The sequence below is a fragment of the Pseudomonas sp. SDI genome (assembly GCF_003105155.1).
In the GTDB taxonomy this organism is placed as follows: domain Bacteria; phylum Pseudomonadota; class Gammaproteobacteria; order Pseudomonadales; family Pseudomonadaceae; genus Aquipseudomonas.
The window spans coordinates 1-57,671 of the sequence record NZ_QETK01000028.1 but is presented as its reverse complement, the minus strand read 5'-3'; the positions used below and the strand labels follow the sequence as shown (position 1 = coordinate 57,671).

Here is a 57,671-nt window from a genome sequence, read left to right as displayed (position 1 = left end):
AAGACCGCGGCCTGAAATCGCTGTCGCGGCGCTTCGTCAGCCAGTACCTGGAGCTGACCGGCGACTACGCCGGCCTGGAACTGCTGAACTTCTACAAGGCTTACCGCGCACTGGTTCGCGCCAAGGTCGCACTGTTCAGCATGCCTGGCGACGCCGATGCCGTGCAGCGCGCCACCACCCTGCGTACCTACCGCAACTACGCCAACCTGGCCGAAAGCTACAGCGCCATCCCTTCGCGTTTCCTGGCTATCACCCATGGTGTCTCGGCGGTAGGCAAGAGCCACGTGGCCATGCGCCTGGTCGACGCACTGGGCGCTATCCGCCTGCGTTCGGACGTGGAGCGCAAGCGTCTGTTCGGTGAGCAGAGCGCCGACGCCGCTGGTCAACTGCAAACCGGCATCTACAGCAGCGATGCCAGCCAAGCCACCTACCAGCGCCTGCACCAGTTGGCCGAAACCATCCTGCGCGCCGGCTTTCCGGCAGTGATCGATGCCACCTACCTGAAACAGGCACAACGCGAGGCGGCTGCCGGGGTGGCCAACGAAACCGGCGTACCGTTCCTGATTCTGGATTGCAACGCGCCACAGGCGGTGATCGCCAGCTGGTTGGCACAGCGCCAGGCCGATCGCAACGATCCGTCCGACGCTACCCTGGAAGTGGTTGCCGCGCAGCAGGCCAGTCGCGAGGCGCTGACCAGCGAAGAGCTGCTCCTGAGCAAACACGTCGAAACCAACGAGAGCGGTAGTCTCGATGAGTTGGTAAAACAGATCCGTCAGCGCCTGCCGGGCCTGTAAAACCGCCGAGAGCGTGAAGCAGTCGACACTTCACGCGTTCCACTGAGGCGCCGCCGAGTGATGGCACTATAGTGTCATCATAAGTCCAACACGGAGGCGTCTTCATGAATCAGCCACGGCAGCTCGACAGCGCGCTTTACGCGCTGGTGCACAACGAGAAAATCGCCGCCTTCAACCGCGAAAAACCTCAAGACGCCGCCATCGATTTCAAGGACGGTGACTTCCGTGGGCTGGACCTGCGCGATTTGGACACAAAGGGTATCGATTTTTCCGGGGCGTATTTCCGTGCGGCCGACCTGCGCGGCCTCGATCTGCGCGAAAACTCCCTGGAAGGCGCAAGCCTGGCCCATGCGCAAATCTCCGGCACTTATTTCCCAGTGGAACTGAGCGCCGACGAGATTCTGATGTCGGTCAAATTCGGCACCCGCCTGCGCTATCGCACCCGCTGAAAGCATGTGACCGGGCCTGCCAGTGCTGCCTGACATGCCCGGCCACAGTGCCTTTCGTCGTCCCGGTGGCAAAACGCCGCGTAATTTCCAAGTACCGCTACACTCCTCCTTGACCTGCTCGCGAATCCATTTCAAGACCCGTTCAGCCATCGCAAGGAGGCTTGATGAACGATGAACTCCAGCATCTGAAAAATCTCGGCAAGACTTCTGCGCAGTGGCTGCATGCGGTCGGTATCCACAGCGCCTCGGATCTGCGCCGACTGGGCGCGGTCGATGCCTACCGGGCGGTACGCACGCGCGGCTTTCGCGCCTCCAAGGTGTTGCTGTATGCCATTGAGGGGGCGTTGCTCGATATGCACTGGAACGAAATTCCGCTTGAGCGCAAGGAAGCCCTGAACCAACAACTGGAAGCCAAGAGCCCACAGAAAAATAATTAAGAAGACGTGGACCGAGCGATTGACTTGCCAATGAGAATGGTTATGATTATCACAACTGGTCGCGAGACTGGTTGGATACTCTGAAAGCCCCTGGTTCGGACTTTCAGGTTATCTCCTCATCAGGCTAATCACGGTTATTGACCCGGCAGTTTTGCCGGGTCTTTTTTTGCCTGCGGTTTCTAGCGGCCCTTGCGCAAGCCGGCGCAATAGTCCTGTTCCGGGAGCGCCGCGGTGTACCAGACGTAATCGGCCATCCCCGCTTGCACGGCCTCACCCACTTGCGCCAGAAGCAGTACCCGCGTGCCGGTTTGACTACCCAGATCGGCAAGATGCAGCGGCACGCCGATATCCTTGCGCACGTGGTAACTGCCGGCGAACAGCAGCGATGGCGTTGGCGCGGCCAGCACGCGCTCGGCCATCCGCCGATCACGCTGCTGTTGCACGGCGAGCATCGCCGGCATCTGCGTTTCCGGCAGTAACCCGCAATGGCCCTCGCGCACATGTGCCAGCAAGGCCTGGCGCACAGGCTCGGCGGTCGAGTGGGTGCCACTCAATGGCGGTCGCGCGCGGTAAATTTCGCCTATTTCGCTGCGGTCCAGATTAGCCGCCAGCAGCGGGTACGAGTGGGACAACGCTTCGCGGACAATCGGCCCGTAAAGACTCCAGTCCCAACCCGATTGCCAGTCGATGGCCTTGTCCAGCTCGGTAGGCAGCAGTGCCTGCCCCCGCAGTTGCTCGATCCGCGCCTGCTGCGCGGGCTCAAGCATCTCCAGCAACAGGCTGCCCTGCGGTCGTCGCGACGCCAGCGCCTTGAGCAGCCACAGTTGCAGCGCATGGTGATCAGGGTTGTCATGTTGCTCGCCCACCAGCACGCGATCGGCCGCCGCCAGGCGCGCGACCAGTTCAGCGGCGCTGATCGTTGCGCCACGCTGCAGATCGCGTATTTCCCCCAACTGCGCATGCGCCCGTCCCTCCGGGCCCTGCCATTGCGGTAAGGGCGGTAACGATGCTGCCGACTGGCAACCGGCAAACCCCACACTCAACAGCAACATTGAGCCGATCAACCAGGGCCGGGACATGGGCGGTTCTCCTAACGGGCAATGATGAGCGGGCGGCCGCGCTGCAGCGGATCGAGCACCGAGGTTGGCTCGTCGAGCAACAGGGTGCAGCCGGCGTTGCCCGGCCACAACTGCGCCAGCACGCGGGCCAGGTAGGCAACACTATAGTCGGGGGGCAACACGCGGTATAAAGGCGACCCGGCAATCTCTAGCCGGCCAATTTGATAATTACTTGCATTTGAGCGTCAAGCCGTTGCAGCGAACTCAGGTGAATACCCCCATGCACTTTCTTTGTACATCCGCCGAACTGAGCGAGGGCAACAGCCGCGGATTCGAGGTTGAAGGCACCCGCCTGCTCGCGGTTCGTCGGCATGGACAGGTGTACCTGTACCGCAACCGCTGCCCGCACCGCGGCATCCCGCTGAACTGGGAAGCCGACGATCCGGTGCTCGACCGCAGCGCCAGCCTGATCGGCTGTGTCCATCATGGTGCGCTGTTTCTGATCGAGTCCGGTGAATGTGTTGCCGGACCTTGCGAAGGCGAGGCGCTGGACACCCTGGACTGCCATGAAGACAACCAGGGCATCTGGCTCACGGCGTGAGGATCACCGGTAACGCACGATCGATGACAACCTGCTCGCCATCGAGCTGCACCCCGTAGGCGATCACCTCGACCCCCTCGGCCACCGCTGCCCGCAGGGCTGCCGCGTAGGCGGCATCGACCTCCTCGGCCGGGCGCACGGCCTCGATGCCAGAGAGGTTCACGCAGTACAGCTGCACCGCGCGCACACCCTGTCGGGCCAGCGCCGCCAGCTCGCGCAGGTGCTTGGCACCGCGCTGAGTGACCGCATCCGGGAAGGCCGCAATCGGGCTGTCGGGGTAGCCCAGGGTCACGCTCTTGACCTCCACATACGCGGGCCCGCTGGCGAACTCCAGGCGGAAATCGATACGGCTGCGCTCCTCGCCATATGGCACCTCGCGCCGGAGTGCGGTGAACCCGGCCAGTTCACTGATCGTCCCGGCGCGCAGCGCCTCCTCGACAATGGCGTTGGCCCGCCCGGTATTCACGCAGGCCAGTCGCCCTTGTGGGGTTTCGCTGATTTCCCAGGTGCCGGGGAGCTTGCGCTTGGGGTCGTTCGAGCGGCTGAACCAGACCTTGCCGCCCTCGCGCATGCAATTGAGCATGGAGCCGGTGTTCGGGCAATGAATGGTCATCTGCTCGCCACTGGCCAGTTCGATGTCCGCCAGAAAGCGCTTGTAACGGCGCAGCAGACGCGCCTCTTCGAGTGGAGGAGAAAAACGCATCAGCCTTGCCAGCTACGCAAGCCACGAGCGATTCGCTCCACCGCTTCCTGCAGGCGCGGCAGGCTCTGGGTATAGGCGAAGCGCACGTGATGGCTTGCCTGATGACGGCCGAAATCCAGGCCGGGGGTGAAGGCCAGGTACTCGGTTTCGAGGAAGTGCCGGCAAAACGCGAAGGCATCGCCGCCGAACTTGCTGATGTCGGCGTACAGGTAAAACGCACCCTGCGGCTCCACGGCGATACCGAAGCCCAGTTCGCGCAAGGCCGGCAGGAGGAAGTCGCGACGCCGGCCGAACTCGGCACGACGCTCTTCCAGAATCGCCAGCGTGGCTGGTTCGAAACATGCCAGGGCGGCGTGCTGAGCCATGCTGGGCGCGCTGATGTAGAGGTTTTGCGCCAGCTTCTCGAGGTCGCCGACCGCTCCCGGCGGGGCAACCAGCCAGCCCAGGCGCCAGCCGGTCATGCCGAAGTACTTCGAGAAACTGTTCAGCACAAACGCCTGATCGTCGACTTCCAGCACGCTCGGCGCGTCCAGACCGTAGGTCAGGCCATGGTAGATTTCGTCCACCACCAGGTGGCCATTGTGCCCGCGGGTCGCAGCCGACAGGCTCGCCAACTGTTCGCGATCGAGCACCGTGCCAGTCGGGTTGGCCGGCGAGGCCACCAGCGCGCCGACCGTGTCCTGGTCCCAGTGACGCTCGACCAGATCGGCGGTGAGCTGATAATTCACCTCGGGACCGACCGGCACCAACTGAGCGCCACCTTCGACCAACCGCAGGAAGTGTCGGTTACACGGGTAGCCAGGGTCGGCCAGCAGCCAATGCTTGCCCGGATCGACCAGCAGGCTGCTGGCCAACAACAAGGCGCCGGAGCCACCCGGGGTGATCAGGATCCGTTCGGGGTCGATGCTCAAGCCGTACTGGCGGCTATAGAAGCCGGCAATCGCCTCGCGTAATGCCGGCAGGCCGCGGGCAGCGGTATAGCGGGTATGCCCGGCGGCCAGTGCAGCCTGCCCGGCTTCGACGATGGGTGCGGCGGTGGTGAAGTCCGGTTCGCCGATTTCCAGGTGAATCACGTCACGGCCAGCGGCCTGCAGCTCGTTGGCCCGGGCCAACAAAGCCATGACATGGAAGGGTTCGATGGCGCGACTGCGCGCACTGTAGGGCTGAGCCATGGGCCTTCTCTCAAATGGGTCTAAAATGATGATTCTACCCATGCATCGAGTCGAACGCGTGGCTAAACCTGCGGTCCATCCTGAAGACAACCGGGAGTAGCGCACCCCGACTCTATCTGGTAAGTTCGGCGGCTCGCAGTCGCAGGGCCGGCGGGCGCCGGAGATGGAGAAGCCTGCGCAATGGATTAGAAGAGTGAGAGGCGGTCTATTCATGTCCACCCTAGAAAAGCAAAAAGCTGGTCAGGCCATGTACGGCGTTGAACCCTATAAGGAAACTAAGGGTGAGGAGTACATGGGAGACCCCATGCGCAAGCACTTCACCAAGCTGCTCGGAGCATGGAAGCAGGAGCTCATGACGAGTGTGGACCGAACCGTGGACCACATGAAGGACGAAGCGGCCAACTTCCCGGACCCAGCCGATCGGGCCAGCCAGGAAGAAGAATTCGCCCTTGAACTGCGCAACCGAGATCGCGAACGCAAGCTGATCAAGAAAATCGACAAGACCCTGCAGAAGATCCAGGACGCAGAATATGGCTGGTGCGACTCCTGTGGCGTAGAGATCGGCCTGCGCCGTCTCGAAGCCCGCCCGACCGCCGACCTGTGCTTTGACTGCAAGGAACTGGCGGAGAAGCGGGAAAAACAGGTCGGCAAAGCCTGATCCTGATTTGACCTGAACGGGGCGCTCACAGCGCCCCGTTTCGTTTCTACCCTGCCACAACTGCTCGATATCAAGCCCATGAACAACGCCAGTTACATCGGGCGCTTCGCCCCCACGCCCAGCGGTTTCCTGCATTTCGGCTCGCTGGTCGCCGCCCTCGCCTCCTGGCTCGACGCCCGTGCCGTGGGTGGCCGCTGGCTGCTGCGGATGGAAGATATCGATCCGCCACGCGAAGCCCCCGGCGCCCAGACGGCGATCCTGAAAACCCTGGAAAGCTATGGCCTGCTCTGGGATGGCGAAGTGGTTTACCAACACCTGCGCCATGATGCCTATGCCGAGGTGGTCAATCGCCTGTTCAACATGGGCCTGGCCTACGCCTGCACCTGCTCGCGCAAGCAGCTGGAACCCTACAACGGCATCTACCCCGGCCTGTGCCGCAACCTCGGCCACGCCCAGGACGACGCGGCGATCCGCGTGCGTGTGCCGGAGCTGAAATTCCACGTCAACGACCGCGTACAGGGGCGCTTCGAGCAGCACCTGGGCCGTGACGTCGGCGACTTCGTGATTCGCCGACGCGACGGCCTGTACGCCTACCAACTGGCAGTGGTGCTCGATGACGCCTGGCAGGGTGTCACCGACATCGTCCGCGGCGCCGACCTGCTCGACAACACGCCACGCCAGCTGTACCTGCAGGCGTTGCTCGGGCTATCGCAACCGCGCTACCTGCATGTGCCGCTGATTACCCAACCGGACGGGCACAAGCTGGGCAAGTCCTATCGCTCCGCGCCGCTGCCGCCGGAACAGGCGACGCCGCTGATCCTGCGGGCGCTGCGCGCGCTCGGCCAGGCCACCGAAGCGGGGATGGCGCAGGCACGCCCCGAAGAGGTGCTGGCCCAGGCCGCCAGACAATGGAACGCCGAGGCTATTCCCAAACGCCTGAGCGTGCCTGAGGCGGATCTGCGCTGAGTGCTTGCCGTGTGCACTAAAGCCCAATAAATTCAAATCCTTGGGCAATGTCGCAATCCTCGTTTGCAGGCACCGGCCCTTCCGTTACCATCACCGCCGTTTTGCGCCAATAATAAGTCCAGGCACGCAACGCCGACAGCCAACGAGGCCAACATGTATATCTATCGTTTGGTCCTGCTTCTGGTCGTGGGGATCTATCTGTTCTCCCCGGCCATCATGGACTGGTGGATCGAACCGACAGGTGCCTGGTATCGCCCTTACCTGCTCTGGCTGATCCTGATCGTCGTGACCTTTATCCTGCAGAGCCAACGTGATGCCGATGAGCTTTAGCCTGACCCAGATGATCCTGATCAGTGCCGCCTACCTGATGGTGCTGTTCGGCGTGGCCTGGATCAGCGAACGGGGCATGATCCCCCGCGCCATCATCCGCCACCCGCTGACCTATACCCTGTCGCTGGGCGTCTATGCCAGTGCCTGGGCTTTCTATGGCACGGTCGGGCTGGCCTACCAGTACGGTTACGGCTTCCTCGCCTGTTACCTGGGGGTATCCGGGGCGTTCCTGCTGGCGCCGGTGCTGCTGTACCCGATCCTGAAGATTACCCGTACCTACCAGCTATCGTCCCTGGCCGACCTGATCGCCTTTCGCTTCCGCAGTACCTGGGCGGGCGCCCTGACCACCATCTTTATGCTGATCGGCGTACTGCCGCTGCTGGCCCTGCAGATTCAGGCGGTGGCCGACTCGATCACCATCCTCACCGGCGAGCCGGTGAAAAGCCGGGTAGCCCTGGCCTTCTGCGCGATGATCACACTCTTCACGATCTTCTTCGGTTCGCGACATATCGCCACCCGGGAGAAACATGAAGGGCTGGTGTTCGCCATCGCCTTCGAGTCGGTGGTCAAGCTGCTGGCCCTGGGCGGTATCGGCCTGTACGCGCTGTATGGCGTATTCGGCGGGCCGCACCAGCTGGAGGTCTGGCTACTGCAAAACCAGACCGCCCTGGCCGCACTGCATACCCCCCTCCAGGAAGGCCCCTGGCGAACCCTGTTGCTGGTGTTCTTCGCCTCGGCCATCGTCATGCCACACATGTACCACATGGCTTTCACCGAGAACCTCAACCCGCGCGCGCTGGTCAGCGCCAGCTGGGGCCTGCCGCTGTTCCTGCTGTTGATGAGCCTGGCCGTGCCGTTGATTCTCTGGGCCGGGCTCAAGCTCGGCGCCAGCACCAGCCCGGAATTCTTCACCCTTGGCCTGGGCATCGCCGCCAACAACGAGGGGCTGGCGTTACTGGCCTATATCGGCGGGCTATCCGCCTCCAGCGGGCTGATCATCGTCACTACCCTGGCGCTGTCGGGGATGGCCCTGAACCACCTGGTGCTGCCGCTCTACCAGCCACCGGCCGAAGGCAACATCTATCGCTGGCTGAAGTGGACCCGGCGGGCCCTGATCGTCGCCATCATTGCCGCCGGCTTCGGCTTCTACCTGCTGCTCGGCGCCCAGCAAGACCTGGCCAACCTTGGCATCGTCGCGTTTGTCGCCACCTTGCAGTTCCTGCCGGGGGTGCTCTCGGTGCTGTACTGGCCGACCGCCAATCGGCGCGGCTTCATTGCCGGCCTGCTGGCCGGGATCATCGTCTGGATGGTCACCATGCTGCTGCCCCTGGTGGGCAACCTGCAGGGTTTCTATATCCCGTTGCTGAACATGATCTATGTGCTCGACGACACCAGCTGGCACATGGCAGCCATCGCCTCGCTCGCGGCCAACGTCCTGCTGTTTACCCTGATCTCCCTGTTCAGCAGTGCCAGCGCCGAAGAAGTCGCGGCGGCCGAAGCCTGTGCCGTAGACAACGTGCGGCGCCCGCAACGGCGCGAACTGCACGCCGCCTCGCCGCAGGAGTTTGCCACCCAGCTGGCCAAGCCACTCGGTGCAAAGGCCGCACAGAAGGAAGTCGAGCAGGCCCTGCGCGATCTCTACCTGCCATTCGACGAGCGCCGCCCTTATGCCCTGCGCCGGCTGCGCGACCGCATCGAAGCCAACCTCTCCGGGCTGATGGGCCCGAGTGTGGCCCAGGACATGGTGGAAACCTTCCTGCCGTACAAATCCGGCAGCGAGAACTATGTCACCGAGGACATCCACTTCATCGAGAGCCGCCTGGAAGACTACCACTCGCGCCTGACCGGCCTGGCCGCCGAGCTCGATGCCCTGCGCCGCTATCACCGTCAGACCTTGCAGGAATTGCCGATGGGCGTCTGCTCGTTGGCCAAGGATCAGGAAATCCTGATGTGGAACAAGGCCATGGAAGAACTGACCGGCATTCCCGCCAAGCGCGTGGTCGGCTCACGCCTGACCACCATCGGCGAACCGTGGCGCGGCCTGCTGCTGGGCTTCACCAACGTCCCCGACGAACACCTGCACAAGCAGCGCCTGGCCCTCGACGGGCAAACCCGCTGGTTGAACCTGCACAAGGCCGCCATCGACGAGCCACTGGCCCCCGGCAACAGCGGCCTGGTATTGCTGGTCGAGGACCTCACCGAAACGCAGATGCTCGAAGACAAGCTAGTGCACTCCGAGCGGCTGGCGAGCATCGGCCGCCTGGCTGCCGGCGTGGCCCATGAGATTGGCAACCCGATTACCGGCATCGCTTGCCTGGCGCAGAACCTGCGCGAAGAGCGCGAAGACGATGGCGAAATCACCGAGCTGAGCAGCCAGATTCTCGAGCAGACCAAGCGCGTTTCGCGCATCGTCCAGTCGCTGATGAGCTTCGCTCATGCCGGTAGCCACCAGCACAGCGACGAGCCGGTCTGCCTGGCCGAAGTGGCGCAGGATGCCATCGGTCTGCTGGCCTTGAACCGGCGCAATTTCGAAGTACAGTTTTTCAACCTGTGCGACCCCGAACATTGGGTCGACGGCGATCCGCAGCGACTCGCCCAGGTCCTCATCAACCTGCTGTCCAACGCCCGGGACGCTTCGCCTGCCGGTACTGCGGTGCGAGTGAAAAGCGAAGCCAGCGAGCACACCGTCGACCTGATCGTCGAGGATGAGGGCAGCGGGATTCCCAAGAACATCATGGACCGATTGTTCGAACCGTTCTTCACCACCAAGGATCCGGGCGAAGGAACTGGCCTGGGCCTCGCTCTGGTCTATTCCATCGTGGAAGAGCATTATGGACAAATCACCATCGACAGCCCGGCCGATACTCAAAGCCAGCGCGGCACCCGGATCCGAGTGACCCTGCCGCGTCATGTCGTAGCGACGTCCGCTGTGAACTGAGACCGTCGAGAGAATTGAATCAATGCCGCACATTCTGATCGTCGAAGACGAAACCATCATCCGCTCGGCACTACGTCGTCTGCTGGAGCGGAACCAGTACCAGGTCAGCGAAGCCGGCTCGGTACAGGAAGCCCAGGAACGCTACAGCATTGCGACTTTCGACCTGATTGTCAGCGACCTGCGCCTGCCCGGAGCACCCGGGACCGAACTGATCAAGCTCGGCCAGGGCACCCCGGTCCTGATCATGACCAGCTACGCCAGCCTGCGCTCGGCCGTGGACTCGATGAAAATGGGCGCGGTCGACTACATCGCCAAGCCGTTCGACCATGACGAGATGCTGCAAGCCGTAGCGCGTATCCTGCGCGACCGGCAGAACGCACCGGCCCCTGCACCGGCCGAACGCAGCGGCAATGGCAAGGCTGCTGCGGCCGACAAGGCCGGCAGCAGCAACGCCAATGGCGAGATCGGCATCATCGGCTCCTGCCCACCGATGCAGGACCTCTACAGCAAGATCCGCAAGGTGGCGCCAACCGACTCCAACGTGCTCATCCAGGGTGAGTCCGGTACCGGTAAAGAGCTGGTCGCCCGCGCCCTGCACAACCTGTCGCGGCGGGCCAAGGCACCGATGATTTCGGTGAACTGCGCGGCAATCCCGGAAACCCTGATCGAGTCGGAACTGTTCGGCCACGAGAAAGGCGCCTTCACCGGCGCCAGCGCGGGGCGGGCCGGCCTGGTCGAAGCAGCGGACGGCGGCACGCTGTTCCTCGACGAAATCGGCGAACTGCCGCTGGAAGCCCAGGCGCGCCTGCTGCGTGTGCTGCAGGAAGGCGAAATCCGCCGGGTCGGCTCGGTGCAGTCGCAAAAGGTCGATGTACGGCTGATCGCGGCCACCCACCGCGACCTGAAAAACCTTGCCAAGGTCGGCCAGTTCCGTGAAGACCTCTATTACCGCCTGCACGTCATCGCCCTCAAGCTACCTGCCCTGCGCGAGCGTAGCGCCGACGTCAACGAAATTGCCAACGCCTTCCTCGCCCGACAAAGCGCGCGGGTCGGCCGCAACGACCTGAAATTCGCCCACGATGCCGAGCAGGCGATTCGTCACTATTCCTGGCCGGGCAACGTGCGCGAGCTGGAAAACGCCGTCGAGCGTGCGGTGATCCTGTGCGAGAGCCCGGAAATTTCCGCCGACCTGCTGGGTATCGACATCGAGCTCAGCGACTTGGAAGACGACGACGCCTTCGACAATCTGCCGACGAACGGTAGTCAGACCAGCACCACCAGTCATGAGCCCACCGAAGACCTGTCGCTGGAGGACTACTTCCAGCACTTCGTGCTCGAGCACCAGGACCACATGACCGAGACCGAGTTGGCGCGCAAACTGGGCGTCAGCCGCAAGTGCCTGTGGGAACGTCGTCAGCGCCTCGGTATCCCGCGACGCAAGAGCGGCGCGACCAGCGAGGGCTGATCCCTTTCAGCAAAAAAGCTGTTACCTGCGGGTAACACCCGAGGCCTGGAACAAACTGTTACCTTGCCCCGGACACGTAACAGAAACCGGGGTTTACGGTAACGAAACCCCGGTTTTTTTTCGCCCCGTTTTCACCCAAAATACCGTCTAACCCCTTGTTTTACTGGGTTTTGCAAAAGTTGGCACGGCACCTGCTATATGTTCGGTACAAGAACAATAACAAGCACTGCAAAAGACAATAAAAATAAGACGAATCGGCTCACGCACAATAAGAACAAGACGGCGGAGGCGCAGCTAACTGATTCTTTTGGAGAGGAGTTGTACTTGGGGCTTGCCCCACAACCAGGCAGAGAACAACAAAAACTGCACTCAAGCAGGGCCTGAACTGGTTGGATCATCTGATCATTGCAACATCGGCGACCAAAGCAATCCGTTTGCTCTTCACTCCCGATTCGGGAGACCGTCCACACGCTTTGCGGCTTTGTGGACAGGGCATCAACAAAAACAAGAAGCCCGACAAAAAAACAATAAGAGCACGCAACTACTTCTTGGGGAGCTTCGGCTCCCCTTGTAGTTTCTCCCCCCTGCGTACCCCGCGTTTCGACCGCCTACACCCTCCTGCCAGTAAATGCTAGAATCCCCGCCCATCATGCGGCCATTCTTCGTTTTTGGCCGAACATTCCTTCAAACAGTGCATCCCATGCTGAAGAAGCTGTTCCAGTCGTTCCGTCCTCCCGTGCGTGGCCCGCAACACAAGCGCACCACGCCTGAAGTGATCAACAGTGGTCAACACTCGCTGCAACGTGGCCAGTTCAGTCGTCACGCGGTGAGTATCGTCGAGCGCCTGCAAAACGCCGGTTACCAGGCTTACCTGGTCGGTGGCTGCGTACGCGATCAACTCCTGGGCATTACCCCCAAGGATTTCGACGTCGCCACCAGCGCTACCCCTGAGCAGGTTCGCGCCGAGTTCCGCAATGCGCGGATCATCGGCCGCCGGTTCAAGCTGGTCCATATCCATTTCGGCCGCGACATCATCGAGGTCGCGACCTTCCGTGCCAATCATTCGGAAACCGAGGAAGACAGCCACACCTCCTCGCGTAACGAAAGCGGTCGGATCCTGCGCGACAACGTCTATGGCACCCTGGAAGAAGACGCGCAACGCCGCGACTTCACCATCAATGCCCTTTACTACGATCCGGTCAGCGAACGCATCCTCGATTACGCCAATGGCGTACACGACATCCGCAACCGCCTGATCCGTTTGATCGGCGACCCGACCCAGCGCTACCAGGAAGACCCGGTACGTATGCTGCGCGCCGTGCGTTTTGCCGCCAAGCTGAACTTCGGCATCGAGAAGCACACCGTGCAGCCGATCCGCAGCATGGCCAAGATGCTGCGCGAGATTCCGTCGGCGCGGTTGTTCGAAGAAACCCTGAAGCTGTTCCTCTCCGGGCATGCCGCAGACACCTTCGAGATGCTGGTCGACCTGCAGCTGTTCGAGCCGCTGTTCCCGGCCAGTGCCGAAGCACTGGAAGAACACCCGACCTATACCCACACGCTGATCAGCCAGGCGTTGATCAACACCGACCTGCGGATCAAGCAGGGCAAGCCGGTAACCCCGGCCTTCCTGTTCGCCGCCATGCTATGGCCGGCACTACCGGCGCGTATTCTGCGCCTGCAGAGCCGTGGCATGCCGCCGATTCCGGCAATGAACGAAGCTGCGCACGAGCTGATCGCCGAACAGTGCCAGCGCATCGCGATTCCAAAGCGCTTCACCCTGCCGATCCGCGAGATCTGGGACATGCAGGAACGCCTTCCGCGGCGCAGTGGCAAGCGTGCCGACCAGTTGCTGGACAACCCGCGCTTCCGCGCCGGTTACGATTTCCTGCTGCTGCGCGAAAGCGCCGGCGAAGAAACCGACGGCCTTGGCCAGTGGTGGACCGACTATCAGGACAGCAACGATAGCGAACGCCGCGACATGATCCGCGACCTCGGCAGCCGCGACGAAGGCGCTGCCGGCCCGCGTAAACGCAAGCGCAGCCCAGGCAAGCGCAAGCGCGCCGACAGCGCGGCAGACGAGTAACACAGCATGGTCCGCGTCTACATCGGCCTGGGCAGCAACCTGGCAGACCCAGAGCAACAACTGCGCAGCGCCCTCGAGGCGCTGGGCCAGTTGAACGCTACCACGCTGGCGGGGGTTTCTTCCTTCTATGCCAGCGACTCGTTGTCGCCCGGCCAGCCGCGCTACACCAATGCCGTGGCGGCCCTCGATACCGAGCTCGCGCCGCTCGCCCTGCTCGATGCGCTGCAAGCCATCGAGGCCGATCAGGGCCGTGAACGCAAGGAACGCTGGGGACCGCGCACCCTCGACCTGGACATCTTGCTGTATGGCGAGGAAGTCCTCGACCAGCCGCGCCTGGTCGTCCCGCATTACCATATGCATGCACGCCCGTTCGTGCTCTATCCCCTCGCCGAACTGGTAGCGCCAGACTTCCGTCTGGCCGACCAGCGGGCCCTGTCCGAGCTACTGGCAGAGTGCCCGTTCGTCGGTCTTGAGCGCCTGTAGCCGGGCGTTTCCCCAACCGGTAACGTGCGTAACAACGTGCGCGTAACATTGCGGTAACACGGTAATTGACTTCGCTTCCCCTGCTCACGACTATAGGCGTCCCGTGGCGCCCTGGCGCCGCAAAAAAGGCGTATATAGGCCTGGAACAGATGCGCAAGCCAAACACCACGATCGATGATGTGCTGTTCCAGAAGATGAATACACGCGTTGTACGCAGTCGTTTTTCACAGCGCCTGAACGAGGATTCCTTTTCATGCCAGAAGTAACCCTGACCACCCTGCAGAGCCTCAAGGCCAAGGGTGAGAAAATAACCATGCTGACCTGCTACGACGCTACCTTTGCCCAGGTCGCGAGCCGCGCCGGCGTGGAAATATTGCTGGTGGGTGACTCACTGGGCATGGTCCTGCAGGGCCATGACAGCACCTTGCCGGTGAGCACCGCCGATATGGTCTACCACACGGCCAGCGTCAAACGCGGCAACGAAGGTGCACTGATCCTGGCCGACCTGCCGTTCATGGCCTGCGCCACGATCGAGCAGGCGTTCGCCAACTGCGGTGCGCTGATGCAAGCCGGCGCGCACATGGTCAAGGTCGAAGGCGCCGCCTGGCTGGCCGACACCATTCGCCTGCTGGCCGAGCGTGGTGTACCGGTGTGCGCGCACATGGGGCTGACCCCACAGACGGTGAACATCCTCGGTGGCTACAAGGTTCAAGGCCGCCAGGAAAACCAGGCACGGCAGATGCGCGCCGACGCCATTGCCCTTGAGCAGGCCGGCGCCGCCATGCTGCTGCTCGAATGCGTCCCAAGCGGACTGGCCGCGGAAATCACCCAGGCGGTGAGCATTCCGGTCATCGGTATCGGCGCCGGTGTTGCCACCGACGGCCAGGTGCTGGTGATGCACGATATGCTCGGCTTGTCGCTGAGCGGGCGCGTACCGAAGTTCGTGCGCAACTTCATGGCCGAGCAGTGCAGCATTTCAGGCGCTTTCGCGGCCTACGTTCAAGCCGTCAAGGACGCCTCGTTCCCTGCTGTCGAACATGGGTTTAACGCATGAATACCGTCAAGACCGTCCGTGAACTGCGGGCCGCCGTGGCGCGGGCGCGCAGCGAAGGCAAGCGTATCGGCTTCGTCCCGACCATGGGCAACCTGCACAGCGGTCACGCGGCCCTGGTCGCCAAGGCCGCGCAGCGGGTCGACTTCGTGGTCGCAAGCATCTTCGTCAACCCGCTGCAGTTCGGCCCTAGCGAAGACCTCGACAAGTACCCGCGCACCCTCGCCGCCGACCAGGAAAAACTGCTCGAAGCCGGTTGCCACTTGCTGTTCGCTCCAACCGTGGAAGAGATGTACCCCGAGGGCATGAACGGGCAAACCCGGGTCAGCGTCCCGCAGCTCTCCGAAGGCCTGTGCGGGGCCAGCCGTCCCGGGCATTTCGAAGGTGTGGCAACGGTGGTCAGCAAGCTGTTCAACATGGTCCAGCCGGACCTGGCCGTGTTTGGCCAGAAGGACTTCCAGCAACTCGCGGTGATCCGCGCGCTGGTACGCGATCTGAACATGCCGATCCAGATCATTGGCGAGCCGACCGTCCGCGCCGAGGACGGCCTCGCGCTGTCGTCGCGCAATGGCTACCTGAACGCGGAACAACGCACCATCGCCCCGGCCCTTTATCGCACACTGAGCCAGATGGCTCAGGCTATCCGCGAAGGCCAACGCGACTACGCTGCACTGATCGCTCAGGGCCAGCAACAGTTGACCGACGCCGGATTCCAGCCAGACTATCTGGAAGTTCGTCAGGCCCTGACCCTGCGCCCGGCACAGGAAGCTGATCGCGACCTGGTTATTCTTGTCGCCGCCTATATGGGCAGCACGCGCCTGATCGATAACCTGCACCTGAATCTCGACGACCAGTAACGTTCGACCATGGCCTTGCCGGTCCGCCGGGAAAAAATCCCTCGGGCCGGTAAACCGCACCCTGTTTTCAGTTGTCCAAGGCTGTTCACGCAATAAGGAAACCTGCAGCGATGGCGTACTACCGCACCCCACACGATGTAACCGCCCTGCCCGCCTGGCAGGCGCTTGAGCAGCACCGCGAAGCCATGCAGGACTTCAGCATGCGCGACGCATTCAACGCCGACCCGCAGCGCTTCAACCAGTTCTCCCTGAGCAGCTGCGGGCTGTTCCTCGATTACTCGAAGAACCTGATCAATCACCAGACCCGCGACCTGCTGGTGGGCCTGGCCAATGAAGTCGGCCTGCAAGAGGCGATCAAGTCGCTGTTCGCCGGCGAGATTCTCAACGCCTCCGAAGGCCGCCCGGCACTGCACACCGCCCTGCGCCGCCCGGTGGGCGACAAGCTCAGCGTCAACGGCGTCAACGTGATGCCGGAAGTGCACAAGGTGCTCAACCAGGTCACCGAGCTGGTCGGCCGCATTCACGACGGCCTGTGGCGCGGTTACAGCGAGAAGCCAATCACCGACGTGGTGAACATCGGCATCGGCGGCTCGTTCCTCGGCCCCGAACTGGTCTCCGAAGCGCTGCTGCCGTATGCCCAGCGCGGCGTGCGCTGCCATTACCTGGCAAACATCGACGGCAGCGAATTCCACGAGCTGTCGGCCAAGCTGCGTGCCGAGACCACCCTGTTCATTGTTTCGTCGAAATCCTTCAACACCCTCGAAACCCTGAAGAACGCCCAGGCCGCCCGCGCCTGGTACCTGGCGCAGGGCGGCTCGGAAGCCGAGCTGTACCGCCACTTCATCGCGGTGTCGAGCAATAAGGCGGCAGCCGTGGCCTTTGGCATCCGTGAAGAGAACATCTTCCCGATGTGGGACTGGGTCGGCGGGCGCTACTCGCTGTGGTCGGCGATCGGCCTGCCAATCGCCCTGGCCATCGGCACGGCCAACTTCAAGGAGTTGCTGTCCGGTGCCTACACCATGGACCAACACTTCCAGAACGCCCCGTTCGAGCAGAACATGCCGGTACTGTTGGCGCTGCTGGGTGTGTGGTACGGCAACTTCTGGGGCTCGCAAAGCCACGCGATCCTGCCGTACGACCACTACCTGCGCAACATCACCAAGCACCTGCAGCAGTTGGACATGGAATCCAACGGCAAAAGCGTGCGCCAGGACGGTACACCGGTGCGCTACGACACCGGCCCGGTCATCTGGGGTGGCGTGGGTTGCAATGGCCAGCACGCCTATCACCAGTTGCTGCACCAGGGTACCCAACTGATTCCAGCCGACTTCATCGTGCCGGTGGTGAGCTTCAACCCGGTTGCCGACCATCATCAGTGGCTGTACGCCAACTGCCTGTCGCAGAGCCAGGCACTGATGCTCGGCAAGACCCGCGCCGAAGCCGAAACCGAACTGCGCGACAAAGGCATGGCCGAGGCCGAAGTACAGCGACTGGCACCGCACAAGGTGATCCCAGGCAACCGTCCGAGCAACACCCTGGTAGTCGAGCGCATCAGCCCGCGCCGCCTCGGCGCACTGGTGGCGATGTATGAGCACAAGGTGTTCGTACAGAGCGTGATCTGGGGCATCAACGCCTTCGACCAGTGGGGCGTGGAGCTGGGCAAGGAGCTCGGCAAGGGCGTCTACCAGCGCCTGATCGGCGGCGAGGAATCGCCGGCCGAAGACGCTTCCACCCAAGGCCTGATCAACTACTTCCGCGGCCGTCACCGCGGCTGATCGCCTGCCCCCTACCCCCGACCGGACGAACACGGTCGGGGGTAGTAGCTACACTGTCCTCTCGATAGCTGCTGCATTGTGTTCCTGCCCCCTGTTTGAGCCGGTGTTGCCGGCAATGCAAGGCAACGCCTTGCCCTGGTCGGGACCCGCGTGCGGCCGATCGCCGGCAACGCCGGCTCCCACAAGAGCAGGATCACGCCCGCCATGTTCGACTACAGCCAATTCCCTGATGCCGATGCCGTTAGCCGTGCCGCGCAACTGAGCGAGGATGCGTACCGCGCGATGTATCGCGAATCGCTGGAGCACCCCGACCGTTTCTGGGCCGAACAGGCCAAACGGCTGGACTGGATCAAACCCTGGACCCAGGTTCAGCAAAGCGACCTGAACACTGGCCAGGCCATCTGGTTCAAGGACGCCCAGCTCAATGTCAGCTACAACTGCATCGACCGCCACCTCGCCAACCGCAGCGAACAGACCGCCCTGCTCTGGGAGGGCGACGATCCCGCTCAGTCCAGCGCCATCAGCTACCGCGAGCTGCACCGCCAGGTCTGTCGCCTGGCCAACGTGCTCAAGCAGCGCGGTGTGAAGAAGGGTGACCGGGTGTGCATCTATATGCCGATGATCCCGGAAGCCGCCTACGCCATGCTTGCCTGTACGCGCATCGGCGCCATCCACTCGGTGGTGTTTGGCGGATTTTCTCCGGATGCCCTGCGCGACCGCATTCTCGATGCCGATTGCCGCACCGTGATCACCGCCGACGAAGGCGTGCGCGGCGGCAAGCGCATCGCCCTGAAAAACAATGTCGACCAGGCGTTGCAAAACTGCCCCGCGGTCAGCAGCGTGCTTGTGGTTCGCCGCACCGGTGGCCAGGTGGCCTGGAGCGAAGGCCGCGACCTCTGGTACGACGAGGCACTCAAGCAGGTCGACGACGACTGTCCGCCCGAGCCAATGGGCGCCGAGGCCCCACTGTTCATCCTCTACACCTCCGGCAGTACCGGCAAACCCAAGGGGGTGCTGCACAGCTCCGCCGGCTATCTGTTGCAGGCGGCGCTGACCTTCAAGGTGGTGTTCGACTATCGCGACGGCGAAGTGTTCTGGTGCACCGCCGATGTTGGCTGGGTGACCGGGCACACCTACATCGTCTACGGCCCGCTGGCCAACGGCGCCATTTCGCTGATGTTCGAAGGGGTGCCGAACTACCCTGATGCCTCGCGCTTCTGGCAGGTGGTCGACAAGCACCAGGTGAATATTTTCTACACCGCCCCTACTGCCTTGCGCGCGTTGATGCGCGAAGGCGGCGGCCCACTGCAGAGTACTTCGCGCAACAGCCTGCGCTTGCTCGGCAGTGTCGGCGAACCGATCAACCCGGAAGCCTGGGAGTGGTATTTCAACGAGGTCGGCGAGCAGCGCTGCCCGATCGTCGACACCTGGTGGCAGACCGAAACCGGCGGGATCATGCTCAGCCCGCTGGTTGGTACCCGCCGGATCAAGCCGGGTTGCGCCACGCAGCCGCTGTTCGGCGTGCAGCCGGTGCTGCTGGACGATAAAGGCAAGGTGATTGAAGGCCCGGGCAGCGGCCTGCTGGCGATCAAGGCCAGCTGGCCCGGGCAGATCCGCAGCGTTTACGGTGACCACCAGCGCATGGTCGACACCTACTTCAAGCCCCTGCCCGGTTACTACTTCACCGGCGACGGTGCCCGCCGCGATGCAGACGGCGACTACTGGATCACCGGGCGCATCGACGACGTGATCAACGTTTCCGGACACCGTATCGGCACCGCCGAAGTGGAAAGCGCCCTGGTGCTGCACGACAGCATCGCCGAAGCCGCCGTGGTCGGGTACCCTCACGATCTCAAAGGCCAGGGCATCTATGCCTTTGTCACACCAATGAACGGCGTGACGGCGGACGATGCGCTGCGCCAGGAACTGCTCGCGCTGGTCAGCAAGGAAATCGGCAGCTTTGCCAAGCCGGAACTGATCCAGTGGGCCCCGGCCCTGCCCAAGACCCGCTCGGGCAAGATCATGCGGCGCATCCTGCGCAAGATCGCCTGCAACGAACTCGATAACCTCGGCGATACCTCGACCCTGGCCGACCCCAGCGTGGTGCAGGGCCTGATCGACAAACGCCTGAACCAGTAAGCGGCGCTGCTACCGTGGCGCCCGTAAGGGAGCCATGGAAGTCATACGCCGCCGTATCGAAAGCCAACTGATGAGCCTGACCGGCCTCGCCCTGGGCCAGCTCGACCTGGAAACCCCCAAAGGCGATCCGGGCTTGTTCGGCCCCCAGAGCGTGTGCTGGCAGGTCCACGGGGACTTCCCCAGCATGCTCATCGGCGGCATCAGCGCGCTGATGTTGCAGGCCCTGCACCCGCTGGCCCTGGCCGGCGTATGGGATCACTCCAACTTCCGCCAGGACATGCTCGGACGCCTGCGTCGCACCAGCCAGTTCATCTCCGGTACCACCTTCGGCTCCAGCCGCGATGCCGACTGGCTGATCGACAAGGTGCGCACCATTCACCTCCAGGTGGTCGGCGCGGCAGCCGATGGCCGGACCTACGCGGCCAGCGATCCCGACCTGCTGACCTGGGTGCACGTGGCCGAAGTCAGCAGTTTCATGGCGGCACACCTGCGTTACCGCAACCCACAGCTCAGCGGCGCCGAGCAGGACCGTTACTACAACGAAATTGCCCTGGTTGCCGAGCGACTCGGGGCGCGTAACGTGCCCCGCTCGCGGCAGGCAGTGGCGACGTATCTGCAGGCGATCCGCCCGCAACTGCTCTGCGATGCGCGCAGCCATGCCGTGGTAAGGGCCCTGCTCGACGCACCGGCGCCCAGCCGCATGGCCAGGCCAGTGGGCAAACTGATGATGCATGCCGGCATTGCCTTGTTGCCGCCGTGGGCCGGCGACATGCTCGGACTGCGCCCGGCGCCGTTGACGAAAGCCCTGATCGGCGCAGGCATTGATGGCGTCGCACCGATTCTGCGCTGGGCCATGCGTGACAGCTCGGCGCACCGCGCCCGCCGTCGCGTCGGGCTGTAGACCAATCAACCGGAGCGGGACTGGCCTCTGTGGCTGCGGCTGTTAAACTGCACGTCCGCAAACCAAGGCCACGTGCATGTCCCTCTTGAATCAGGCGCTGCGCGCCGCCCTCAACGCCCGCCAGAATCTCCTCGTCGAGCTGCACGCTCAGGGCACCGACTGCTACCGCCTGTTCCACGGCAGCCAGGAGGGCGCCGGCGGCCTGACTATCGACCGATACGGCCCGCAACTGCTGGTGCAAACCTTCCACCAGAGCCTGGACCGCGACAGCCTGCTCGACCTGCACAGCACCGTGGAAGCAGTCCTCGGCCTACCGCTGCTGCTGGTCTACAACGACCGCTCGCAGGGCAACAGCCGCATCGACCGCCGCGACCCGGTGTATCAGGCCAGCGATGCCGCCCTGGCCGATCTGGTCGGCCACGAATGGGGCCTGAACTATCGCGTACGCGGTCGCCACGCCGGGCAGGACCCGCTGCTGTTCCTCGACCTGCGCAACGCCCGTGGCTGGGTTAAGCAACACAGCGCCGGCAAGCGCGTACTCAACCTGTTCGCCTATACCTGCGGCGTCGGCCTGAGCGCAGCGGCCGGCGGCGCCCGCGAAGTGTGCAACCTGGACTTCGCCGAGGGCAACCTGGCGGTGGGTCGCGAGAATGGCGCACTTAACCCCACGCTGGCGCCGATGGAGTTCATCCAGTCCGATTACTTCCCGGCCATTCGCCAGTTCGCCGGGCTGCCGATCGCCCAGCGGCGCGGGCACAAGCTGCCGCCCTATCCACGCCTGGCGCAACGCGAGTTTGATCTGGTACTGCTCGACCCGCCGGCCTGGGCCAAGAGCGCCTTCGGTACGGTCGACCTGCTGCGCGACTATCAAAGCCTGCTGAAGCCCGCACTGCTGAGTACCGCCGAAAACGGCGTGCTGATCTGCTGTAACAACCTGGCCAAGGTTGCCATGGCCGACTGGCGCGAGCAGGTGCTGCGCTGCGCCGAGAAAATCGGCCGGCCGGTACGCGACTGCCAGGTGCTGGCACCCGCCGGCGACTTTCCGTCGCAGGATGGCCAGCCACCGCTGAAGTCGTTGATCCTGCACCTTTAACCGGATGGCGACGAGGTCGTCGGAAAACGTCGACGACCTTCGGAACCGAATTAACGTGCCATACTCCAAGCACTCCCGTTTCAGATTAGACGACGCCGCACATGCCCAAAGGATTGAAACGCGCCCTCGGCGCCTTGTTGGCCGTCCTGGCCCTGTACAGTCTCCTCGGTTTCCTGATTCTTCCCGGTATCGCCTTGCGCGTGGCCAACCAGCAGTTGGCCCGGTACGCCAGCGTGCCGGCACATCTGCAACGTATCGAACTCAACCCGTTCAGCCTGGAGCTGACCCTGTGGGGCCTGCAGATCGGCGAAACGGGCAAGGAGCAGGTTGGTTTCGAGCGTCTCTATGCCAACCTGCAACTCGACAGCCTGTGGACCGGCGCCCTGCACCTGGACGCCGTCGAGCTGGTAAAACCGCGTACCGAAGTGCTGTTCGCCAAAGACGGTGGGCTGAACCTGAGCCGGCTGTTCAAGCTGCCGGCCAGCGCGCCCCAACCGGAAGAGCCAGCCAGCGGCCCATTCCCGCTGCGTATCGGTAGCATCAAGCTGGTCGAAGGCTTCCTGCATTTCCAGGACCTGCGCCCGAGCGAGCCGATCGAGTTCCTTTATGACGCGATGAACCTGGAACTGAAGAACCTCAGCACCTTGCCCGACGACAGCGCCGACATGACCCTGGTCGCGGTGGGGCCGGCAGGCGGGCGCATCGACTGGGCCGGCACGTTCAGCCTGGTACCGATCGCCTCCGAAGGCACGCTGAAGGTGACTGACGGCAAGATGAAGGCTTGGTGGCCCTATGTGCGCGACGCAGTGCCACTGGTGCTGGAAGACGGCGTGCTGAGCCTGGACACCCATTACAAGCTCAATCTCTCCAAGGAAACCGAGCTGCTGCTCGACAACACCTCGATCAAGGTCGCGCCGTTTGCCATCAAGGCGCCGGATGGCCGGCCGCTGGCTCGCCTGGCCAGCCTTGAGGTCAGCGAAGCCTCGGTAGACCTGGCCAAGCAGTTGGTGACCGTTGGCAAAATCCGTAGCGAGCGACTGGAGACCTGGGCCGCACTCGACGCCGATGGCCAGCTGGACTGGCAGAAGCTGTTCGCTAGTGAGCCGGCAAAAGCCAGCAAAACCGCGAAAGCCGAACCAGCCACCGCAGAACCCGCCGCCGAGAAACAGGCTGCCGAGCGCGCGCCAAGCAAACCATGGCAAGTGCTGCTCAAGGATATCCAGCTGCGTAACTACCAAGTGCACCTGGCCGACCGCACCAAGAAAGAGCCAGTCGCCCTGGACGTCGGTCCACTGAACCTCGACCTGCAGAACTTCGACAGCCTCAACCAGTCGCCATTCACCCTCAAGCTGGACAGCGGTATTGGCAAGCAGGGCAGGCTGCAGGCCTCGGGCGAAGTGAACCTGGCACCAGTGACCGCCAAACTCAAGGTAGCGACCCAGGACATTGACCTGCGGGTAGCTCAAGCCTACATCAGCCCATTCATCCGCCTGGAGCTGCGCAGCGGGATGCTCGGTAGCGACCTCAACGTCAACCTGAGCAGCACTGAACCGCTGGCGTTCAGCATCGACGGCAAGGCTCAGGTGAACCAACTGCATACCCTGGACACCATCAAGGACCGCGACTTCGTCAAATGGCAGCAGTTGACCATCGACGGCCTGCAATACCGCCACGGCGATGCGCTGAGCATTGCCAAAGTCACGCTGCAACAACCCTATGCCCGCTTCATGATCAATGAAGACCGCACCACCAGCGTCGACGACCTGCTGATTCCACAACCGGCTACCAGCCAGGCGTCGGCCAAACCGCAGGGCAAAGCGGCCGCCAGTGCAGCGAAACCGCTGGGCATCCATATCGGCGGGATCGACATCAACGACGGCTCGGCAAACTTCGCCGACTTCAGCCTGACGCCGAACTTCGCCACGGCCGTGCAGCAGCTCAACGGTCAGATCGGCACCATCGACAACCGCAAGCCGCAACCGGCCAAGGTCGATGTCAAAGGCAAGGTCGACCGCTACGCTCCGGTGACGATCAAGGGCGCGCTGAACCCATTCGATCCGATGGCCAGCCTGGATATCGCCACCAGCTTCAAACGTGTCGAACTGACCACCCTGACGCCCTACTCCGGCAAGTTCGCCGGCTACCGGATCCGCAAGGGTCGACTCAACCTCGACCTGCATTACCTGATTACCCAGGGCAAGCTCAAAGCAGAAAACAAGGTGGTAATCGAGCAACTGCAACTGGGCGAGAAAGTCGACAGCCCGGATGCGGTCAACCTGCCGCTGAAGCTGGCAGTGGCACTGCTCAAGGACACCGACGGCAAGATTTCCATCGAGCTGCCAGTAAGCGGCGACCTGAACAACCCCGAGTTCAGCGTGATGCCGATCGTCTGGCAAACCCTGCGCAACCTGGTGATGCGTGCCGCGCAGGCGCCGTTCAAGTTCATTGGCGGGCTGATCAGCGGTGGCGACTCGCAAGACCTGGGGAGTGTCTCTTTCGCGGCAGGTTCCAGCGATTTGAGCAGCGATGCCCAGGGCGCCCTGGACAAGCTGGCTTCGGCCTTGAAGGAACGCCCTGCACTGCGCCTGGAGATCGAAGGCACCAGTGCCCAGAGCAGCGACGGCCCGCTGATTGCCGAACAGCGTCTGGAGCGGGAATACCAGAACACTTACTACAAGATCCTCCAGAGGCGCGGCGACAAAGTACCGGCGCAGGCGGCGCAGCTACAGGTGCCGGACGGCGACAAGCCGGCGATGCTTGAAGGGATCTACCGCGCGCGGCTCAAGCAGCAACCTCCGGCGGAGTGGACACAGCTGGGCCGCGAAGAACGTAGCGGCAAGCTGCGCGAGGCCGTGCTCAAGTCCTGGGCGGAAAGCGCGCTGTTACTGCGCCAGTTGGGCCAGGCACGGGCCAGCAGCATCAAGGACTACCTGGTGGATAAAGGCCAACTGGCCGATGATCGGGTGTACTTCGTCGACGCCAGCCTGGGCCAGGCCGAAGCAGATGGCCGGGTGATCTCGCCACTGCATCTGGATGCGGAGTAAGGCTTAGCTCTATTGTGGGAGCGGGCTTTCCAGCTCCCGCAGAGGCTGCCATGCCCTTTTCTGCCAGCTGGCTATAAAAACGCCCCGACAACCAGTGCCGGGGCGTGAGTGGCCAAGTCCATTTGGCCTTTCGCATGAACCGTCAGGGTCAGCGAGCAGGGAAAACCTGTGTTACTCGGCTTTCAGGCCGGCAGCCGATACCGCTTTCACACCTTTGATATTCTTCGCGATGTTCACTGCAGTGGTTTTCTGTGCCTCAGTCACGGCAACAGTGGAAGACAGGGAAACCACGCCTTTGTTGGTTTCGACCTTGATGTCGGTGCCCGGAATGCCTTTCTCGGTCAGCAGGTCGGATTTGACCTTGGTGGTGATCCAGGTGTCGGAAGTAGCTTCCTTGGCCTTGGTCACTTCACCGGCCGCAACGGTCAGAGGCTGCTGGGCAAAGGCAGCGTTAGCCATGGTCAGGGTCAGGGCGGTGGCAGTAGCGGCAGCAATAGCGAACTTCTTCATACGAGACACTCCTGTTTTTCGAAAAGTCTGCGCCATCAGTCCTGGCAGCAGGGGTATCTCTACTGTTGCAGCCGCTGTGCCAACTTTAGATACTGACTTAGTCCTTTAAAATCAATAACTTATGAATTTACCACGGATCTGGAATCGTGCAATTTGCAAGCTGCCGCAAAATCGCGCATGCAAGATGCAAGTTCACAAGCTAAAACGACGCCCATAAAAAAGGACCCCGCACAGGCTGTGTGAAAACACACTGCCAGGGGTTTGTTTTTTGAGATTGCCAAACGGGTGTTCCACGATGGATCTGCGTCGCTCCATCATCTCCGGATGTAGGCCATAACGAAAAATGCTCCGTATCTTTCGATACGGAGCATTTTCCTAAGGGGCCGGGCAGATTGCTAGGTTTTCACACAGTCTGCGCAGGGTCCTTTTTTCAACGCTCGGTCTTAGACGCCCGAAGCCTTGGCGGCAGCAACGTCTTTGATCGACAGCTTGATACGGCCGCGGTTGTCCACGTCCAGTACCAGTACTTCAACTTCCTGGCCTTCTTTCAGAATGTCGGTCACTTTCTCGACGCGAGCATCGCTCAGCATGGAGATGTGAACCAGACCATCTTTGCCTGGCAGGATGTTGACGAAGGCGCCGAAGTCGACGATACGCTCGACTTTACCCACGTAGATCTTGCCGATCTCAGCTTCTGCAGTGATGCTCAGAACGCGCTGACGCGCTGCTTCTGCAGCATCCTTGGTCTCGCCGAAGATCTTGATCGAGCCGTCGTCTTCGATGTCGATCGAAGCCTTGGTCTCTTCGCAGATAGCACGAATGGTCGCGCCACCTTTACCGATAACGTCACGGATCTTGTCGGTGTCGATCTTCATCGCGATCATGGTTGGTGCGTTTTCCGACAGTTCGGTACGCGACTGACCAATGATCTGGTTCATCTGACCGAGGATGTTCAGGCGCGCTTCCAGGGCTTGGCCCAGGGCGATTTCCATGATCTCTTCGGTGATGCCATTGATCTTGATGTCCATCTGCAGCGCGGTAACACCTTTGGCGGTACCGGCAACCTTGAAGTCCATATCGCCCAGGTGGTCTTCGTCACCCAGGATGTCGGTCAGGATGGCAAATTTCTCGCCTTCTTTAACCAGACCCATGGCGATACCGGCAACGGGTGCCTTCATCGGTACACCGGCGTCCATCAGGGCCAGGGAAGCACCGCAGACCGAAGCCATGGAGCTCGAACCGTTGGACTCGGTGATTTCCGATACCACGCGGATGGTGTACGGGAATGCGTCGGCAGCTGGCAGCATGGCCTGAACCGAGCGACGGGCCAAACGGCCGTGACCGATTTCACGACGACCAGCACCACCCATGCGGCCACACTCGCCCACCGAGAACGGAGGGAAGTTGTAGTGCAGCATGAACGGGTCTTTTTTCTCGCCTTCCAGGGTGTCCAGCAGTTGTGCGTCACGCGCAGTACCCAGGGTCGCAACGACCAGGGCCTGGGTTTCGCCACGGGTGAACAGGGCCGAACCGTGAGTCTTCGGCAGAACACCCACTTCGATGTTCAGCGGACGGACGGTCTTGGTGTCGCGGCCATCGATACGTGGCTTGCCGTTAACGATGTTCTCGCGAACGGTGCGGTACTCGATCTCGCCAAAGATTTCTTTGACTTCACCGGCCGTCGGCTGGCCTTCTTCACCGGAGAACTTGGCAATCGCCTGATCGCGCAGCTCACCCAGACGAGCGTAACGGTCGGCCTTGACGGTGATGGTGTAGGCCTGGGAAACCGCTTCGCCCAGTTCGGCGCGAATGGCGTTCAGCAGTTCGGTGTTGGCAACGGCTGGTTTCCAGTCCCAGGTAGGCTTGGCAGCTTCTGCAGCCAGCTCTTTGACAGCCTTGATGACAGCCTGGAATTCGTCGTGGGCGAACAGCACTGCGCCCAGCATCTGGTCTTCGGTCAGCTCTTTGGCTTCCGATTCAACCATCAGTACGGCGTCCGAAGTACCGGCAACGACCATGTCCAGGCTGGAGGCAGCCAGTTGCTCATAAGTCGGGTTCAGCAGGTAGCCGGTGCTTTCGTGGAACGCAACGCGTGCCGCGCCGATCGGGCCTTCAAACGGAATGCCGGAGATCGCCAGCGCAGCCGAGGTACCGATCATCGCAGCGATGTCCGGATCGGTCTTCTTGCTGGTAGAAACGACGGTGCAGACAACCTGCACTTCGTTCATGAAACCTTCTGGGAACAGCGGGCGGATCGGACGGTCGATCAGACGCGAGGTCAGGGTTTCTTTCTCGGAAGGACGGCCTTCACGCTTGAAGAAACCACCAGGGATCTTGCCGGCAGCGTAGGTTTTTTCCTGGTAGTGAACGGACAGAGGGAAAAAGCCCTTGCCTGGATCCGCTTGCTTGGCACCGACCACGGTCACCAGTACGGTGACATCGTTGTCGACGGTGACCAGCACGGCGCCGGACGCTTGACGAGCAATACGGCCCGTCTCGAGGGTAACGGTCGATTGACCGAACTGGAACTTCTTGATTACCGGGTTCACGGTTTCCTACCTTTTCAATGGCTCTGGGGGAACTGGTTCTTACGAATTTTTGGGCAGAACAGGGAATCGGCCCCGTTGACCGTCCAGATAAAACTAAAGGTTGGGAGCCTGCCCTGCCCTTGCGGTAAACCGCTCAGGCGAGACAGACAGCCAACCTTATAGATACGCGCGGCGTGCTCATCGATCCTGGTGCCATAGGCCCCAGGCGATGACTGCAGCACGCCGTGCACACCACTGGCCAGGCCGCTATTAGCGACGCAGACCCAGACGACCGATCAGGGCGCTGTAACGAGTGGTGTCTTTACCTTTCAGGTAGTCCAGCAGCTTACGACGCTGGTTTACCATACGGATCAGGCCACGACGCGAGTGGTGGTCTTTACCGTTGGCCTTGAAGTGGCCTTGCAGCTTGTTGATGTTCGCGGTCAGCAGTGCAACTTGCACTTCTGGGCTACCGGTGTCACCGGCAGCTTGCTGGTATTCGCCAACGATTTTAGCTTTTTCTTCAACGCTGAGTGCCATCTGGCTTCTCCAAATCAAGGGAATCCGTTTACACGGGTTCCAATAGGCCAGGGACAGGTCCCTGTATTCATAAAAGTGAGGAGTGACCGCGCCTATTAACAGCCATCCTCTAACCCACCAGCAACCGGCCGAAGCCGGTTACTGACGGTTTCGATCATTCCGACCGAATCAGTCGACGCGGCGCAATACGCCCGTCTTCGCTCACTTCACCGATACCGATAAAGCGACCATTGTGATCCTGTACCCGGACCATGCCGAATTTCGGCGCGTCCGGCGCACGTACTGGCTGACCATGCAGCCAGTAGAAAGCGCTGTGCTCGGAGAACTGCAGCAGCGGCCAGTCTTGCAGGCCACTGTCCGAAGGCATGAGGAAGCGATCTACCGCTTCGTTGCCCCCTTCGGCGTGAACCTTTTCAAGCGCTTCGACGGTGACGGTTTGCGCCAGTTCGAACGGGCCAGCATGGGTACGACGCAGTTGGGCAACATACGCCCCGCAGCCGAGCATCTCACCGATGTCTTCGACCAGCGTGCGGATATAGGTGCCTTTACTGCAACCGACCGACAGGCGAACCTGGCTGCCTTCACACTCAAGCAACTCCAGCCGGTGAATAGTAACAGAACGCGGTTCGCGCTCCACTACTTCACCTGCTCGTGCCAGCTTGTACAGCGGCTGACCGTCGCGCTTGAGCGCAGAGTACATCGGCGGTATCTGACTGATTTCACCACGAAAATGTGGCAAAACCGCTTCAATCTCGGCGCGACCAACGGTCACTTCGCGGGTCTGCAGAATTTCCCCTTCAGCGTCGCCGGTGCTACTGGTCTGACCCAGCTGCATCACGGTTTCGTAGCCTTTGTCGGAGTCGAGCAGGTACTGCGAGAATTTGGTCGCTTCACCGAAGCACAGCGGCAACACACCGCTGGCCAGGGGGTCGAGGCTGCCGGTATGCCCGGCCTTTTCGGCGTTGAGCAACCAGCGGACCTTCTGCAACGCAGCATTGGAGGTGAACCCCAATGGCTTGTCGAGCAGGATGATACCGCTGACATTACGACGGATACGCTTGACCTGAGCCACCGCTTACTCCTTGGTGTCCAGGGGGGCATCAGCAACCTGGTGCTGGCTGTCTTCGGCGACAGCACGCTCGATCAAGGCAGACAGGTGAGCACCGCGGGTAACGCTTTCGTCGTAATGGAAATGCAGTTGCGGCACGCTGCGCAGCTTCATTTCCTTGCCCAGTTGCATGCGCAGGAAGCCGGCAGCGCTGTTCAGCACCTTCAGGCTTTGCTTGATGTCTTCGGCGCTATCCTGGCCCATCACGGTGATGTACACCTTGGCGTGGCCAACGTCGCGGCTCACGTCGACGGCAGTGATGGTCACCAAGCCGACGCGCGGGTCTTTGACTTCACGACGAATCAGCTGGGCCAGCTCGCGCTGCATCTGATCGCCAATACGTTGGGTACGGCTATATTCTTTTGCCATGTTTTGCTACCTGTAACTAAAGCGGCAAACGCCCGGCCAGGCTTGAGCCGGACCGGGCGTTGCGTTCAGAGCCGCCAGCAGTTGCCCTGGGGCGGACTGCCAGCGGTTCCCAAGCTCGCGGCTTAAAGCGTACGAGCCACTTGGACTTTCTCGAAGACTTCGATCTTGTCGCCGACCTTGACGTCGTTGTAGCTCTTGACGCCAATACCGCACTCCATGCCGGCACGAACTTCGGAAGCATCGTCCTTGAAGCGACGCAGCGACTCCAGCTCGCCTTCGAAGATAACGACGTCGTCGCGCAGTACACGGATCGGACGGTTGCGGTGAACCACACCCTCCACGACCATGCAACCAGCGATCGCACCGAACTTCGGCGAACGGAACACGTCACGCACTTCGGCGATACCCAGGATGTTCTCGCGAACATCACTGCCGAGCATACCGGTCAGGGCTTTCTTGACGTCTTCAATGATGTCGTAGATCACGTTGTAGTAACGCATATCCAGACCTTCCTGCTCGACAATCTTGCGCGCGCCGGCATCGGCACGCACGTTGAAGCCGAACAGTACTGCATTGGAGGCCAGGGCCAGGTTGGCATCGCTCTCGGTGATACCACCGACACCGCCACCAATCACACGAACCTGTACTTCGTCGTTGCCCAGGCCGCCCAGGGAACCCTGGAGGGCTTCGAGAGAACCACGCACGTCGGCCTTGAGGACGATGTTGAGAGTCTTCTTCTCTTCCTGGCCCATGTTCTCGAAGATGTTCTCGAGTTTGCCAGCGTGAGCACGAGCCAGTTTGACTTCGCGGAACTTGCCTTGACGGAACAGCGCAACTTCGCGGGCTTTCTTCTCGTCAGCCACTACCGACAACTCGTCGCCAGCGTCCGGGGTGCCATCCAAGCCGAGAATCTCGACTGGGATCGACGGGCCGGCTTCCTTAACAGGCTTGCCGTTTTCGTCGAGCATGGCCCGTACACGGCCGTAGTTCGAGCCGCACAGGACCATGTCGCCCTGACGCAGGGTACCGTCCTGAACCAGCACGGTAGCGACCGGACCGCGGCCCTTGTCGAGGCGCGACTCGACCACGACGCCACGACCTGGCGCAGACGGCGTTGCCTTGAGCTCGAGAATCTCGGCTTGCAGCAGGACGGCTTCGAGCAGTTCGTCGACACCGGTACCCATCTTCGCGGAAACCTTGACGAACGGCGTGTCACCACCCCACTCCTCGGAAGTAACGCCTTCGACCGACAGCTCGTTGCGGATGCGATCAAGGTCAGCACCAGGCTTATCGATCTTGTTCACGGCGACGACCAGCGGTACCCCAGCAGCCTTGGCGTGCTGGACTGCTTCACGGGTTTGCGGCATCACGCCGTCGTCCGCAGCAACAACCAGGATCACGATGTCGGTAGCCTTGGCACCACGGGCACGCATTGCGGTAAACGCGGCGTGGCCCGGCGTATCGAGGAAGGTGACCATACCGCGGTCGGTTTCCACGTGGTACGCACCGATGTGCTGGGTGATACCACCGGCTTCGCCAGCAGCAACCTTGGCACGACGGATGTAGTCGAGCAGCGAGGTCTTACCGTGGTCAACGTGACCCATTACGGTCACAACTGGCGCACGGGAGAAGGTCTCACCTTCAAATTTCAGCGATTCGGCCAGGGAATCTTCCAGGGCGGTATCGCTGACCAGGGTGACCTTGTGGCCCAGCTCTTCAGCGACCAGCTGTGCGGTCTCCTGATCGAGCACCTGGTTGATGGTCACCGGAGTGCCCAGCTTGAACATGAACTTGACGACTTCAGCGCCCTTGACGGACATCTGTTGCGCCAAGTCGGAAACGGTGATGGTCTCACCGATCGACACTTCACGGATAACCGGACCGGTCGGGTTCTGGAAACCGTGGGCGTTGCGCTTCTTCGGCTTGCCCTTGCCACGGCCACCACGACGGAAGCCATCGCTTTCTTCGTCGGTGGTACGCGGAGCAGCACGCGGCGTAGGCGCCTTTTCCTTTTCCTTGACCTTGACCGATACGCGCGGCGCTTCGTTGCGGCGCTCGCCACCACGGCGTTCGTCGTCACGCGCTTTATCGCTGCGACGCACGTCGTCTTTCTTGCGCTCGGCAGTCGGCGCTGGAGCCGCTTCTACGGCTACAACAGCAGCGGCTGGCGTAGGCTGGGCGACCGGCGCTGCGGCAGGAGCAGCAGGAGCGGTCGGCTGGCGACGGTTTTCGTCGTCGCTACGCTGGCGCGCTTCGGCTTCAGACTTCTCACGCACAGCGTTTTCTGCGGCGCGGCGTTCTTCCAGCTCACGCTTCTGCTCAGCCTGGATCTCTTCCGGACTACGCTGAACGAAAACTTTCTTCTTGCGTACTTCTACGCTGATGCTTTTGCTGCCGGCAACACGCAGGGTGCTGGTGGTCTTGCGCTGCAAGGTAATCTTGCGCGGCTCTTCCACTTTCGCCTTGTGGCTGCTTTTCAAATGAGCCAGCAACGCCTGCTTCTCATTGTCGGTCACTACCTGACCGGCGTCGGTGTGCGGCAGACCTGCCTCACGCATCTGCTGCAGCAGGCGCTCTACCGGTGCAGCGACCTCTTGGGCCAATTCTTTCACCGTGACTTGCGTCATGCACTTCTCTCCTCAGGCCAGCCTACTTACTCGAACCAGTGGGCTCGGGCGGCCATGATCAACTTGCCGGCACGTTCTTCGTCGATGCCGTCGATGTCGAGCAGATCGTCAATCGACTGCTCGGCCAGGTCTTCGCGGTTAACCACGCCGCGCACCGCCAGTTCCATCGCCAGATCCTTGTCCATACCCTCAAGCGAGAGCAGGTCTTCGGCCGGATGGGCGTCTGCCAGTTTTTCCTCAGTAGCGATGGCTTTGGTCAACAGGCGGTCCTTGGCCCGAGCGCGAAGCTCGTTGACGATGTCCTCGTCGAAGCCATCGATGTTGAGCATTTCTTCCAGCGGTACGTAGGCAATTTCTTCCAGGCTGGTGAAGCCTTCGTCAACCAGCACCTGAGCCAGCTCTTCGTCGACTTCCAGCTCTTCGATGAAGTTGCGCAGGATGTCGCCGGTTTCAGCTTGCTGCTTGGCCTGGATGTCCGACTCGGTCATCACGTTCAGAGTCCAGCCGGTCAACTGGCTGGCAAGACGCACGTTCTGACCACCGCGGCCAATGGCTTGCGCCAGGTTGTCCGCTGCCACAGCGATATCCATCGCGTGGGCATCTTCATCAACGATGATCGCCGCGACTTCAGCCGGCGACATGGCGTTAATGACAAACTGAGCCGGGTTATCGTCCCAAAGCACGATATCCACACGCTCGCCACCCAGCTCGCCAGAGACGGCCTGGACGCGCGAACCACGCATGCCGATGCAGGCACCTTGCGGGTCGATACGCTTGTCCTTGGAACGGACGGCGATCTTGGCGCGCGAGCCTGGGTCGCGGGAAGCCGCCATGACCTCGATCAGGCCCTCGGCGATTTCCGGAACTTCGATGCGGAACAGCTCGATCAGCATCTGTGGCGCAGTACGCGACAGGATCAGCTGAGGACCGCGGTTCTCGGTGCGGATTTCCTTGAGCAGTGCGCGGACACGCACACCCACCCGGAAAGTCTCGCGGGAGATGATGTCTTCACGTGCCAGCAGCGCTTCCGCGTTGTTCCCCAGGTCAACGATGACGTTGTCGCGGGTAACTTTCTTCACGGTGCCGGAAATGATTTCGCCCAGGCGTTCGCGATAGGCGTCAACGACTTGAGCACGCTCGGCTTCACGCACTTTCTGCACAATAACTTGCTTGGCAGTCTGCGCGGCAATACGGCCGAACTCAATGGACTCGATCTTCTCTTCGATGACGTCGCCGACCTTGGCTTCAGGGTGCGTTTCCACAACCTTGCTCGGCCAGGTCTCGATCGCCGGATCGTCGAGATCATCTTCTTCTACCACGGTCCAGCGGCGGAAGGTTTCGTAGTTACCGGTGTGGCGATTGATTTCCACACGCAGGTCGACTTCGTCTTCAAAACGTTTTTTGGTTGCAGTGGCCAGAGCCACTTCCAGCGCTTCAAAAATTACGCCCGCCGGTACACCCTTTTCATTGGATACCGACTCAACAACCAGCAGTACTTCTTTGCTCATCGTACGCCTCGCCTTTCGCAAGCCATTGGATCCGTATGGTTCACCGGACCCGGCACGTCTCAGTCAAAACTGGGAATAATGTTGGCCTTGTCGATCATGTCGATCGGCAGCAGGAACTCGTGGTCATCTACCTGCACCACAACGTCCTGTTCCTCCACGCCGCGGAGAAGGCCCTGAAAATTACGTCGACCTTCGAAAGGCGAGCGCAGTTTAATCTTCACCTGCTCACCGACATACTTTGCAAACTGTTCAAGCGTGAACAGCGGGCGTTCCATGCCAGGAGAAGAAACTTCAAGGGTGTATTCAACGGAAATTGGATCTTCGACGTCCAGGACACCGCTGATCTGACGGCTGACGATTGCACAATCGTCCACCAGCACACCGCCTTCTTTATCGATATAAACGCGCAACATCGAGTGGCGGCCTTGAGCCGAAAATTCGATACCCCAGCATTCATAGCCTAGGGCCACGACCACCGGGGCCAACAAGGCCTGCAACTGTTCTAGCTTGCTCGACACCTGAACCCCCTTGTGCATGCTATGCAAATAAAAAATGGGCGAAGCGCCCATCCCTGATACGCCGTCTGAATGCCGGCGCTGAGAACTGATCAGCTAACAAAAAGCCCCTGAAAAGGGGCTCCGCTGAAACTGGTTGCGGGGGCTGGATTTGAACCAACGACCTTCGGGTTATGAGCCCGACGAGCTACCAGACTGCTCCACCCCGCGTCAAAGCTGGTGCGAAAGTATACGACCGAACCCAGGAAAGGGTCAATCCAACCTCCACCTACAAGAAAGCCCGCTGTAGCGGGCTGTCTTGTTTCAATTGGTACCGAGAAGGGGACTCGAACCCCTACACCCTATGGGCACAACCACCTCAAGGTTGCGTGTCTACCAATTCCACCACCTCGGCAATACTACTTTGAAACCCGTTACTTCTGCTCTTGAGCGGGAGGAACATCGCCAGTGTTAGTGGCTTCGCTCTTCTGCTCTTGGAGCACCGGTACATCATCTGTTGCCGGCTTTTGTTGCTTAACTTCCATTACCGCTGGATCTGGCAACCCTACCTGAGTCAGCTCATGAGCTTTCTCTTTAGCAAAGTATCCTAACCCAAGAGCAGTTAAGAAGAAAGAGGCAGCTAGTATAGCAGTAAACTTACTCAGAAAGGTAGCAGAACCTTGGCTTCCGAACACAGTATTTGAAGCACCTGCGCCGAAAGATGCACCCGCTTCCGCACCTTTACCCTGCTGCAGCAACACCAGCACTACCAAACCCAGTGCGCCCAACAGATGAAAAACTACAACGACTGTTTCCAGCATTTTTCAGTTTCCTGCGGCGCGACAAATTGCACCGAATTCGTCTGCGTTCAGGGACGCTCCACCAATGAGCCCCCCATCGATATCCGGCATGCCGAACAGCTCAGCCGCATTGGCCGCCTTCACGCTGCCGCCGTATAGAAGCCGCGTATTCTGCGCAACTTCTGCATTCTTTGCCGCCAGTTGCTTACGGATGGCTTCATGCACATCCTGAGCCTGCTGTGGCGTGGCCGTCAGACCTGTGCCAATGGCCCATACAGGCTCATAAGCAATCACCGCATTGGCGAAGACCTCAATACCGAGCGCGTCGATAATGCTGTCCAACTGACGCCCGACAATCTCAAGCGTTTTTTGCGCTTCACGCTCTTCTAGGGTTTCCCCGATACAGAGCACTGGCGTCAAACCACAAGCCTGGGCTGCTGCAAACTTGCGGATCAGCACGGCTTCACTTTCACCAATAATCTGGCGACGCTCCGAATGCCCAACCAACACCAGCTTGCAACCTGCATCAGCGAGCTGACTTGGTGCAATCTCACCCGTCAACGCGCCTTGCTCAGGCTCTATTGCAGAATTCTGAGCGCCTACGGCGATCACCTTGCCTACCCCTTCAATCACTTGATTGATGTACAGGCTAGGCGGGAACACCGCGACCTCAACACCGCTTGGTAGGGCTAGATCACGCAAGCCCTTGATCAGCTTAGCGACGCTATCGCGGGTACCGTGCATCTTCCAGTTACCAGCAACTATAGGGCGACGCATGCTTTACCTCGTCGGTCAAAGTGGGCGCAGATGTTACCCAACCCGATGACTACTGGCAAGCGTAAATCAAACGCAAACTTCACTTACCAGTTTTGCCAGTGCTTCGGCATGCCCACGAACCTGACTTTCGTCGTCGCCTTCGACCATTACACGCACCAACGGCTCTGTTCCGGACTTGCGTAGCAGCACACGACCACGCCCCGCCATCTCTTCGGTAACCTGCGCACAGGCCGCCTTGACGTCCGGATGCTCGATCGGGTCGACCTTGCTTGCACCGAAGCGCACATTGATCAGCACCTGGGGGCATTTACGCAGTGCCTGGCGCGCCTGGGCCAGGTTCTCACCACGGCGCTTGAGGGCCATCAGTACCTGCAACGCAGCGATGATCGCATCGCCCGTGGTGGTATGGCTGCAGCACACAACGTGGCCAGAGTTCTCCCCACCGATGATCCATTCACGCTCCAGCAGTTCGGCCATCACGTAACGGTCACCAACCTTCGCCCGAACAAACGGAATCGACAGCTCCTTAAGCGCCAACTCCAGGCCCAGGTTGCTCATCAGGGTACCGACGACCCCACCCTGCAGCTTGCCCCGCTCTTCCAGATCACGCGCGATGATGAACAACAACTCGTCGCCATCGACGATTGCACCGGTATGGTCAACCATCAGCACGCGGTCGCCATCACCATCGAAAGCAATACCCAGGTCGGCATGCCCAACCAGTACCGCCGCCTGCAGCGACTCGATGTGAGTGGAGCCACAATTCAGATTGATGTTCAGGCCATCCGGCTGTGCATTGAGCACCGTCACGTCCGCCCCGAGTTCGCGAAAGACGCTCGGCGCAACCTTGTAGGTGGCACCATGAGCGCAATCGACCACCAGCTTGAGACCAGCAAAGTCGGTACTGCTTGGCACGCTGCTCTTGCAGAACTCGATATAGCGACCTGCGGCGTCGTTGATCCGCGAAACCTTGCCCAGCTTCCCCGAATCGACCACGGTCATCGGCTGGTCCAGCAATTCTTCGATCATCAACTCGACTTCGTCCGGTAATTTGGTGCCCTGACCGGAGAAGAACTTGATGCCATTGTCGTCATGCGGGTTATGCGAGGCACTGATCACGATGCCAGCGTCGGCATGAAAGGTACGCGTCAGGTAGGCAATGGCCGGCGTAGGCATAGGCCCCAACAGCATTACATCGGCACCGGCAGCAGAGAGCCCGGCCTCAAGGGCCGATTCGAACATGTAGCCGGAAATCCGCGTGTCCTTGCCTACCAGCACCCGGCAAATGCCCGCTTTGCGGAACGCCATACCGGTAGCCCAACCCAGCTTGAGCATGAAGTCCGGGGTAATCGGGTATACCCCCACGCGGCCACGAATGCCGTCGGTACCAAAATATTTTCTACTCATAAATGCTCCGTCACTCTTATTCGGCGGCTTCTACCGCGGCAATCATCCGTACTACATCGGCGGTTTCGGCGACATCGTGAACACGCAGGATGCTCGCACCCTTGGTCACCGCCAATGCAGCCAGCGCCAGACCGCCAAACAGCCGCTCATCGACCGGTCGATTAAGCGCCTGCCCAATCATACTCTTGCGCGAAACCCCAACCAGCAGCGGCCGACCAAGGCGATGCAAGGCCTCCATGTGCTTGAACAGACTGAGGTTGTGAGCCAGGTTCTTGGCGAAGCCAAAACCCGGGTCGAGGACAATGCGCTCAGCACCAATCCCAACCGCTGCGCAGGCAGCCATCCGCGCTTGCAGATAGTTGGCCACCTCTACAGTTACATCGTCGTAGTGAGGATTGTCCTGCATGTTCCCAGGCTCGCCACGCATGTGCATCAGACACACGGGCAGGCCAGTGGCCGCCGCGGCATCCAGGGCACCATCGCGGCTGAGCGAGCGCACGTCATTGATTAGCCCGGCACCCAATCGCGCCGACTCACGAATGACCGACGGCGTCGATGTATCCACCGAAATGACCACATCCAGCTCGCGGCTGAGCACCTCGACGATGGGCGCCACGCGCTCAAGCTCTTCCAGCGCGCTTACAACCCTAGCGCCAGGACGCGTTGACTCGCCCCCCACATCGATCAACGTAGCACCCGCTGCAACCATGGCTTGCGCATGGCGCAGCGCTGCATCGCGCTGATTGAAGCGGCCGCCGTCAGAGAAGGAGTCCGGAGTGATATTGAGAATACCCATGACATGGGTACGCGAAAGGTCAAGAACCCGGTTGCCGCAAGGCAACCGGGTTGGGTACTGCTGTGAAGTCATGTCAGCCCTTAGTGTTGCGCTGCGGGCCCGCCGATTGGCGATTCCGGGCGGTCATCCTGCGCTGCCGGAGTACCCGACGCACCGGTTCCGCCATCCCAGTCACGCGGCTCACGCGGCGTACGACCCGCCATGATGTCGTCAATTTGCTCCGCATCAATGGTTTCATACTTCATCAATGCGTCAGCCATGGCATCCAGCTTGTCACGATTGTCGGTCAGGATCTGCTTCGCTGTGGCGTAGCACTGATCGATGATGCTGCGCACCTCGGAATCGATCAACTTGGCGGTCTCGCCAGAGACGCTGGCGTGCTGCGAACCGGCACTGCGCCCCAGGAACACTTCACCTTCTTCCTCGGCATACATCAGCGGACCAAGTTTTTCCGAAAGGCCCCACTTGGTAACCATGTTCCGAGCAATCTGGCTGGCACGCATGATGTCGTTGGACGCACCGGTGGTGACGCCATCGAAACCAAGGGTCATTTCTTCCGCGATACGACCACCGTACAGCGAGCAGATCTGGCTGATCAATGCGCGCTTGGACAGGCTGTAACGGTCTTCCTCAGGAAGGAACATGGTGACACCCAGCGCACGACCACGTGGAATGATCGACACCTTGTAGACTGGATCGTGCTCAGGCACGACACGCCCGACAATAGCGTGACCGGCCTCGTGGAACGCTGTATTGCGCTTCTCTTTTTCGGACATGACCATGGTTTTGCGCTCGGCGCCCATCATGATCTTGTCTTTGGCCAGCTCGAACTCTTTCATTTCCACTACGCGCTTGCCACCACGAGCAGCAAACAGCGAGGCTTCGTTGACCAGGTTAGCCAGATCGGCACCGGAGAAGCCCGGAGTGCCACGCGCAATGACCGCGGCATTGACGTTGTCGCCAATCGGCACCTTGCGCATGTGAACCTTGAGGATCTGTTCGCGACCACGGATGTCCGGCAAGCCGACCACTACCTGGCGGTCGAAACGACCTGGACGCAACAGGGCCGGGTCCAGTACATCCGGACGGTTGGTGGCAGCAATGACGATGATGCCGTCATTCATTTCGAAGCCGTCCATTTCAACCAGCAACTGGTTGAGGGTCTGCTCACGCTCGTCGTGCCCCCCACCCATGCCGGCACCACGATGGCGACCCACAGCATCGATCTCGTCGATGAAGATGATGCACGGCGCATGCTTCTTGGCTTGTTCGAACATGTCACGGACACGGCTCGCACCGACACCCACGAACATCTCGACGAAGTCCGAACCGGAAATAGTGAAGAACGGTACCTTGGCCTCGCCAGCAATAGCTTTGGCCAGCAGGGTTTTACCGGTACCTGGCGGGCCGACCATCAGCACGCCACGGGGAATACGACCACCCAGACGCTGGAACTTGCCCGGATCGCGGAGGAATTCGACAAGCTCGCCGACCTCTTCCTTGGCTTCGTCGCAACCGGCAACGTCGGCCAATGTCGTCTTGACCTGATCTTCCGAGAGCAGGCGCGCCTTGCTCTTACCGAAACTCATCGGCCCCCCCTTACCGCCAGCGCCACCCTGCATCTGCCGCATGAAGAACATGAACACGGCGATGATCACCAGGATCGGGAAACTGGCGACCAGCAACTGGGTCCAGATACTTTGCTGCTCAGGCTGTTTGCCTTCGACCACGACATGGTTGTCGACCAGGTCGCCAATCAGGCCGTTGTCCTGGATCGCCGGGCGGATGGTCTTGAAGCTGTCGCCATCGGTACGCTTACCGGTGATGACATAGCCGTCTACCGCGACGCGCTCGACCTTGCCATCCTTGACCTGCTGAATGAAGTCGGAATAGTTGAGGGTTTGCGGCTCGTTCGGGCTGGAGAAGTTGTTCATCACGGTCACCAGGACAGCAGCGATGATCAACCACAGGATCAGGTTCTTTGCCATATCGTTCAATTAGCTACCCTCTGAAGCAGGCTGAGGCGCAGCCGTGCCTCGCATGATAATCACCGGCTTAACTTACTACATTACCTACAGGTCTGCAGGCGCCGTCTGTAACCCTTTGTGAAACCTAGACTACACGATGTTCATCCAGGTCAGGCAGGACATCCGATTGGAAAAAGCTATCGGATACCCTGGAAGCTGCCGGCCTGACGCCTTACTCGCCGCGATAACCTCTCGCCAGCAAGTACTGTTCACGGGAACGATCCCGCGAAGAGTCAGGTTTGAGCATCTGGACCTTGTCGAATTTCTGACGAGCGTCCTTCAGATAGACGTCAAACCCTTCGCCCTGGAAAATCTTGATCAGGAAATCACCACCGGGCTTGAGGACCCGAGTCGCCAGATCAAGCGCTAGTTCACACAGGAACATGGCTTTAGGCATATCCACGGCAGGCGTACCACTCATATTGGGGGCCATGTCGGAAATCACAAGGTCTACGTGCGAATTACCTACAGCCTCGAGGATCTGCGCCAGGACTTCGTCCTGGGTAAAGTCGCCCTGGATGAAGGTAACATCCGGAATACTGTCCATTTCCAGGATGTCCGACGCGATCAGTCGCCCCTGACCGCCGATCAGACGACTGGTCACCTGCGACCAGCCACCAGGGGCCGCGCCGAGATCGATCACGCTCATGCCTGGACGGATCAAACGGTATTTTTCCTGGATTTCGAGCAATTTGTAGCTCGCGCGCGAGCGATATCCGTCCTTTTGCGCCTTTTTGACGTAAGGATCGTTGAAGTGTTCTTTCAGCCAGCCAAGGCTTGTCTTGGAACGCGCCATTGGGCACCTCGATGATAAGGGTCGTGATTAACTGGGCGGATCCACGGGCCCTCGGGTAAAATGGCCGCCATTTTTACAGAATCTAGACAAAGGGTCAGATTATGCCGCTCAATAACGAGCAGAAGAAACAGTACAAATCCATTGGCCACGATCTGAAACCAGTTCTGATGGTGGCAGGCAATGGGCTGTCTGAAGGCGTTCTCGCCGAACTCGAACGCGCCTTGGCCGACCACGAACTGATCAAGGTTCAGGTCAAGCTCGAAGACCGCGAACAACGCGCCGAAGTCATCGCCGAACTGTGCAAGGCCGGTCGTGCGGAGCTGGTTCAGACCATCGGCAAGATGGCGCTGATCTACCGCAAGAATCCACAGCCTAACAAGCAGCTGTCGAACATCCACCGCTACAAGTGATGTTCATCCCGTTCAGCGGCGCGCTCTGCGCGCCCTGCCCGGCACCGGCTGCAGCACCAGCAGCAGCCCGGTAAGCCCCAGCACCAGATAGCAGAACAGTTGCCAGCGCAACTGATCCGCCAGCAAGATCCGCAGCGCGAAATACACCGCGCAAGCCAGCACCGCCATCAGCAGCAACTGCCCCCGCATATCCCGCCACAGACTGCCCAGCCCCTGGGCCTGAATCAACACCAGCACCTGCAGGCCGCAACCGAAAGCCGCAAAAGCCACCAGCAACGACGCCACCAGGCTACCGATATCTTCGATCAGCAGCGGCGCCAGGCCAATCTTGCCCAGCACCGGCAGCAAACCGAAATGCAAAATCCACAGGCCGCCAACCCAGAGCACCTGGGTCAGTTGCCAGATAACCGCCGCAGCCGTAAAGCTGCGGGGTCGTTCAAACGTGGCTGACTTTGACAATCTCGTACTCGATCAGGCCGCTTGGCGTCTTGACTGCCACCGTGTCCCCCTCTTCCTTGCCAATCAAGGCACGGGCGATAGGCGAACCAACCGACAGCTTGCCGGCCTTGATGTCAGCTTCGTCTTCGCCAACGATCTGATACTTCAGACGCTCGTCGGTTTCGACGTTGGCGATTTCGACGGTGGTGCCGAAGATCACCTTGCCAGTGTGCGCGATGGTCGTGACGTCGATCACCACCGCATTCTGCAGGCGGCCTTCGATGTCGCGGATTCGCGCTTCAACCATGCCCTGCTCTTCACGCGCGGCATGGTATTCGGCGTTTTCCTTGAGGTCGCCCAGCTCGCGCGCTTCGCCAATGGCCTGGCTTAGACGTGGACGCTCGGTTTTGCTAAGGAACTCATGCTCCTCTTCCAGGGCACGATGGCCACAGACGGTCATTGGGTACTTGGTTATGCTCATGCTTCGAGTCCTGCATGCAGATCCTGCAAGCGACGCACGGTCTTTTCTGGACCGAATTTCAGCGCTTCGCAGATAGCTTCACCGGCCGCAATGGTAGTGGTGCAGTAGATCTTGTGCTGCAACGCATTGCGACGAATAGAGTAGGAGTCGGCGATCGACTGACGACCTTCAGTGGTGTTGATGATCAACGACACTTCGTCGTTCTTGATCATGTCGACCACGTGCGGACGACCTTCGGTCACCTTGTTCACGCGACGCACTTTTAAGCCAGCCGCTTCGATAATCTTCGCGGTACCGACGGTCGCGACTACTTCAAAGCCCAGGGCGATCAAGTCGCGAGCAACGCCAGCCACTTGTGGCTTGTCGTCATCACGCACACTGATGAACGCAGTGCCGCCGGTCGGCAGCACTTCGCTGGCGCCCATCTGAGCCTTGGCAAAGGCTTCGCCGAAGCTGTCGCCGACACCCATGACTTCACCAGTGGACTTCATCTCTGGGCCGAGGATCGGGTCGACGCCTGGGAACTTGGCGAACGGGAACACCGCTTCCTTGACGCTATAGAAGTTCGGGATGATTTCCTTGGTGAAGCCGATTTCCTTCAGGCTCTTACCCGCCATGACCCGCGCAGCGATCATCGCCAGGGAAGTACCGATGCACTTGGACACGAACGGTACGGTACGCGAAGCACGCGGGTTGACTTCGATCACGTAGATCTTGTCGCCCTGCAGGGCCAGCTGCACGTTCATCAAGCCGACAACACCCAGTTCCAGTGCCATCTTCTTGACCTGCTCGCGCACTTCGTCCTGCACGTGGGCAGGCAGCGAGTACGGTGGCAGCGAGCACGCCGAGTCGCCGGAGTGAACACCCGCCTGCTCGATGTGCTGCATGATTGCGCCGATCACCACGTCGGTGCCGTCGCAAACCGCATCCACGTCCATCTCGATGGCGCAGTTGAGGAAGTGATCGAGCAGCACCGGACTGTCATTGGACACCTGCACCGCTTCGCGCAGGTAGCGCTTGAGCTCATCCAGCTCGTAGACGATCTCCATGGCACGACCACCCAGCACGTAGGACGGGCGCACCACCAGCGGGTAACCGATCACGCCAGCTGCGCGAATGGCTTCATCTTCGCTGCGAACGGTGGCGTTTGGCGGCTGCAGCAGGTTCAGGCGCTGAACCATCTGCTGGAAACGCTCGCGGTCTTCGGCACGGTCGATCGCGTCAGGGCTGGTACCGATGATCGGTACGCCGGCTTCTTCCAGGGCACGCGCCAGCTTCAGTGGCGTCTGGCCGCCATAATGGACGATAACGCCCTTCGGCTTCTCGACACGCACCACTTCCAGTACGTCTTCCAGGGTCAGCGGCTCGAAGTACAGGCGATCGGAGGTGTCGTAGTCGGTGGAGACGGTTTCCGGGTTGCAGTTGACCATGATGGTCTCGTAACCGTCTTCACGCAGCGCCAGTGCGGCGTGTACGCAGCAGTAGTCGAACTCGATACCCTGACCGATACGGTTAGGGCCGCCACCCAGGATCATGATCTTGTCACGGGTCGACGGATTGGCCTCGCACTCTTCCTCGTAGGTCGAGTACAGGTAAGCGGTGTCGGTAGCGAACTCGGCCGCGCAGGTATCGACGCGCTTGTAGACCGGGAACACTTCCAGCTTGTGACGATGGCGACGCAGGTTCTTGTCGGTAATACCCAGCAGCTTGGCCAGGCGCTGGTCAGAGAAGCCCTTGCGCTTGAGGCGCAGCATCAGGTCCTTGTCGATCGAGGACAGTGCGAGGGTCTTGACCTTCTCTTCGTCCTTGATCAGGTCTTCCATCTGCACCAGGAACCAGCGGTCGATCATGGTCAGGTCGAAGATTTCGTCGACACTCATGCCCGAACGCATGGCATCAGCCACGTACCAGATACGCTCAGCGCCTGGCACGGTCAGTTCGCGCTTGAGAATACCGGCCGCGTCCGGGCTGGCCAGGTCGACTTTCGGGTCCAGGCCACACACACCCACTTCCAGACCGCGCAGGGCTTTCTGCAGGGACTCCTGGAAGGTCCGGCCGATAGCCATGACTTCACCCACGGATTTCATCTGGGTAGTCAGGCGGGCGTCAGCTTTCGGGAATTTTTCGAAGGCGAAGCGTGGCAGCTTGGTGACAACGTAGTCGATCGAGGGCTCGAAGGACGCTGGCGTGCGGCCGCCAGTGATGTCGTTCTGCAACTCATCGAGGGTGTAGCCGACTGCCAGCTTGGCGGCGATCTTGGCGATCGGGAAACCGGTCGCTTTCGAGGCCAGAGCCGACGAACGCGAAACACGCGGGTTCATCTCGATCACGACCATGCGGCCGGTGTCCGGGCAGATACCGAACTGGACGTTGGAACCGCCGGTTTCAACACCAATCTCACGCAGCACCGCCAGCGAGGCGTTGCGCATGATCTGGTATTCCTTGTCGGTCAAGGTCTGTGCTGGCGCAACGGTGATCGAGTCACCAGTGTGCACGCCCATCGGGTCGAAGTTCTCGATGGAGCAGACGATGATGCAGTTGTCCTTTTTATCGCGGACCACTTCCATCTCGTACTCTTTCCAACCGATCAGCGATTCGTCGATCAGCAGTTCCTTGGTTGGCGACAGGTCCAGACCACGGGCACAGATTTCTTCAAACTCTTCACGGTTGTAAGCGATACCGCCACCCGTGCCACCCATGGTGAAGGACGGCCGAATGATGCACGGGAAGCCAAGCTTCTCGAGCACCGCATTGGCCTCGTCCATGCTGTGGGCGATACCCGAACGCGGGCACTCCAGGCCAATGGCCTTCATCGCCTTGTCAAAGCGCGAACGGTCCTCAGCCTTGTCGATGGTGTCGGCATTGGCGCCGATCATTTCCACGCCGAACTTTTCCAGGACGCCTTCGCGCTCCAGATCCAGGGCGCAGTTCAGTGCAGTCTGGCCACCCATGGTCGGCAGCAGCGCGTCCGGACGCTCTTTCTCGATGATCTTGGCCACCGACTGCCATTTGATTGGCTCGATGTAGGTGGCGTCGGCCATGGCCGGGTCGGTCATAATGGTGGCCGGGTTGGAGTTCACCAGGATGACGCGGAAACCTTCCTCGCGCAGGGCTTTACAGGCCTGGGCGCCGGAATAGTCGAATTCGCAGGCCTGGCCGATCACGATCGGGCCAGCGCCGAGAATCAGGATGCTTTTAATGTCTGTACGTTTTGGCATGGGTTGTCACTCAAATCCGCAGGTCAGTCGGCAAGCCGTCTTGAACATTCTTGGTCAGGCGCGCCTGAACACGGTTTGCGCCGGTTCAGGGCCTTCTCGCTGGATGCTCAGCGGCGCTTGGCCATGGCATCGATGAAACGATCGAACAGTGGCGCGACATCGGTCGGACCAGGGCTCGCTTCAGGGTGGCCCTGGAAGCTGAACGCGCTCTTGTCGGTGCGTTCGATACCCTGCAGGGTACCGTCGAACAGCGACTTGTGAATGGCGCGAACGTTGCCCGGCAGGGTCGCTTCATCAACCGCGAAACCGTGGTTCTGACTGGTGATCATCACCACGCCAGTGTCCAGGTCCTGCACCGGGTGGTTGGCGCCATGGTGACCATGGCCCATCTTGACGGTCTTGGCGCCAGAGGCCAGGGCCAGCAGCTGATGACCTAGGCAGATGCCAAATACCGGCACTTCGGTTTCGAGGATTTCGCGAATCGCCTGGATGGCGTAGTCGCACGGCTCAGGATCGCCAGGGCCGTTGGAAAGGAACACGCCGTCCGGATTCAGTGCGAGCACTTCGCTGGCCGGGGTTTGTGCCGGCACCACGGTCAGGCGGCAACCGCGCTCGACCAGCATGCGCAGGATGTTCAGCTTGACGCCGTAGTCGTAGGCAACCACGTGGTATGGCAGATCGGCCGCTTCGCGAGTCGGGTGGCTGTCGGTCTGCAGGTTCCAGACGCTGGAGCGCCACTCGTAGCGCTGCTTGGTGCTGACTTCCTTGGCCAGGTCCATGCCTTTGAGGCCGGGGAAGCCGCGAGCAGCTGCGATCGCCGCTTCTTCGCTGATGTTGTCGCCAGCCAGGATGCAGCCGTTTTGTGCACCCTTTTCACGTAGGATACGGGTCAGGCGACGGGTATCGATACCCGCGATCGCCACCACCTTGTTGGCCTTGAGGTAGTCCGACAGGGACAGGGTGTTACGCCAGTTGCTGGCAATCAGCGGCAGATCACGAATGACCAGGCCAGCCGACCAGACGCGGTCGGATTCAGCATCTTCAGGGGTAGTACCGGTGTTACCGATGTGCGGGTACGTCAGGGTTACGATTTGCTGCGCATAGGAAGGGTCAGTCAGGATTTCCTGATAGCCGGTCATTGCGGTGTTAAACACCACCTCACCAACGGTTTGACCGTCGGCTCCAATGGCTTCACCGCGAAAAATGCTGCCATCAGCAAGGGCGAGTATGGCTGGCTTAGTCAAGAAGACCTCCCGTAAATCAAGCCTGAAGGGGCGATCGCAGGTTGCAAAAAAGCGGAATGACGTATAGACACGTCACCCCGCTTTCTTCGTCGAATTATCTGCGCGCTTTTAGTGGACACACTAAAGCTGTAGCTTACAGAAAAAGGCTTTTTTGGTCTACCACTGAAGTGCCTGAAAGGCGCAGGAATGCGACAAGGCGCAATGTGAGGCGGGAAGGAAACCTGAGGTTGCCGAAAACACTGTGGGAGCCAGCCTTCCCGGCCCCCACATAAGATTGCTGACTAAACAACAATCAATCAATGCAGGTCGAGCACGTCCTGCATGTCGTACAGGCCTGGCTCGCGCCCATTCAACCACAGGGCCGCACGCACGGCCCCCTTGGCGAAAGTCATGCGACTGGAAGCCTTGTGCGTGATCTCGACGCGCTCACCGTCGGCAGCGAACAGCACAGTGTGATCACCCACCACATCGCCGGCACGCACCGTGGCGAAGCCGATGGTCTGACGGTCACGCGCGCCGGTCTGGCCTTCACGCCCATACACCGCCACTTCCTGCAGATTGCGACCGAGCGCCTGGGCAACCACTTCACCCATGCGCAGCGCCGTCCCCGAAGGCGCGTCGACCTTGTGCCGGTGATGCGCTTCGATAATCTCGATATCCACATCGTCGCCGAGCACGCGAGCAGCTGTGTCGAGCAGCTTCAGACACAGGTTGACGCCAACGCTGAAGTTCGCCGCGAAGACGATTGGAATATCCTTGCCCGCCTCAACCAGCAACTGCTTTTCTTCAGGACTGAAACCGGTGGTACCGATCACCATGGCCTTGCCGGCCTTGCGACAGAATGCAAGGTTCTTCAGGGTCACCGAGGGGTGCGTGAAGTCGATAAGCACATCGAACTCGTCCGCCACCTTGGCCAGGTCGCCCGACAGCGGTACACCGATACGACCCAGCGCAGCCAGCTCGCCAGCATCGGCACCCACCAGCGTACTGTCCGGACGATCCACCGCAGCGGTCAGGCCCGCACCCGGAGTTTGCTGCACGGCTTCGACGAGGGTTTTACCCATACGCCCTGCCGCACCCATTACCGCTATACGTCGCATGCCCTATTCCTTCTTACAGATCGCCGAAAAAGCGCTTCACACCTTCAAACCAGCCACTGGCTTTTGGCGAATGGGAACTGTCGCTGTCCAGCGAAGTGCGCAGCTCTTCGAGCAGCTCACGCTGACGACGGCTAAGGTTGACCGGTGTTTCTACCGCTACCCTGCACATCAGGTCGCCGGCTCCGCCGCCACGCACCGGCGCCACACCCTTGCCGCGCAGGCGGAACTGCTTGCCGGTCTGAGTGCCCTCGGGGATCTTCAGCTTGACCCGACCGTCGAGGGTCGGCACTTCCAGCTCGCCACCCAATGCCGCATCGGTGTAACTGATCGGCACTTCGCAGTACAGGTGCTTGCCATCACGCTGGAAGATCGGGTGCTCGCGCACATTGATCACCACGTACAGGTCGCCGGTAGGGCCACCCATGGCACCCGCTTCACCCTCGCCCGACAGGCGAATGCGATCACCGGTATCGACGCCAGCCGGCACCTTGACCGAGAGGGTCTTGTATTCTTCGACACGACCTTCGCCCTGGCAGGCGTCGCACGGATCGGTGATGACCTTACCCTGCCCCTGACAACGCGGACAGGTCTGCTGCACCGAGAAGAAGCCCTGCTGCATGCGCACCTGGCCGATACCGCCACAGGTGGAACAGGTCGAGGCCGAGGAGCCCTTCTTGGCACCCGAACCATCACACGGCTTGCAGTTGACCAGCGTCGGCACACGAATATTGACCGTGGTACCACGGACAGCTTCTTCCAGGTTCAGCTCCAGGGTGTAACGCAGGTCGCTGCCACGCTGGGCACCGCCACGCGAACCACCACGGCCACCACCGAAGAAATCGCTGAACACATCACCAAAGATGTCGGAGAAGTTAGCGCCGCCAAAGCCGGCACCGCCGCCACCCATACTTGGGTCGACGCCAGCGTGACCATACTGGTCGTACGCTGCACGCTTGCTGGCATCGGAGAGCACCTCGTAAGCCTCGTTGGCTTCTTTGAATTTCTCCTCCGACTCTTTGTCATCGGGATTACGGTCGGGGTGGTGCTTCATCGCCAGGCGGCGATAGGCCTTCTTCAGGTCCGCCTCGCTCGAGCCGCGCTCGACACCCAGAACTTCGTAATAATCACGCTTTGCCATAAGTCTTTGCACTCTTGAGGACGTTCGGCAAACCTCTGCGCCTTTCGCGCTGTGCCGCCAGCACCTGAACTCCGTCAAATGCTGTAAAAATTTGGGTATTCCAGAGACGCCAACGCGGGAGCAAGCTCCCGCGCGGCGACATCCTACCAGTCACCGCTTGACAGCAGTCAACCGGCCGACAACCTGTAATGACTTACTTGTTGTCTTTGACTTCTTCGAACTCGGCATCGACGACGTCGTCGTGCTTGCCAGCTTCTTCAGCGGGCTGAGCACCGGCCTCCGGTTTCTCGGCCTGCTCGGCGTACATCTTCTGAGCAACCGGCGCGGAGACCTTCGACAGCTCTTCGATCTTCGCTTCGATGGTGGCCTTGTCGTCGCCTTTGACAGCGGCTTCCAGGGCAACAACGGCGCTCTCGATGGCTGCTTTCTCTTCAGCAGTCACTTTGTCGCCGGCGTCTGCGACCATCTTGCGAGTCGAGTGAACCAGTGCGTCACCCTGGTTACGGGCAGCGGCCAGCTCTTCGAACTTGCGGTCTTCCTCGGCGTTGGCCTCGGCATCACGCACCATACGCTCGATCTCTTCGTCCGACAGACCGGAGTTGGCCTTGATGACGATCGACTGGGTCTTGCCAGTGGCCTTGTCCTTGGCACCTACGTGCAGGATGCCGTTGGCGTCGATGTCGAAGGTCACTTCGATCTGAGGCACGCCACGTGGCGCTGGCGGAATGTCGGCCAGGTCGAATTTGCCCAGCGACTTGTTCTGCGCAGCCTGCTTACGCTCACCTTGCAGCACGTGAATGGTCACGGCGCCCTGGTTGTCGTCAGCAGTCGAGAACACCTGCGACTTTTTGGTCGGGATAGTGGTGTTCTTCTCGATCAGCGCCGTCATCACGCCACCCATGGTTTCGATACCCAGGGTCAGCGGGCTGACGTCCAGCAGCAGTACGTCTTTCACGTCACCGGCCAGTACCGCACCCTGGATGGCAGCACCCATGGCAACCGCTTCGTCCGGGTTGACGTCTTTACGTGCTTCTTTACCGAAGAAATCGGTTACAGCTTTTTGCACCAGCGGCATACGGGTCTGACCGCCGACCAGGATCACGTCGTCGATCTTGCTGACGTCGATACCGGCATCTTTCATCGCGATGCGGCAAGGCTCGATGGTGCGCTGCACCAGATCTTCCACCAGCGACTCCAGCTTGGCACGGGAGATCTTCACGTTCAGGTGCTTAGGACCGGTGGCATCTGCAGTGATGTACGGCAGGTTGACATCGGTCTGCTGGCTCGAGGACAGCTCGATCTTGGCTTTTTCAGCGGCCTCTTTCAGGCGCTGCATCGCCAGCGGGTCACCCTTGAGGTTCATGCCGCTTTCTTTCTTGAACTCGTCGACGAGGTAGTCGATCAGGCGAATGTCGAAGTCTTCACCACCGAGGAAGGTGTCACCGTTGGTGGCCAGAACTTCGAACTGGTGCTCGCCATCGACTTCGGCGATTTCGATCACCGAAACGTCGAAGGTACCGCCACCCAGGTCGTAAACGATGACGGTGTGATCGCCCTTGGCCTTGTCCATACCGTAAGCCAGCGCAGCTGCGGTTGGTTCGTTGATGATGCGTTTTACGTCCAGACCGGCAATGCGACCGGCGTCCTTGGTGGCCTGGCGCTGGCTGTCGTTGAAGTAGGCAGGTACGGTGATGACCGCTTCAGTCACTGCCTCGCCGAGGTAATCTTCGGCGGTTTTCTTCATTTTCTTCAGGATTTCAGCCGAGATTTGTGGCGGCGCCATTTTCTGGCCGTTCACTTCTACCCAGGCGTCGCTGTTATCAGCCTTGACGATCTTGTAAGGGACCATCTGGATGTCTTTCTGCACGACTTCTTCGTCAAAACGACGACCGATCAGACGCTTAACTGCGTACAGGGTGTTGTGCGGGTTGGTGACTGCCTGACGCTTGGCCGACTGGCCGACCAGAATTTCGCCATCGTTGGCGTAAGCAATGATCGAAGGGGTGGTACGAGCGCCTTCGGCGTTCTCGATAACCTTGACGTTGCCGTTTTCCAGAATGGAGACGCAGGAGTTGGTGGTCCCCAGGTCGATACCGATGATTTTGCCCATGTTAACTCTCCCGAAACTTTGGATTTGGTTGCCGCAGCGGTGGTTGCCAACTGCGGTAGCACTTAAACGCTTGACACCTAGATGGGGGCCATCCGACTAATTTCAAGCCTTCTCGTCAATCGAAGGCGAAACCGCTGCCGGGGCCTTGCTGACCACGACCATGGCAGGCCGCAGCAGACGCCCATTGAGCTGATAGCCCTTCTGGAACACCTTGAGCACGCTGTTCGGCTCGACGTCGGCGCTTTCCTGCATGGCCATCGCCTGGTGGTGCTCGGCGTTGAATGGCTGGCCGTGCGGGTCGATGGCTTCGAGGTTGTAGCGCTTGAGGGTGTCCCCGAACATCTTCAGGGTCAGTTCGATACCTTCGCGCATCGGGCGAATGCTTTCGTCGTCCGGGCTGGACAATTCCAGGCCACGTTCCAGGCTGTCGATGACCGGCAGCAGGTCGGCGGCAAACTTCTCCAATGCGAACTTGTGCGCTTTCTCGACATCCTGCTCGGCGCGGCGTCGCACGTTCTGCAGGTCGGCGGCAACGCGCAGGGATTGATCCTGGGCCGCAGCCAGTTGCTCTTCGAGTGCCTGTACGCGAGCGCCCAGGTCTTCGCCGGCCGCTTCGGTGGACTTGTCGGCGGTCGGATTCTGATCGTCCAGCATCTGTTCGTCAGCCATAAAATCTCTCCTTTCAATATCGTCAGCGAGCTCGGCTCGCACGTCTGCCGGGTATATGGGGTCGCAAATTCCAGCTTCAAGGGCTGAATTTGCACTGAACCGAATCCGCTCATAACCACTGGCGATGAAAGGGCATTACCAACAAGCGAATTGAACTAAAAGGAAGCATTGTCAGCAGATTTGAAAACACTGTATAAATAACCAGACTTCTCGCCTGGGAGCCGCCCAATGCTGGTGCACCTGTCCGTACACAACTACGCCATCGTCGAACACCTTGACCTCGAACTCGCCCGCGGGATGAGCGTCATCACCGGTGAAACCGGTGCCGGTAAATCGATCATGCTCGACGCCCTCGGCCTGACCCTGGGCGACCGCGCCGACAGTGGCGTAGTGCGCCCTGGCGCCGACAAAGCGGACATCCTGGCCACCTTCGACCTGGGCGACATCCCCGAGGCCCGCCACTGGCTGGCCGAGCGCGACCTGGACCACGATGGCCCATGCATCCTGCGCCGGGTGATCACCGCCGAAGGCCGTAGCCGCGGCTATATAAACGGCACGCCGTGCCCACTGGGCGACCTCAAGGCGCTCGGCGAACTGCTGATCGATATCCACAGCCAGCACGAACACCAGTCACTGCTGAAAACCGATACCCACCGCCGCCTGCTCGACGAATATGCCGGCGCTATCGACCTTGCCCGACAGGTACAATTGGCCGCGCAACGCTGGCGGCAAACCCGTCAGGAGCTGGAGCGCCTGTCCAACTCCGGCGATGAGCAACGCGCACGCCATCAACTGCTCAGCTACCAACTGGAAGAACTCGAAAACGTAGCACTGGGCGAAAACGAGCTGGAACAGCTGGAACAGGAACACAAGAACCTGACCAATGCCGAAGCGCTATTCGGTATCTGTCGCCAGGTAATCGACCATTGCAGCGAAAGCGATTCGGGCAATGTGCTTAGCGCCCTCACCGCCAGCCTCAACCGCCTGACCGCCGTGCAGAATGCGCCGAAGGCGCTTGGCGAAGCGGTCAACCTGATCGCCAGCGCGCAGATCCAGGTGGAAGAAGCCGTTGGCGAACTTAACCGCTTCCTCGACAATTTCGACGCCGACCCGGTGCGCCTGCAAACCCTGGAAGAACGCCTCGATACGCTCTATACCCTGGCGCGCAAGCATCGCGTACACCCTTCCGAGCTGGCCAGCCTGCAAGTGCGCCTGATGGAAGAGATCGACAGCCTCAATGCCAACGACGAATCCATCGAGCGCCTGACTGACGAGTTGACGTCCTATGCACGTCATTACCACGAGAAGGCAACCGAACTGAGCGCACTGCGCCAGCAGGCAGCCACTCAACTGGCCGCCGCCGTCGAACAGGAGATTCAACGCCTGGGCATGCCCGGCGGCCGCTTCAGCATCGAACTGCACGCCAACCCCGGCGAAGAGCTACAACCGTATGGCCTGGAGCAGGTAGAACTGCTGGTCAGTGCCAACCCAGGGCAGCCACTCAAAGGCCTGGCCAAGGTTGCCTCGGGTGGTGAGCTGTCGCGGATCAGCCTGGCGATCCAGGTAATCACCGCACAAACCTCACGCATTCCAACCTTGGTATTCGACGAGGTCGACGTGGGCATTGGCGGCCCAACAGCCGAAATCGTTGGCCAACTGCTGCGCCGTCTCGGTGAACGTGGGCAGGTGTTGACCGTGACACATCTGCCCCAGGTCGCAGCGCAGGGCCACCATCATCTGTTTGTACATAAAGTGCGCAACAGTGACGCTACCCACACGGCAGTCGCCAGCCTGGGCAAACGCGAGCGGGTTGAAGAAGTCGCACGCATGCTCGGCGGTATCGACCTGACCAAAGAGTCACTGGCCCACGCCCGCAAGATGGTCGTCACCAGCAAAGCCTGAACGCCGCCCCCTACCCCAGAAAGCACAAAGGCGACCCCAGGGTCGCCTTCATTGCTTGCGGACGCTTACTTCTTTTTGCGTACGTACAGCACCAGGTTATGGTCGACCATCTCGAAGCCGTGCTCAGCCACAATTTCCTTCTGACGCTTTTCGATTTCGGAATCGAAGAACTCGATGACTTCGCCAGAATCAACGTTGACCATATGGTCGTGGTGACCGCCGTCTGCTAATTCGAACACGGCATGACCGCCATCGAAGTTGTGACGCACCACAAGACCAGCAGCCTCGAACTGCGTGAGAACGCGGTAAACAGTGGCCAGGCCAACATCTTCACCCGCTTCCATCAGCGCCTTGTAGACGTCCTCGGCACTCATGTGACGCTGCTCGGTAGAGTCGAGCATCTGTAGAATCTTGACTCGAGGCAGGGTCACCTTGAGACCGGCTTTGCGTAATTCGCTATTTTCAACCATGGTCAGCTTTCTCGCCGATGCTGCTTCGCAGCTTCTCTGAATACGGGTATGATCGGGGTTTACGTTGTCCAGCCAAGATAGTGGAAGTCGCCCACCGATGCAAAACACCAAGCTCTTGCTAACCAGCCTCACTTTCGTGGGACTGCTCGCACTCGCCGGTTGCTCGTTCCCCGGGGTTTACAAAATCGACATCCAGCAGGGCAATGTCGTGACACAGGACATGATAGACCAATTGCGTCCGGGAATGACCCGCCGCCAAGTACGGTTTATCATGGGCAACCCACTCATCCAGGATACCTTCCACACCAATCGGTGGGACTACCTGTACAGCCTGCAGCCTGGCGGTGGCCAGCGTCAGCAGGAGCGCATGAGTGTGTTCTTCAACGACAACGACCAATTGGCCAACCTGTCCGGCGACTTCATGCCCGGCGTGAGCCGCGACCAGGAGATCCTGGGCGGCGAAAGCAGCACCACCGTCAGCCCGGCTCAGCCCGCCGAACAGCCTGCCAAGGAAACCCGAGCCAAACCTGGTTCGCTGGAAGAAAAAATCCAGCGCGACGTCGATACCATCGAAGTCATCCCGGTTCCGGTGCCGCAGCCGCTGGAAACTTCGCCGCAGTAAGCACTGCGCAGCGCATGAAAAAGCCCGGACATGTCCGGGCTTTTTTCTGCGCGATGTGTGACTCAGCTATTCAGTTGCTTGGCCCGCTGGCAGAACGCATCCACCAGCGTATTGGCTGCCTGGTTGAACAGCGGCCCCAGGGTCGCGCGGACAATCGAACCGGCATAGTCAAAGGACAGGTCCAGGCTGATCTTGCAGGCCTTCTCACCCAAAGGTTTGAACACCCAAACGCCGTGCAGTTGGGTAAACGGGCCCTCCTCCAGGTTCATCTCGATGGACTGCCCCGGCACCAGCACGTTACTGGTGACAAAATGCTGGCTCATGCCCCCCTTGGCCACCTCCAGCCGTGCGCGCATGTGCGTTTCGCTCGACTCCATCACCGTGCTCGCCGAGCACCAGGGCAGAAATTCCGGGTACCGCGCCACGTCGTTGACCAGATCGTAAAGCGCCTGGGCGGGATACGGCAGCAGGGCCGAGCGTTGAATATGGGTAGTCATCCAGGCGTCACTTCCAAAGCTGAGCGGCAAACACGATCAGAATGCCGAGGGGCGCCACATAGCGCATCAAGAAGAAAGTCAGAGCAAACAGCAACGGGCTGCGCATATTGAGCTCACTGCGCACCGCCTCACGGCCCATGATCCAACCCGCGAAAATCACAAAGCACAAACCGCCAAGCGGCAGCATGATCCGCGAGGTGAAGAAATCAATCACCCCAAAGAAATCCAGGCCGGTGCTAGCGCCCCACTGGTAGAGCCGCAGGCCGTTCTCATCGTTCACGAAAAAGCGCGCCTGCTGCCAGATATTGAACGAGAACACCGTCCCCAGGCCAACCAGCCAGCAGCTGAACGCCAACCCTGCGGTTATCCACAGGCGGCGGAGCCCCGTGCGCTCCACCAGGTAGGCGACCATCGGCTCCAGCAAGGAAATGGCCGAGCTCCACGCCGCGACTGCCACTAGAACAAAGAATACGACGCCCATCAACTGGCCGAAGGCCACATTGCCGAAGGCAAACGGCAACGCAACGAACATCAAGCCGGGCCCTTCGCTGGGATTCAGGCCGGCGGCGAAGACAATCGGAAACAGTGCCAGGCCGGCCAGCAACGACACAAAGGTATCGAGCAGGGCAACGGTAACGATGGTTCCGGCAATCGAGGAATCCTTCGGCATGTAGGCGCCGTAGATCAGCAACGAACCAACCCCCACGCTCAACGAGAAGAACGCATGCCCCATCGCCGGCAGCAAGCCGTCGAGCAGGCGCGAGGCGTCAAAGTCGAACATGAAATGCACGCCATCCATGAAATGCCCGGTGGTGAGGCTGTAGCCCAGCAACATCAGCAGCAGCACGAACAGCAGCGGCATCATGATCCGCAAGCTGCGCTCGAGGCCGGCGACCACGCCGCGCGCGATCACCACCGCCGACACCAGCATGAACAGGGTATGCCAGAGCACCAGGCGCCACGGGTCGCCGATAACACTGTTGAAATAGGCACCGACCTGATCGGCCGTCACCCCCTGGAAATCGCCACGGCCCATGTCGAGGATGTAGTCGAACGACCAGCCACCGACCACACTATAAAAAGAAAGGATCAGCAGCGCGGTGATCATCCCGGCGAACGCCCACCACGACCAGCGCGCCGAGTGTCCGGCTTCCAGCGCCAGCGATTGCAGGGCGTTGGCCGGGCTTTGCCGGGTGCGTCGGCCGATCAAGGTTTCGGCCAGCATCACTGGAATGCCGATCAGCGCAATGCAGGCCAGAAACACCAGAACAAACGCCCCGCCGCCGTAGACGCCGACCATGTAGGGAAACTTCCAGATACTCCCCAGGCCCACCGCAGCGCCGGTTGCCGCCAGCACGAATACCCAGCGACTGGCCCAGCCACCATGGACAGAAACCTTGTCCGTCGACATCAACAACGCTCAACTATGGGAAAAAAGAGCGCGCATTGTCCGGGATTCGCCTCAGCGGCTCAAGCACACTGCTACCCCGTAGCCGACAGCGCAACTCCTGCCTATAATGCCGCCCCTATGGCTAAACAAAAGAAACATCCGACAGGGACCATCGCGCAGAACAAAAAAGCGCGACACGATTACTTCATCGAACACAAGTTCGAGGCCGGATTGGTCCTGTCCGGTTGGGAAGTAAAAAGTCTGCGTGCCGGCAAGGCGCATCTGACGGACAGCTACGTGGTACTCAAAAATGGCGAGGCTTGGCTGATGGGCAGCCATATCACGCCACTGACGGCCGCCAGCACTCACGTCATCGCCGACCCGACCCGTACCCGCAAACTCTTGCTCAACCGTCGCGAGCTGGAACGCCTGAATGCTGCCGTGCAGCAGAAGGGCTATACCTGCGTGGCGTTGTCCATTTATTGGAGCAAGCACCTCATCAAGTGCGAAATCGCACTGGGCAAGGGCAAGAAGGAATACGACAAGCGCGACACCCAGCGCGAACGCGATTCCGACCGCGAGCTGCAGCGCGCGGTACGCAACAAAGGCAAGGAAGACTAGGCGCCTCTCAGGGCCTCATCGCGGGACGAGCCCGCTCCCACAAAGAACAGCGCTGCTCTTGTGGGAGCGGGCTCGTC

Annotated in this window: 50 protein-coding genes, 2 tRNA genes and 1 pseudogene (1 of these 53 running past the window's edge); 22 read left to right on the top strand and 31 right to left on the bottom strand. The window is 60.6% G+C overall.

The features are described 5' to 3' along the window. The 3 genes from DCO48_RS18065 to DCO48_RS18055 form a co-directional block, all read left to right on the top strand. Window positions 1-794 carry the 3' portion of a bifunctional aminoglycoside phosphotransferase/ATP-binding protein gene (locus tag DCO48_RS18065; RefSeq protein ID WP_116551968.1) on the top strand. It extends 769 nt beyond the left edge of the window, so the window shows 794 of its 1,563 coding nt (coding positions 770-1,563); its start codon lies off the left edge, out of view; its stop codon occupies window positions 792-794. A gap of 104 nt (window positions 795-898) precedes the next feature. Next, window positions 899-1,243 (top strand): pentapeptide repeat-containing protein, encoded by a 345-nt coding sequence (locus DCO48_RS18060; protein ID WP_116551967.1) that lies wholly within the window; start codon window positions 899-901, stop codon window positions 1,241-1,243. Window positions 1,244-1,407: 164 nt separating this feature from the next. Continuing rightward, window positions 1,408-1,680 (top strand): TfoX/Sxy family protein, encoded by a 273-nt coding sequence (locus DCO48_RS18055; protein ID WP_116551966.1) that lies wholly within the window; start codon window positions 1,408-1,410, stop codon window positions 1,678-1,680. A gap of 179 nt (window positions 1,681-1,859) precedes the next feature. On the opposite strand, the gene DCO48_RS18050 is transcribed toward DCO48_RS18055, so the two are convergent. Beyond that, window positions 1,860-2,759 carry a ChaN family lipoprotein gene (locus tag DCO48_RS18050; RefSeq protein WP_116551965.1) on the bottom strand — a complete coding sequence of 300 codons (900 nt, stop codon included), beginning with the start codon at window positions 2,757-2,759 and terminating at the stop codon, window positions 1,860-1,862. Window positions 2,760-2,797: 38 nt separating this feature from the next. Then, window positions 2,798-2,893: pseudogene (locus DCO48_RS18045) on the bottom strand (heme ABC transporter ATP-binding protein); the annotation flags it as partial. 125 nt (window positions 2,894-3,018) lie between these two features. Here DCO48_RS18045 and DCO48_RS18040 point away from each other — a divergent pair. Continuing rightward, window positions 3,019-3,339 carry a Rieske 2Fe-2S domain-containing protein gene (locus DCO48_RS18040; protein ID WP_116551964.1) on the top strand — a complete coding sequence of 107 codons (321 nt, stop codon included), beginning with the start codon at window positions 3,019-3,021 and terminating at the stop codon, window positions 3,337-3,339. Here the strand turns inward: DCO48_RS18040 and sfsA are convergent. Together sfsA and DCO48_RS18030 are read right to left on the bottom strand one after the other, a co-directional pair. Further along, window positions 3,329-4,042 carry a DNA/RNA nuclease SfsA gene (gene sfsA / locus DCO48_RS18035; RefSeq protein ID WP_116551963.1) on the bottom strand — a complete coding sequence of 238 codons (714 nt, stop codon included), beginning with the start codon at window positions 4,040-4,042 and terminating at the stop codon, window positions 3,329-3,331. The two genes, DCO48_RS18040 and sfsA, sit on opposite strands and share 11 nt — an antisense overlap. Then, complete coding sequence (locus DCO48_RS18030) at window positions 4,042-5,214, bottom strand: pyridoxal phosphate-dependent aminotransferase (RefSeq protein ID WP_116551962.1); 1,173 nt, start codon at window positions 5,212-5,214, stop codon at window positions 4,042-4,044. The genes sfsA and DCO48_RS18030 overlap by 1 nt, the downstream gene beginning before the upstream one ends. A 211-nt stretch (window positions 5,215-5,425) precedes the next feature. Here DCO48_RS18030 and dksA point away from each other — a divergent pair, with 211 nt between their 5' ends. From dksA to DCO48_RS17955, 14 genes are all read left to right on the top strand, one after another. Next, window positions 5,426-5,872: an RNA polymerase-binding protein DksA gene (dksA, locus tag DCO48_RS18025; RefSeq protein ID WP_116551961.1), complete on the top strand. Its 447-nt coding sequence runs from the start codon at window positions 5,426-5,428 to the stop codon at window positions 5,870-5,872. A gap of 78 nt (window positions 5,873-5,950) precedes the next feature. Next, a complete protein-coding gene (gluQRS, locus tag DCO48_RS18020; RefSeq protein ID WP_116551960.1) occupies window positions 5,951-6,838 on the top strand; it encodes a tRNA glutamyl-Q(34) synthetase GluQRS in 888 nt (295 codons plus the stop codon). 153 nt (window positions 6,839-6,991) lie between these two features. After that, window positions 6,992-7,168 carry a hypothetical protein gene (locus tag DCO48_RS18015; RefSeq protein ID WP_003250005.1) on the top strand — a complete coding sequence of 59 codons (177 nt, stop codon included), beginning with the start codon at window positions 6,992-6,994 and terminating at the stop codon, window positions 7,166-7,168. Next, window positions 7,152-10,106, top strand: coding sequence for a sensor histidine kinase (locus DCO48_RS18010; protein WP_165840796.1), 2,955 nt, complete (start codon window positions 7,152-7,154; stop codon window positions 10,104-10,106). Before DCO48_RS18015 ends, DCO48_RS18010 begins: the two co-directional genes overlap by 17 nt. A 22-nt stretch (window positions 10,107-10,128) precedes the next feature. Next, window positions 10,129-11,571 (top strand): sigma-54 dependent transcriptional regulator, encoded by a 1,443-nt coding sequence (locus tag DCO48_RS18005; RefSeq protein ID WP_116551958.1) that lies wholly within the window; start codon window positions 10,129-10,131, stop codon window positions 11,569-11,571. Window positions 11,572-12,271: 700 nt separating this feature from the next. Further along, entirely contained in the window at window positions 12,272-13,654 is a 1,383-nt protein-coding gene (locus DCO48_RS17995; RefSeq protein WP_165840795.1) for a polynucleotide adenylyltransferase PcnB, read from the top strand. 6 nt (window positions 13,655-13,660) lie between these two features. Then, a complete protein-coding gene (gene folK / locus DCO48_RS17990) occupies window positions 13,661-14,137 on the top strand; it encodes a 2-amino-4-hydroxy-6-hydroxymethyldihydropteridine diphosphokinase (protein ID WP_116551955.1) in 477 nt (158 codons plus the stop codon). A gap of 253 nt (window positions 14,138-14,390) precedes the next feature. Continuing rightward, a complete protein-coding gene (gene panB / locus DCO48_RS17985; RefSeq protein WP_116551954.1) occupies window positions 14,391-15,191 on the top strand; it encodes a 3-methyl-2-oxobutanoate hydroxymethyltransferase in 801 nt (266 codons plus the stop codon). Beyond that, window positions 15,188-16,045 carry a pantoate--beta-alanine ligase gene (gene panC, locus DCO48_RS17980; RefSeq protein ID WP_116551953.1) on the top strand — a complete coding sequence of 286 codons (858 nt, stop codon included), beginning with the start codon at window positions 15,188-15,190 and terminating at the stop codon, window positions 16,043-16,045. Before panB ends, panC begins: the two co-directional genes overlap by 4 nt. Before the next feature lie 110 nt (window positions 16,046-16,155). Further along, a complete protein-coding gene (gene pgi / locus DCO48_RS17975; protein ID WP_116551952.1) occupies window positions 16,156-17,820 on the top strand; it encodes a glucose-6-phosphate isomerase in 1,665 nt (554 codons plus the stop codon). A 204-nt stretch (window positions 17,821-18,024) separates the two neighbouring features. After that, entirely contained in the window at window positions 18,025-19,959 is a 1,935-nt protein-coding gene (gene acs, locus DCO48_RS17970) for an acetate--CoA ligase (protein ID WP_116551951.1), read from the top strand. 34 nt (window positions 19,960-19,993) lie between these two features. Next, window positions 19,994-20,860, top strand: a complete 867-nt coding sequence (locus DCO48_RS17965; RefSeq protein WP_116551950.1) for an oxygenase MpaB family protein — start codon at window positions 19,994-19,996, stop codon at window positions 20,858-20,860. A gap of 76 nt (window positions 20,861-20,936) precedes the next feature. After that, window positions 20,937-21,953 carry a class I SAM-dependent rRNA methyltransferase gene (locus DCO48_RS17960; protein WP_116551949.1) on the top strand — a complete coding sequence of 339 codons (1,017 nt, stop codon included), beginning with the start codon at window positions 20,937-20,939 and terminating at the stop codon, window positions 21,951-21,953. Window positions 21,954-22,054: 101 nt separating this feature from the next. After that, complete coding sequence (locus DCO48_RS17955; RefSeq protein ID WP_116551948.1) at window positions 22,055-24,997, top strand: DUF748 domain-containing protein; 2,943 nt, start codon at window positions 22,055-22,057, stop codon at window positions 24,995-24,997. A gap of 171 nt (window positions 24,998-25,168) precedes the next feature. On the opposite strand, the gene DCO48_RS17950 is transcribed toward DCO48_RS17955, so the two are convergent. From DCO48_RS17950 to rlmE, 16 genes are all read right to left on the bottom strand, one after another. Continuing rightward, window positions 25,169-25,507 (bottom strand): BON domain-containing protein, encoded by a 339-nt coding sequence (locus DCO48_RS17950; RefSeq protein ID WP_116551947.1) that lies wholly within the window; start codon window positions 25,505-25,507, stop codon window positions 25,169-25,171. A gap of 443 nt (window positions 25,508-25,950) precedes the next feature. Continuing rightward, the gene (gene pnp, locus DCO48_RS17945; protein WP_116551946.1) at window positions 25,951-28,056 is read right to left on the bottom strand and encodes a polyribonucleotide nucleotidyltransferase; all 2,106 of its coding nucleotides are present in this window, start codon (window positions 28,054-28,056) and stop codon (window positions 25,951-25,953) included. A 249-nt stretch (window positions 28,057-28,305) separates the two neighbouring features. Further along, window positions 28,306-28,575, bottom strand: a complete 270-nt coding sequence (gene rpsO / locus DCO48_RS17940; RefSeq protein WP_010222985.1) for a 30S ribosomal protein S15 — start codon at window positions 28,573-28,575, stop codon at window positions 28,306-28,308. Between the two features lie 154 nt (window positions 28,576-28,729). After that, on the bottom strand, window positions 28,730-29,647 hold the full coding sequence (truB, locus tag DCO48_RS17935; RefSeq protein ID WP_116551945.1) for a tRNA pseudouridine(55) synthase TruB: 918 nt from the start codon (window positions 29,645-29,647) through the stop codon (window positions 28,730-28,732). A gap of 3 nt (window positions 29,648-29,650) precedes the next feature. After that, window positions 29,651-30,052 (bottom strand): 30S ribosome-binding factor RbfA, encoded by a 402-nt coding sequence (gene rbfA, locus DCO48_RS17930; protein ID WP_116551944.1) that lies wholly within the window; start codon window positions 30,050-30,052, stop codon window positions 29,651-29,653. 122 nt (window positions 30,053-30,174) lie between these two features. Further along, window positions 30,175-32,679 (bottom strand): translation initiation factor IF-2, encoded by a 2,505-nt coding sequence (gene infB / locus DCO48_RS17925; protein ID WP_116551943.1) that lies wholly within the window; start codon window positions 32,677-32,679, stop codon window positions 30,175-30,177. 26 nt (window positions 32,680-32,705) lie between these two features. Next, window positions 32,706-34,187, bottom strand: coding sequence for a transcription termination factor NusA (gene nusA, locus DCO48_RS17920; protein WP_116551942.1), 1,482 nt, complete (start codon window positions 34,185-34,187; stop codon window positions 32,706-32,708). A 59-nt stretch (window positions 34,188-34,246) separates the two neighbouring features. Continuing rightward, complete coding sequence (rimP, locus tag DCO48_RS17915; RefSeq protein ID WP_025131411.1) at window positions 34,247-34,705, bottom strand: ribosome maturation factor RimP; 459 nt, start codon at window positions 34,703-34,705, stop codon at window positions 34,247-34,249. Between the two features lie 130 nt (window positions 34,706-34,835). Next, window positions 34,836-34,912: transfer RNA gene (locus DCO48_RS17910), tRNA-Met, on the bottom strand. A gap of 98 nt (window positions 34,913-35,010) precedes the next feature. Beyond that, window positions 35,011-35,096: transfer RNA gene (locus DCO48_RS17905), tRNA-Leu, on the bottom strand. A gap of 19 nt (window positions 35,097-35,115) precedes the next feature. Beyond that, window positions 35,116-35,502: a preprotein translocase subunit SecG gene (gene secG / locus DCO48_RS17900; protein ID WP_116551941.1), complete on the bottom strand. Its 387-nt coding sequence runs from the start codon at window positions 35,500-35,502 to the stop codon at window positions 35,116-35,118. A gap of 3 nt (window positions 35,503-35,505) precedes the next feature. Continuing rightward, window positions 35,506-36,258 carry a triose-phosphate isomerase gene (gene tpiA, locus DCO48_RS17895; protein ID WP_116551940.1) on the bottom strand — a complete coding sequence of 251 codons (753 nt, stop codon included), beginning with the start codon at window positions 36,256-36,258 and terminating at the stop codon, window positions 35,506-35,508. A 66-nt stretch (window positions 36,259-36,324) separates the two neighbouring features. Further along, window positions 36,325-37,665 carry a phosphoglucosamine mutase gene (gene glmM / locus DCO48_RS17890; RefSeq protein WP_116551939.1) on the bottom strand — a complete coding sequence of 447 codons (1,341 nt, stop codon included), beginning with the start codon at window positions 37,663-37,665 and terminating at the stop codon, window positions 36,325-36,327. Between the two features lie 16 nt (window positions 37,666-37,681). Further along, window positions 37,682-38,533 carry a dihydropteroate synthase gene (gene folP, locus DCO48_RS17885; protein WP_116551938.1) on the bottom strand — a complete coding sequence of 284 codons (852 nt, stop codon included), beginning with the start codon at window positions 38,531-38,533 and terminating at the stop codon, window positions 37,682-37,684. Window positions 38,534-38,541: 8 nt separating this feature from the next. Continuing rightward, window positions 38,542-40,449: an ATP-dependent zinc metalloprotease FtsH gene (gene ftsH / locus DCO48_RS17880; protein ID WP_116551937.1), complete on the bottom strand. Its 1,908-nt coding sequence runs from the start codon at window positions 40,447-40,449 to the stop codon at window positions 38,542-38,544. A gap of 211 nt (window positions 40,450-40,660) precedes the next feature. After that, window positions 40,661-41,284, bottom strand: coding sequence for a 23S rRNA (uridine(2552)-2'-O)-methyltransferase RlmE (gene rlmE / locus DCO48_RS17875; protein ID WP_116551936.1), 624 nt, complete (start codon window positions 41,282-41,284; stop codon window positions 40,661-40,663). A 101-nt stretch (window positions 41,285-41,385) separates the two neighbouring features. Between rlmE and yhbY the strand changes: the two genes are divergently transcribed. Continuing rightward, complete coding sequence (gene yhbY, locus DCO48_RS17870) at window positions 41,386-41,694, top strand: ribosome assembly RNA-binding protein YhbY (protein ID WP_116551935.1); 309 nt, start codon at window positions 41,386-41,388, stop codon at window positions 41,692-41,694. Window positions 41,695-41,706: 12 nt separating this feature from the next. On the opposite strand, the gene DCO48_RS17865 is transcribed toward yhbY, so the two are convergent. The 8 genes from DCO48_RS17865 to grpE form a co-directional block, all read right to left on the bottom strand. After that, window positions 41,707-42,153 carry an MFS transporter gene (locus DCO48_RS17865; protein WP_116551934.1) on the bottom strand — a complete coding sequence of 149 codons (447 nt, stop codon included), beginning with the start codon at window positions 42,151-42,153 and terminating at the stop codon, window positions 41,707-41,709. Further along, window positions 42,131-42,613: a transcription elongation factor GreA gene (gene greA / locus DCO48_RS17860; RefSeq protein WP_177410623.1), complete on the bottom strand. Its 483-nt coding sequence runs from the start codon at window positions 42,611-42,613 to the stop codon at window positions 42,131-42,133. Before greA ends, DCO48_RS17865 begins: the two co-directional genes overlap by 23 nt. Beyond that, window positions 42,610-45,831: a carbamoyl-phosphate synthase large subunit gene (carB, locus tag DCO48_RS17855; RefSeq protein ID WP_116551933.1), complete on the bottom strand. Its 3,222-nt coding sequence runs from the start codon at window positions 45,829-45,831 to the stop codon at window positions 42,610-42,612. Before carB ends, greA begins: the two co-directional genes overlap by 4 nt. 107 nt (window positions 45,832-45,938) lie before the next feature. Continuing rightward, window positions 45,939-47,075, bottom strand: a complete 1,137-nt coding sequence (gene carA / locus DCO48_RS17850; protein WP_116551932.1) for a glutamine-hydrolyzing carbamoyl-phosphate synthase small subunit — start codon at window positions 47,073-47,075, stop codon at window positions 45,939-45,941. Between the two features lie 296 nt (window positions 47,076-47,371). After that, window positions 47,372-48,175, bottom strand: a complete 804-nt coding sequence (gene dapB, locus DCO48_RS17845; RefSeq protein ID WP_116551931.1) for a 4-hydroxy-tetrahydrodipicolinate reductase — start codon at window positions 48,173-48,175, stop codon at window positions 47,372-47,374. A 13-nt stretch (window positions 48,176-48,188) separates the two neighbouring features. Next, complete coding sequence (gene dnaJ, locus DCO48_RS17840; protein ID WP_116551930.1) at window positions 48,189-49,313, bottom strand: molecular chaperone DnaJ; 1,125 nt, start codon at window positions 49,311-49,313, stop codon at window positions 48,189-48,191. 193 nt (window positions 49,314-49,506) lie between these two features. Beyond that, window positions 49,507-51,423 carry a molecular chaperone DnaK gene (gene dnaK, locus DCO48_RS17835; protein ID WP_116551929.1) on the bottom strand — a complete coding sequence of 639 codons (1,917 nt, stop codon included), beginning with the start codon at window positions 51,421-51,423 and terminating at the stop codon, window positions 49,507-49,509. 102 nt (window positions 51,424-51,525) lie between these two features. Next, complete coding sequence (gene grpE, locus DCO48_RS17830; protein ID WP_116551928.1) at window positions 51,526-52,092, bottom strand: nucleotide exchange factor GrpE; 567 nt, start codon at window positions 52,090-52,092, stop codon at window positions 51,526-51,528. A gap of 228 nt (window positions 52,093-52,320) precedes the next feature. On the opposite strand from grpE, the gene recN reads away from it, so the two are divergent. Then, window positions 52,321-53,994 (top strand): DNA repair protein RecN, encoded by a 1,674-nt coding sequence (gene recN, locus DCO48_RS17825; RefSeq protein WP_116551927.1) that lies wholly within the window; start codon window positions 52,321-52,323, stop codon window positions 53,992-53,994. Window positions 53,995-54,059: 65 nt separating this feature from the next. Here recN and fur read toward each other — a convergent pair whose 3' ends face one another. Then, complete coding sequence (gene fur / locus DCO48_RS17820; RefSeq protein WP_116551926.1) at window positions 54,060-54,464, bottom strand: ferric iron uptake transcriptional regulator; 405 nt, start codon at window positions 54,462-54,464, stop codon at window positions 54,060-54,062. A gap of 97 nt (window positions 54,465-54,561) precedes the next feature. Here fur and DCO48_RS17815 point away from each other — a divergent pair, with 97 nt between their 5' ends. After that, on the top strand, window positions 54,562-55,086 hold the full coding sequence (locus tag DCO48_RS17815; RefSeq protein WP_116551925.1) for an outer membrane protein assembly factor BamE: 525 nt from the start codon (window positions 54,562-54,564) through the stop codon (window positions 55,084-55,086). 62 nt (window positions 55,087-55,148) lie between these two features. Here the strand turns inward: DCO48_RS17815 and DCO48_RS17810 are convergent, their stop codons facing one another. Further along, window positions 55,149-55,583 (bottom strand): type II toxin-antitoxin system RatA family toxin, encoded by a 435-nt coding sequence (locus tag DCO48_RS17810; protein ID WP_116551924.1) that lies wholly within the window; start codon window positions 55,581-55,583, stop codon window positions 55,149-55,151. Between the two features lie 7 nt (window positions 55,584-55,590). Further along, complete coding sequence (locus tag DCO48_RS17805; RefSeq protein ID WP_116551923.1) at window positions 55,591-56,994, bottom strand: sodium-dependent transporter; 1,404 nt, start codon at window positions 56,992-56,994, stop codon at window positions 55,591-55,593. A gap of 117 nt (window positions 56,995-57,111) precedes the next feature. On the opposite strand from DCO48_RS17805, the gene smpB reads away from it, so the two are divergent. After that, complete coding sequence (smpB, locus tag DCO48_RS17800) at window positions 57,112-57,594, top strand: SsrA-binding protein SmpB (protein WP_116551922.1); 483 nt, start codon at window positions 57,112-57,114, stop codon at window positions 57,592-57,594. The last annotated feature ends 77 nt before the right edge of the window (window positions 57,595-57,671 follow it).

What these genes read in the sequence shown, in the direction of transcription:
- DCO48_RS18060 (WP_116551967.1), top strand. Translation starts at nt 899, where the DNA reads ATGAATCAGCCACGGCAGCTCGACAGCGCGCTTTACGCGCTGGTGCAC.
- DCO48_RS18055 (WP_116551966.1), top strand. Translation starts at nt 1,408, where the DNA reads ATGAACGATGAACTCCAGCATCTGAAAAATCTCGGCAAGACTTCTGCG.
- DCO48_RS18050 (WP_116551965.1), bottom strand. Translation starts at nt 2,759, where the DNA reads ATGTCCCGGCCCTGGTTGATCGGCTCAATGTTGCTGTTGAGTGTGGGG.
- DCO48_RS18040 (WP_116551964.1), top strand. Translation starts at nt 3,019, where the DNA reads ATGCACTTTCTTTGTACATCCGCCGAACTGAGCGAGGGCAACAGCCGC.
- sfsA (WP_116551963.1), bottom strand. Translation starts at nt 4,042, where the DNA reads ATGCGTTTTTCTCCTCCACTCGAAGAGGCGCGTCTGCTGCGCCGTTAC.
- DCO48_RS18030 (WP_116551962.1), bottom strand. Translation starts at nt 5,214, where the DNA reads ATGGCTCAGCCCTACAGTGCGCGCAGTCGCGCCATCGAACCCTTCCAT.
- dksA (WP_116551961.1), top strand. Translation starts at nt 5,426, where the DNA reads ATGTCCACCCTAGAAAAGCAAAAAGCTGGTCAGGCCATGTACGGCGTT.
- gluQRS (WP_116551960.1), top strand. Translation starts at nt 5,951, where the DNA reads ATGAACAACGCCAGTTACATCGGGCGCTTCGCCCCCACGCCCAGCGGT.
- DCO48_RS18015 (WP_003250005.1), top strand. Translation starts at nt 6,992, where the DNA reads ATGTATATCTATCGTTTGGTCCTGCTTCTGGTCGTGGGGATCTATCTG.
- DCO48_RS18010 (WP_165840796.1), top strand. Translation starts at nt 7,152, where the DNA reads ATGCCGATGAGCTTTAGCCTGACCCAGATGATCCTGATCAGTGCCGCC.
- DCO48_RS18005 (WP_116551958.1), top strand. Translation starts at nt 10,129, where the DNA reads ATGCCGCACATTCTGATCGTCGAAGACGAAACCATCATCCGCTCGGCA.
- DCO48_RS17995 (WP_165840795.1), top strand. Translation starts at nt 12,272, where the DNA reads ATGCTGAAGAAGCTGTTCCAGTCGTTCCGTCCTCCCGTGCGTGGCCCG.
- folK (WP_116551955.1), top strand. Translation starts at nt 13,661, where the DNA reads ATGGTCCGCGTCTACATCGGCCTGGGCAGCAACCTGGCAGACCCAGAG.
- panB (WP_116551954.1), top strand. Translation starts at nt 14,391, where the DNA reads ATGCCAGAAGTAACCCTGACCACCCTGCAGAGCCTCAAGGCCAAGGGT.
- panC (WP_116551953.1), top strand. Translation starts at nt 15,188, where the DNA reads ATGAATACCGTCAAGACCGTCCGTGAACTGCGGGCCGCCGTGGCGCGG.
- pgi (WP_116551952.1), top strand. Translation starts at nt 16,156, where the DNA reads ATGGCGTACTACCGCACCCCACACGATGTAACCGCCCTGCCCGCCTGG.
- acs (WP_116551951.1), top strand. Translation starts at nt 18,025, where the DNA reads ATGTTCGACTACAGCCAATTCCCTGATGCCGATGCCGTTAGCCGTGCC.
- DCO48_RS17965 (WP_116551950.1), top strand. Translation starts at nt 19,994, where the DNA reads ATGGAAGTCATACGCCGCCGTATCGAAAGCCAACTGATGAGCCTGACC.
- DCO48_RS17960 (WP_116551949.1), top strand. Translation starts at nt 20,937, where the DNA reads ATGTCCCTCTTGAATCAGGCGCTGCGCGCCGCCCTCAACGCCCGCCAG.
- DCO48_RS17955 (WP_116551948.1), top strand. Translation starts at nt 22,055, where the DNA reads ATGCCCAAAGGATTGAAACGCGCCCTCGGCGCCTTGTTGGCCGTCCTG.
- DCO48_RS17950 (WP_116551947.1), bottom strand. Translation starts at nt 25,507, where the DNA reads ATGAAGAAGTTCGCTATTGCTGCCGCTACTGCCACCGCCCTGACCCTG.
- rpsO (WP_010222985.1), bottom strand. Translation starts at nt 28,575, where the DNA reads ATGGCACTCAGCGTTGAAGAAAAAGCTAAAATCGTTGGCGAATACCAG.
- rbfA (WP_116551944.1), bottom strand. Translation starts at nt 30,052, where the DNA reads ATGGCAAAAGAATATAGCCGTACCCAACGTATTGGCGATCAGATGCAG.
- infB (WP_116551943.1), bottom strand. Translation starts at nt 32,679, where the DNA reads ATGACGCAAGTCACGGTGAAAGAATTGGCCCAAGAGGTCGCTGCACCG.
- nusA (WP_116551942.1), bottom strand. Translation starts at nt 34,187, where the DNA reads ATGAGCAAAGAAGTACTGCTGGTTGTTGAGTCGGTATCCAATGAAAAG.
- secG (WP_116551941.1), bottom strand. Translation starts at nt 35,502, where the DNA reads ATGCTGGAAACAGTCGTTGTAGTTTTTCATCTGTTGGGCGCACTGGGT.
- tpiA (WP_116551940.1), bottom strand. Translation starts at nt 36,258, where the DNA reads ATGCGTCGCCCTATAGTTGCTGGTAACTGGAAGATGCACGGTACCCGC.
- glmM (WP_116551939.1), bottom strand. Translation starts at nt 37,665, where the DNA reads ATGAGTAGAAAATATTTTGGTACCGACGGCATTCGTGGCCGCGTGGGG.
- folP (WP_116551938.1), bottom strand. Translation starts at nt 38,533, where the DNA reads ATGACTTCACAGCAGTACCCAACCCGGTTGCCTTGCGGCAACCGGGTT.
- ftsH (WP_116551937.1), bottom strand. Translation starts at nt 40,449, where the DNA reads ATGGCAAAGAACCTGATCCTGTGGTTGATCATCGCTGCTGTCCTGGTG.
- rlmE (WP_116551936.1), bottom strand. Translation starts at nt 41,284, where the DNA reads ATGGCGCGTTCCAAGACAAGCCTTGGCTGGCTGAAAGAACACTTCAAC.
- yhbY (WP_116551935.1), top strand. Translation starts at nt 41,386, where the DNA reads ATGCCGCTCAATAACGAGCAGAAGAAACAGTACAAATCCATTGGCCAC.
- greA (WP_177410623.1), bottom strand. Translation starts at nt 42,613, where the DNA reads ATGAGCATAACCAAGTACCCAATGACCGTCTGTGGCCATCGTGCCCTG.
- carB (WP_116551933.1), bottom strand. Translation starts at nt 45,831, where the DNA reads ATGCCAAAACGTACAGACATTAAAAGCATCCTGATTCTCGGCGCTGGC.
- dapB (WP_116551931.1), bottom strand. Translation starts at nt 48,175, where the DNA reads ATGCGACGTATAGCGGTAATGGGTGCGGCAGGGCGTATGGGTAAAACC.
- dnaJ (WP_116551930.1), bottom strand. Translation starts at nt 49,313, where the DNA reads ATGGCAAAGCGTGATTATTACGAAGTTCTGGGTGTCGAGCGCGGCTCG.
- dnaK (WP_116551929.1), bottom strand. Translation starts at nt 51,423, where the DNA reads ATGGGCAAAATCATCGGTATCGACCTGGGGACCACCAACTCCTGCGTC.
- grpE (WP_116551928.1), bottom strand. Translation starts at nt 52,092, where the DNA reads ATGGCTGACGAACAGATGCTGGACGATCAGAATCCGACCGCCGACAAG.
- recN (WP_116551927.1), top strand. Translation starts at nt 52,321, where the DNA reads ATGCTGGTGCACCTGTCCGTACACAACTACGCCATCGTCGAACACCTT.
- fur (WP_116551926.1), bottom strand. Translation starts at nt 54,464, where the DNA reads ATGGTTGAAAATAGCGAATTACGCAAAGCCGGTCTCAAGGTGACCCTG.
- DCO48_RS17815 (WP_116551925.1), top strand. Translation starts at nt 54,562, where the DNA reads ATGCAAAACACCAAGCTCTTGCTAACCAGCCTCACTTTCGTGGGACTG.
- DCO48_RS17810 (WP_116551924.1), bottom strand. Translation starts at nt 55,583, where the DNA reads ATGACTACCCATATTCAACGCTCGGCCCTGCTGCCGTATCCCGCCCAG.
- DCO48_RS17805 (WP_116551923.1), bottom strand. Translation starts at nt 56,994, where the DNA reads ATGTCGACGGACAAGGTTTCTGTCCATGGTGGCTGGGCCAGTCGCTGG.
- smpB (WP_116551922.1), top strand. Translation starts at nt 57,112, where the DNA reads ATGGCTAAACAAAAGAAACATCCGACAGGGACCATCGCGCAGAACAAA.